This window comes from Haladaptatus rarus (genome assembly GCF_054177585.1).
Genome location: NZ_JBPEHG010000024.1, coordinates 1 through 53,042, shown reverse-complemented (window position 1 = coordinate 53,042; position 53,042 = coordinate 1). Strand labels below are relative to the sequence as shown.

The following is a 53,042-nucleotide window of genomic DNA, read 5'->3' as shown; positions in this document are numbered from 1 at the left end:
ATTAGAACAGGTATCATCAACCTCGTCCTGTCCTATCCACCGAATCTCTCGAAACCGGCCCGGAGGTATATGGAGCCAGCCTGATAACCATCAGCGAAGGAATGTCTACGAAGAAACTCACGACTGGCGCGCTGCAGGTGGGACGACGAGTGCTCTCGACGCCGCCGGTTCGGCGGGTCATCGACCGCTTCGGCCTGCAGTCGTCGCTCTCGCAGGCGTACTGGGAACTGCTCTTTCGTAGCTCTGGCGGCGCACACACCCAGCGCATCGGCGACGCGAGCGTCACGTTCGAAGCCGCGACGGCGGACGAGTTTCGCCACTACCGCACGCTGGTCGACGAACGACCCATCATCGCCGACCTGCTCTCGCGGCTGGAACCGGACGACGTGTTCTACGATATCGGCGCCTACATCGGAAGCTACACCTGTCTCGTCGCGGCGGCGCTTCCGGATGGGGAGGTCGTCACCTTCGAACCGCGAGCGTCGAAAGCAGCGCGCATCGAGGCGAACCTCGTACGAAACAACCTGACTGCGGACGTGCGCCACGAGGCGCTCTCGAACGAGGCGGGCGAGGCGACGATGGCCATCGACGGAGTGGCACAGCTCTCGGCTCGCGGGACAGAACAGGTGACGCTCACGACCGGGGATTCGCTGGTCGAACAGGGCGAGATATCGCCGCCGACGGTCGTGAAACTCGACGTGGAAGGAGCGGAGCTCAATACGATTCGCGGCCTCGAAGCGACGCTCTCGCGACCCGAGTGTCGGCTGGTGTACTGCGAAGTGCATCCGACATTCCTCGGGGAGTACGACGCGAGCGAAGACGAGGTTCGGGCGGCGCTGGAAGAGTGTGGATTCACGGTCGAAACGATGCACGACCGCGGCGCGGAGTACTTCCTGCGCGCGGAGAAGGCGTAGTTCTGCGGACGAAGGAGATGTGGTTCTACGGACGAACGAGACGCTCTCGGGGCAGTTCTCGGAGTCGAGGCTGCCCCGCATGTTGGTGACGCGACCGCCATCACCCCGGATACGATCAGGACGGCGACTGGTTCGACGCACGATCTTCGTGCGGGGAACCGGGTGGGGCGATAGCGGGGAGAGAGTCGTCAGCCGACTTCGATCGGAGACCCTGACAGCTAGGTCAGGAAACCCGACTGGCTAGATCAGAAGGCCCTTCTTGTCCAGCTGCGACGGGGTGACGACTTCGACGTTCTTCTTCTTGATGTACTGGAGCACCTTCTCGAAGTCCTTCTCCGGCATGCCGTCGCCGCCGATCTTGTGGAACAGCGGGATGGTCAACTGTTTGTACCGCTCGGCGTAGTCAATCATCTGCTTCGTGGTGGCGACGCTGCTGTCACCGTACATGCGCGAGAGGATGGTATCCTTCTGGATGGCGGGAAGCGCATTCGGCGACGCACCGAAGCTCATCGTCAGGTCGAAGTGCTTCTGTGCGAGGTCGAACGTGTTCGGCCCGACGACGTTCTTCGGGATGGCCATGTACTTGTGGCCCTCGTAGCCGTACTTCTTGAGCCAATCCTTCGATTTCTTCATCAGCTTCTCCTGCTTTTTCGGCGACCGCTCGTTCATCGGCATCGCCTGCGTGTTCGGGTGGGCGATCATGTCCCAGCCGTTTCGCGTCATCTCGCGCATCTGCGTCTGCGTAAGGAAGTCATCCTGATAGACCGCGTCGGTGATGATGGCGTCGACGCCGGGGAAGCCGTACTTTTTCATCTTCTTGTACGCCTTCGTGTAGTGGGATTTGAGTCCGTCGTCGAAGGTGAGCATCACCATCCCTTTCTCCGGTGTGGGTACCGTCTTCAGGTCGTCGACGTGGAACTCGATCGGCTTGGTCGAGTTGGTGTCCACCGGACGACCCGTGATGCGGATCTCGTACACGGTCGAAAGGTCGATGGTCTTCTGGCGCTGGTCGCTCGTGACACCGAGGTTGATACGCACCCACTTGCCTTTCGGTCCGTAGAGCGTGCGCTTCATCTCGACGATGTGACCACGGTCTGGCGCATAGAGTTGGACGGAGACCTTCGTGTGGCTGTGAGAAGTACACTTGAACGCCAGCGAGAGGTTCTTGCCCTTCAGGTTAGCAGGGCTACCACCGAAGTTGGCACGGAATATCTTCCCTTCTTTCGTCTTCTTGCTGCCGACGATGTGTGCCGACTGTGATCCTTCGTACTTCTGTTTTGAGCTCTTCTTCAGCGTGCCCTGTCGCTCGACAGCGTGCCACTGGCCGAGCTTCTCGAAGCTCTCGAACGTCTGTGGGCCGCTTCCAGAGTTGTTGTTACCACTGGTCGTCGTGTCGCCGCCTCCGGTGCTGGTCGTGCCTTCACTGGAGGTCGTGGAGGTCGTTCCATCGTTGCCGGTATCCGCCTCGTCGCCGAATACACTCGAACATCCGGCGAGACTGGCCGTCCCGGCCGCACCAACCGTCGTCAGGAACATGCGTCGTGTCTGTCGTCTCATCGCTACCGTATCCAACCGGACAAAGGTATTTTCTTATATGGCGCTTAAGAGAGCAATGTGAATATTTACACATTTGTGAAATCAGCCCGCTAGAGACCGTTTACAACGTTTCCAACAGAGGGAAAACGGGGAGGGAATGAACTAGGCACCAGATAATTAAGATATACGGTCGATACGGAGATTTTGATGGCGGCAGACAGGCAAAATCGAACATCGACGAGTCGTAGAACCTTTCTCAAATTAACTGGAGCAATCGCCGGCTCGTCTGCGGCAGCGGGTGTTGCTTCCGCGGGTCACTCGAATTACGGAGATCAGTACGACGAAGTCATCGACGTGACTGACGTCGGAGCAGACAACAGCGGAGACGAATCCGTCACGCCCGTACTAGAAGAACACGCAGGAGACGATACGCTCCTCTACTTCCCCGAAGGCCGGTACTACATGGACGAACAGTTCCGCCACACCGGCTTCACGAACTTCGGTATGGTCGGTCACGACGCGGAACTCGTTCCAGCGAGCTACGAGAACTTCGACGATGACGGCGACGGGAACTATCGCCTCTTCCGGCTCGGCGTCGACTACGACCCCGGAAGAGACCTACGCGTAGAAGGCTTCACCGTCGACCAGACGAAAGACGATACCGGCATCCGTGTCGTCGAAGCCGAGGTAACCGACGGGGTGATCATCCGCGACATCGACGTCGTCGGCCGCCACGACAGCGGGACGTTCGGACCGCTCCGCGTCGTCGTTCACGACGCGGACGGTAGCGGTCTCGTCGAACGGTTCAAGGCACCGGATGGAGGCATCTGGACCGGCGATGCACCGAGCGATTCCCTGTGGCGTGGACCGAGCGGCATCATCTGCAACGCCGAGAACAAAGGGACGATGACGTTCCGCGACTGTGTACTCGGGAGCTTCCCGGACAATGGACTGTATGCGTCCGACGGTTCCGGTTCCATCCGGATCGAAGGTGGTCGCTTCCAGAACAGTCTGGGCTCGAACGTCCGTCTCGGCGGCAACAACAGCTACATCGAGGATGCTAGCATCCTCGTCGACAAGGACGACAACCACGGCGTCGCCCAGCGTGGCCTCCGCATCGAATCAGGAACCGGCCTCGTCGCACGGAACATCGAAGCTCGGACGAAGACCAAAAAGAACCCTGCTATCTGGGTCACGAAGAACGCGGACGAGGTAACGGTCGTCGATTCCACCATCACGGCTCGAACCGATGGCCCGACCCCTGCGGTCTCGATTCGAGAGTCTGCAGGTCAGACTCGTATCAAACAAACCACCGTCGACCACGAGTCAGGTGGCGGCCCGGCCATCAAAATCAAAGAAGGGGACGGGCCCGTCTCCCTCGAAAACGTCACCGTCGTCGGAAACGCTCCGACCGAAGGCACCCGAAGTGCCATCCAGAACAACCGTAACGACTGCGAGTTCCGCAATCTGAAAGTCGACCACGGCGGTGGGGAAGGTCGGCGAGCACTGACGAACACGGGTGACAACGTCGTGATCTCCGAAGGCGATTACGTCTCCGAAGACAACGCCATCGTGGAGGATGGCGTCGGCACGGTGATCGAAAGCGTCTCGGCACTCGCTCGTAGCGGCAACGAAGCACTTCGAATCACGAGCGACGCCGAAGACGTCACCGTCAAGGATTCGAATATCGGGAACGGTATCGACGACAACAGCCCGGACGGATACGACGGCGGCGGCAACAGTTCGGAGTACGACGGCGGCGACGAGAACGACGGAGACACCACCGATGATTCCGATGGAAACTCCGGCGGTGACTCTGGTGGAGATTCCGGCGGTGACTCTGGTGGAGATTCCGGCGGTGACTCCGGTGGAGATTCCGGCGGAGATTCCGGCGGCGACTCCGGTGGAGATTCCGGTGGCGACTCCGATGACGACAACAGTTGCTCCCGAGATTAGCAACGTTTGAGATCTCAGTCGGCCCCGCCGTCCCTGTTCTGACGCTTCGGCCCGTCGCCCGATGGGTGGACGGCACGGATATGGTAGGCGTCTGATCGCTCGCTGAGTCGTTCGATATCGAAGCCGTGGTCGCGGAGATACGCTTCGATTTCGTGGGTAGAAGTGCCGTAATCCGTGCTCAGATCGTGATGGAGTTCCGCGTACACGATGCGGATCTCCGAGAGAACGTCGTCGAATCCTTCGAGTACCTTGAGTTCCGCACCCTCGACGTCGATCTTGAGGATATCTGGCTTCGGATAGTGCCCCGATTCGACCACCGTCTCGCCCCGCCGAACGTCGATCGTGAGTTCACCATTCGCGGAGAGCGCGTGTTTCCCTTCGCCGTAGCTCTGGCTCTCCACTGCCAGCGACCCACGACCATCCTCGTCGGAAAGCGCGAGCTCTGCGATGGACCATCGACCGGCGGGAACGTTCGCGGAGAGGTTGTGCTGAAGGCGAACCGCGTTCGTCGGCATCGGTTCGAACGCGACGACCATGCCGTCCCGAAGACGCTTGCCGACGAAACAGGTGTGGGTGCCGATATTGGCACCGACATCGTACACCACGTCCGACTCACGGACATCTGCGAGCAGCGATTCGACGACATCTCGTTCGCCGACGAGCGAGGTGACCCGCTGGTACTCGGTACGGGTATCGGCCGCGAACTCGACCGTGTAGCCGCCGACGGTCACCGACGCAGACCACAGATGGAGCGCGAGTTTGACGTGCCAGTAGAAAGTGGCGAGCACTGGCGCGACCCCAGCCTGTTTGAGAAGATTCCACAGGCGGCTTCGGGCGGCCAGTCGCTCCAAATCCGGCATACGAATGCTTCGGGAAGCGAGGCATAAATATATGGCACAAATAACCGCCTGCGGGCGAACGACATGCATCCGCTTAGCAGGACCATAACAAAGGCTCCGAGAGCGATAGAGTCGTTCGAGTTACTGACTGTGCCGATTCGTGGCACGAGAACTGACGAAGGTCGTACATCGACGACCCAACCGTTTCTATCCCCGACCGTATCGTCCCGCTCACGTTCGCCGACGGTATCGAGGGAGAGAACGGATGAGCGTTGGAGAAGGTTACAGATGAGTGTCGAAGGAGAGGACAGATGAGTGGCCGATCACCACGCTCGTTGTTTCGCTGGCTGAAACGGACGCTGACACCCGGTGGCGGCGTCTCCGAGCGGGCGGTCAAAAGCGGTATCTGGGCGTCGATGGCGAACGTCGTCGGACGGGGGCTGCAACTCGTCAAACTCGTCGTCCTCGGAACCATCCTCCCGCCGACCGAGTTCGGGCTGGTCGCCATCGCACTCCTGGCGCTCGCAGCCATGAACCGGTCGTCGAAACTCGGTGTCCAGGAGGCGCTCATCCAACGAGAGGAGGACGACGTGGACGACTACCTCGACACGGCGTGGACGCTCGAAACCCTCCGGGGTGTGCTTCTCGCCAGCATCACGTTCCTCGCTGCGCCCACCATCGCTGCCTTCTTCGACGCACCGCGTGCGGTGGACGTGGTACGAGCGATGGCGCTCGTCCCGCTGGTGACGGGGATACAGAATCCCGGCATCGTCTACTTCCGCAAAGACCTCACGTACCACAAGGAGTTCGTCTATCTCGTCGGGAAGGCGGTCGTGTCGGTGACCGTCGCCATCGTCATGGCGTACCAGCTTCGGAACGTCTGGGCGCTCGTCTACGGCGACATCGCGGGCGTCGTAACGGCAACCCTGCTGTCGTACGTTCTGCACGATCATCGGCCTCGACCGCAGTTGAACGTCGGCCACACCCGGGAGCTCATCGGTTACGGGAAGTGGATCACGGCATCGGGGCTCGTCGTCTTCCTCATCACGGAAGGAGACGACGTGTTCGTAGGGTGGCTGCTCGGAACGACGGCGCTCGGTCTCTACCAGTACGCCTACAAGCTCTCGAACGCGCCAGCGACGGAGGTGACGAAGGTACTCTCGAACGTCATCTTCCCGACCTACTCGAAACTCCAGAACGACGCCGCGAACCTCCGACGAGCGTACTTCAAGACGGTACAGTTGACGACGTTCGTCTCGATCCCACTCGGGGTCGGTATCGTCGCAGTCGCGCCGACGTTCGTTCGTGCGTTCTTGGGCGACGAGTGGGTGCCCGCGATCACGGTCATGCAGTTGCTCGCGCTGTGGGGGCTGTTGCGCTCTATCGGCGCGACGACCGGCCCGCTGTTTCAGGCGGTCGGCAAGCCCGACATCCCCACGAAGATCCAGGTCGGCAAGCTCGTCATCATCGCCCTGACCATCTATCCCGCGACCGCGGCCTACGGTATCGTCGGTGCAGGCGCGGTCATCGTTGGTAACGCCCTCCTGTTCTCGACGCCCGTCTCGACGTACCTCGGCGTTCGCGTGGTCGGCGGGAGTCATCGGCGGTTCCTCCGCATCGTCGCCTACCCGCTCGCCGCGAGTGGCGTGATGTACGCTGCGGTGCTGTTCGTCGGGATGAACTCGCCCGTCGGTGGGATTCCGAAGTTCGTGCTCATGGTCGTTACGGGCATCGTCGTCTACGGTGCAGCCATCCTCTCGATGGAGACGTGGGGTGGCTACGGACTCCGAGACGTGTTCGAGACCGTCGTCGGTGCTGTCGGGAAGTGAGAACTGTTTCAGTTCCTCCTAAACACAATTTTCCTGATGTTATACTGTGTATAGTTAACCGTCATAGACACGATGGCTGAGACAGAGCCAACCGTGACACGAGCGAGAGGGAGAGCCGACGATATTTCGCCGTGGCACGGATCGAACCACCCTGCGGTGGCGACTGACGAGGTAGAACGATGAACAAGGAGATATTCGGCGTCTTTGGCGACAGGGACGAATTCGAGCGGTTCCGTTTCGAACGCGAGTTCGACGATATCGTGACGAGCGATGTCGCAACCGTCGGGATTCGAGACACTGGACTCGGGATACCGGGACGGAGCGCCTCCTACTCTGGAGAACTCGGATCGTGTGTCATCTGGGGGGAAGCCTACCCGAACAAACGCGGCTGGTCGGAGCCCGCCCGATGGCTGCTCGAAGAGTACGCAGAGAAAGGGACAGATGCGATCCGAGCACTCAACGGGTCGTATCTCGCATTCATCGAGCACGAAGGTGATGCGGTCGTTCTCACCGACCCTATCCGGTCGTGGGAGTGTTTCTACACGGACGACCCCGGTGTCCGCGTGTTCGGATCGGACGCGGCGGAGGTCGCAAAGACCATCGACAACCATACCATGCGCCGCCAGTCGGTCGGCGAGTTCCTCCACATGGGCGTCGTCCTCGGAAACAAGACGCTGTTTCACGAACTCCACCGCACCTCCTTCGACGGCTATCTGCGAGCCGACGAGATGGGCGAACTCGACCGGTTTGTCTACGACGAGCAGGAGATGGACTACGCGAGCGAACTCGCAGACCGCATGCAGCGAGCGATCCGCCGACGGTCGCGCCAACCCGGGAAGAAGGGACTGCTCCTGTCGGCGGGTTACGACTCGCGAACGCTGCTGTCGCAGTTCCCCGAGATCGAACACTGCTATACGGTCGGGATGCCAGACGCACAGGAGGTGAAAGTCGCCCGTCGGCTGGCGAAACAGTACGGCGTCGACCACACGACGCTGGTGACGAACGACCGCTACATCATGCCCGGCGAGCAGAAGGTACGGGACACCAACGGCATCAAGGAGTCCATCCACATCCACCACGCAGGCTACAACAACGATATCGAGGTGGATACGATGTACCACGGTCTCCTCTTCGATACGCTCCTGCGCGGGTTCGGACAGAAGCGGAGCGAACTCGAACTGTTCGGGAAGCAGGTTCCGCGAAAACGGATGGAGACCGACCCGAATCCCGTCGAGGCGTCGTTCGACAACTTCGGCTATCTCCCCGACGAGAGCCGGCAAGTCGCCGAGCAGTACACGTCCGACCCCGACGCCGCAGACGAGTTCGTCCGGCAGGCCATCGCAACCGAGTTCGATCGGTGCTGGACCCGCACCGACTCCGTGCAGAACGCCCTCTCGCTGTTCAGCATCAGCAACCAGCCGACGATCCCGTTCCGCACCCACCTCGCGGACAACTATCTCGAATCGTTCATCGCGGCGGACACGGAGCTGCTGGAATGGCACCTCCAGACGCCACCGGAACACCGGACGACCGAGACGTTCATCCGCGCGATCCGTCAGTTGGACGGCGACCTGTTCCGCCACCGACCGCCAGACCGCCCGTACACGTCGATGCTCCTCTCGGAGATGGAGCGATTCGCGCGTCGGAAACTGCCGTTCGTCAGGAAGTTCGAATCGGCGTGGCCCGACCGCCAGAAGGTGTACGACCGGTACAATCTGGATCAGCGCCTGTTCCCGGAGCACGAAGCGATCCACGAGTTACCGTCGCGGCACAAGCTCCGCATCAACGACATGGTCGGCTGGGTCGCCCAGTGCTCCGAGACGATGGTAAACCCTACCGACGTGCTCTATATGCCCGCAGAGACGCGGAGTTCCGACGAGGTACGCTCGGAGAACTGATTAGCAGCCGTATAATAAAACCCGCTCCACGAGATTACGAGGATAATGAGTACGAATAGCCGCTGGTGGTTCGTCGACCTCGTAGTGGCGCTTTTGCTGACCGTCCTCGGGGGCTATGCGGCCTACATCGGTCTCAGTGGACGATTGCGTGTCGCGCTCGTTCTCCCGCTCGTGGTCTTCCTTCCAGGATACGTTCTTATCTCGGCGATCTTTCCGGGCGGTGGCGAAGACGGAACACGGCGGTTCGGCATCGGCGAAAGTGACGCATCGTACGAACTCGGTGGCCCTGAACGGGTCGCGCTCGCGGTCACGCTGAGCGTCGCCATCGTTCCCATGATCGCTGCGGTGGCGAACTTCACGCCGTGGGGAGTGACGCTCCGCCCGATTCTGGTCGGAATCGTCGCCTTCACGGGACTCTTCACGCTCGTCGCACTCGTACGCCGGGTGCGCGTCCCCGCGAAGCGTCGATACTCACCTGGTGCTCCGGGCATCCTCTTCGGCTCGACGAGCCGACGCTCGGACAGCGGGACGACGACGCTCCTCAACGTCGGCATCGTGATCACCTTCCTGCTGGTGGCGTCTAGCGTCGGCTTCGCGGTGCTCAACCCGCCACAGGGAGAGCAGTTCACCGAGTTCTACGTGGAGACACAGAACATCGACAGCAACACGAACACGCTGTACCAGACCGACCTCGGCGGGGAAGGCGTCACCGTGAACGTCGGCAACCAGGAGGGAGAGCGCGTGCAGTACACCGTGGTCGCCGTCCTCCAGCGCGTCGAGAACGGAAACGTCGTGAAGCAAGCGCAGTTCGCGGAGAAGCAGGTGACCGTCCGAAACGGGCAGACCAAGAAAGTGACACTCCAGGGCGACCCGTCTATCTCCGGCGATAACGTCCGGCTCCGTCTACTGCTCTACAAAGGCGACCCCTCCGGCAACCCGTATCTGACGACCCGGCTGTGGCTCTCACAACAGAACGCCCCGATACAAGACAGCACAACAGACCAGGGATCGAACGACGGCGGCGAAAGTGGCGAGGGAGACGATAGCGGAAGCGACGACAGCGAAAGTACGACCGAGCCATCGCAGACGACGCAGACCCAGTCGACCACGTCGAGTACGACGACATCGTCCAGTACGACAGCGACGACGACCACGAGCGAAACGACGACGAGTGAGACGACGACGTCCTCCAGTACGACCAGCACTACGACATCGCCGAGTACGACCACGAGCGAAACGACGGCTAGTACGACCAGTACCACGACGACCGACGACGGGTTCCTCCCCGACCGTGACTCGAGCTACCTGAACGACCGATAGATGGTGTAGCCGTGGGAAGACGTCGCGTTCGGCTATCTCTGTACTCGCTGCCGGTGCATCTCGCTCGGCGACGGTCGCCGGGAACGAGAGAGGTGTTCCTCCTCTGGCTCTACGACGGGATGCCGGGCCTGCCGACACCGAACTGGCGAGAGCAGTGACTGCACTGAACCAGCGACCGTCCTGCTTGCGAGGTCGCACGCTCTCTGAGACCGGCGCAGTTTTCCAAGGGGGAACTGCAGTACAACGACCGCAGTACGACGGTCTGATAAAACTGCCGACACTCTGGCTGTGATGGAGTAGCACGCCAGTTTCGCCGAATGGCCGATTAGCCGCTACATAATGAAGAACGGGGGAACGAGATGGGAGAGTATGGACGCTGTTGTTTTAGCAGGTGGCTACGCGACGCGCCTGTGGCCGATCACGAAACACCGACCCAAGATGTTCCTGCCGATCGGCGAAACGACGGTCATCGACCGCATCTTCGCCGACCTCGAAGCAGACGACCGCATCGACACCGTCTACGTTAGCACGAACGAGCGATTCGCCGACGACTTCGAATCCCATCTCACAGAGAGCGAGTTCGAGAAACCACAGTTGAGCATCGAGGACACCTCGGAGGAGGATGAGAAGTTCGGCGTCGTCGGCGCGCTCGCCCAACTCGTCGAGCGCGAAGGCGTGGACGACGATCTGATCGTCATCGCGGGCGACAACCTCATCAGCTTCGACATCGACGACTTCGTCGACTTCTTCGAAGCCAAAGGTTCGCCCTGCCTCGCAGCCTACGACGTGGGAAGCGAAGAGCTGGCGAAATCCTACGGACTGGTCGAACTCGACGGCGAGCGCGTGGTGGACTTCCAGGAGAAACCCGACGATCCCAACTCGACACTGGTCTCCATCGCCTGCTACGCCTTCACCCGCGAGAATCTCCCCCTGCTCGAACGGTATCTCGAAGACGGCAACAACCCCGACGAACCCGGCTGGTTCATCCAGTGGCTCCAGTCACGTCACGACGTCTACGCCTACACCTTCGACGAAGCGTGGTACGACATCGGGACGCCCGAGAGCTACCTCGACGCTGTCGCGTGGTATCTCGACGGCGACACCTACGTCGCGGAGACGGCCACGCTGGAGGACTCCACCATCGGTGAGAACGTCCACGTGATGGATGGCGTGGAACTCGTCAACGCGAGCGTCGATAACGCCGTCATCTTCCCGAACGCGACGGTACGAGATTGCGAGGTGCGTGACTCTATCGTCGACGAGAAGACACACATCGAAAATATGGACCTGGCGGGTGCGCTTATCGGTGCACACACGCGAATCGCCTGATTACTGGTATCGTCTAACTCCCGATACCGCCTACTGGTACTGCTCGCAGACCTGACGGACGCCTTCTCTGAAGTTGACTTTCGGCTTCCATCCGGTCGCGTGCTTGAACTTCGTCACGTCGGCTTTCGTGTCGTGGACGTACACGTCATCCGGGATCGGGTTCTCGACGTAGACGGGTTCCACGTCGGTACCGAGTTCGTGGTTGATGTACTCGACGACGGTATCGAAGTCGTAACTCGTGCCGGTGCCGAGGTTGTAGATCCCGGTCAGTTCGTGCTCCGCCGCGAGCACTAGCCCGCGAACGATGTCGGAGACGTGGGTGAAATCTCGGGTCTGGCTTCCGTCGCCGTAGATCTCCGGCGAGCGACCGTTGGCGACGTCGTCGGCGAACTGGGCGATGATGTTGGCGAACTCGCCCTTGTGCTCTTCGGCACCGCCGTAGCCCTGATAGACCGAGAAGAATCGCATCCCGGCCATGTTCATGTCGTAGTGGTGGGCGAAGTACTCGGCGTAGCGTTCGCGGGAGAGTTTCGACGCTTCGTACCCCGTCCGGGCTTCGATATCCATATACTCCGGCGAGGGTTCCGTTCGACTCCCGTAGATGGAGGACGTGGAGGCGTAGACGACGGTATCACAGCCGTCGTTGCGGGCCTGTTCGACGGTGTTGACGAAGCCTTCGACGTTCACCCGCACACCTTTGGTCGGGTTATCCTCGTGCATCGCGTAGGAGGAGAGGGCTGCGAGGTGAAAGACCACGTCGACGTCCGTCGGCAGGTCGTCTTCGACGACACTCCGCTCGTGGTACTCGACGGCATCATCGAGATTTTCGGGAACGCCGAGGTAGCCGTCATCGATGGCGACGACGTCGTTCTCCTCAGCGAGATCGTTGGCGAGATTCGATCCGATGAACCCGGCACCGCCGGTTACGAGTACGCGCTTTTCCTGCATACCTCAGGGTCTACCGGGGCACTAGAAAAGGATTCCCCTCTATATCGACCGATCCGCACACATAGTGACATCTCCGTTCGTATAGAGGACGCTCTGACCGGGGCGACAGATGCTGTCACGCGAGACTGTTCGGCGAACCGGAACGCTCGCGTTCTTCTGCTGGTTGACCAGGCGGAACTGTGGTGCCCCTTTCGATTGATACTCACGATAGACGGTGATTGGATGGTCGGTCGGGCCACCCTTCACGGAGATGTTGGCCGCGTCCGCTGGATACGCCCCCGTTCTGGAGAACACCGTCTGGTAGGGGTGGTCGGTTCTGATTACCTGCTGGGGGAGGACGTTCGAGGAATCCGGCGACCCGGTCATGTCCGCGATGGTGTAGACGGCGGCCACCTCGGGTTCGGTGTAGGTGAGTCGCTCCTGTTCACCCGGGAAGACGGGGCTGTCGAGTGCGCCGTGACTCGACATCACCATCACGCTCGGGTAGAGGAGCGCCACAACGAGCAGCGTAGCGACGACGACGCGCCGGTCTAAGTTGTGGACGAGATAGCCCACACCGAGTGCGGCGAGGATCGCCATCGGCACGTAGAGGAACGCGAACCACCGCTGCGGGATGAAGTTGCGGATGCCGAACAGGGGCAGACCGAGGGTGAACACCGTCATCACGACGGTCGCGAAGAGCAGCGTGAACACCGAGTGCGAGATGCGCTTGCGACGCAGGACGTACAGACAGCCGACCACGGTCAGCCCGAACAGTATCAGGAAGCCAAGCGTGTCGATGTACGTCGCCACCTTCTGCATGAACGTCGGTGGTGGAAGCTTGATCTCCCCGGAGTTCTTACTAGCGAGATTGAGGACGCCGAAGCTCTCCTGCATCGTCTGCGCGAGATACGACAGCACCGTTTCGAGGAACGAATCCCCGTTGTATGGCGTGAACGACCACATGAACGTGATGAGGCCGATGTCGAACGCGAGCAGTCCGGCGAGGTTCACCGGCTCCATCTTGCGGTAGACGCCCGGTCTGCGTGCCGTCGTCTGGAAGATGCTGAGTTTGAGGACGAACTGCGCGAGTAGTCCCGAGAACAGGACGACGAGCATGATGAACGTCGAGACCTGGTGGGTCAGGATGATGGCGATGGAGAGGAACACGAGGAGGCTGAAGTCACGTGCGTTGTACTCCAACTGCATGATACGCAGGAGTGCGTAGAGGATGGCGATGAAGAACAACAGCCCGTGACTCGTCGGGATGAGGTGGATACCCCACTCGATGACGTAGTCACCGATCGAGTAGAGCAGCGCCGCGAACACCGCCCATCGCGCCGGTGCGAGGAGTTTCGTCGCCCCGTAGACGAAGAGGATGACCGTGGGCATCGCGACGCCGATGGAGAGGTAGAGCGCGTTACGGATGGACACGTCGTACAGCATCGCTGACGACGCGACCAGCAGATGGTACAGCGGTGCCGCGACGTGCTTGTTACCCTCCATCGCGGACAGCGAGTGCTGGTTGAAGACGCCCCGGGCTAACTGCGTCATATGCGTCCAGATGTCGATGCCGACGTACGATGGCGTGGTGTACATCGCCATGAACCGGACGACGACCGCCAACACGAGTATCTGCGTGAGCAGGAGCGAGGGGAGGAAATCCTCGTCGTCGGTGAACAGTATCTGGAGCATGATGAGCGTCCCTGCGACGCCCGTGAGGAGGTGGAAGAGGATGGAGCGCTGCCCGGAGTAGAGGGCAACAGCGACCATCGCTGCCGTCGTCACGAAGACCACACTCGGAAGGAGTTGTGCTATCGGCCGCGAGATAGCCGGAAACATCTCCATCGCCTCCCGGTCGTTACGAACCGCGAGGAGATAGAGCGCACAGGCCAGTCCGAGAACGATGGGGATCGTCTGGATGTATATCTGTGAGGCGAAAAACCGCAGCGGAAACAGCCCCAACGCGATGACGAAGCCGATGATAGCGGCGTCGACGTCGAGTCGTCGTTGATTCAACCAGCTGGATACAGATCCGAACATGCGTTATCGCCTCCGCCTATCGAGTCGTGGTTCCATCATCGTATTTAAACCTCCGCGCCAGATCGGTGCGATCGGTCGCGGGTTCGGTGAGTTCGGCCAGTGACTGCGCGCAGAATCACGTCGGTCGTATCGACCTTGTCGGCGAGCAGTCGCTCGCGTCGTTCCTGCCAATCGTCGTCGCCTTCGAGGATCTCGACCGCCTTCTCCAGTGCTCGCGCGTGGCGGTCGTCGCCCTGATAGTTGAACAGCAGTTCGTACCGCTCGTCCAGTTCGTCCGTGTAACCCATCGTGAGCGTGTTGACGTAGATGGCGGGCGTACCGAGGACGGCGCTCTCTGCCGCCATCGTCGCACCCTCGCCGACGAACAGGTCGGCGTAGGCCAGCAGGTCGTGCATCCGATGGGGTTCGACGGTCGCTCTGCGCGATTCGAGTTCCGACGGAAGCGACCGTTCCGAGGTGATGAGCACGTCCGCGCCAGCGGCTTCGAGTCGCGTCACGACGTCGCGCACGTCGTCGAAGCCGGACTGACCTATGTCGTGGGATGCGCCCCACTCGACCAGTCTGAGGACGACGAACGTGTCGTCAGGGTTCAGTCCGAGGTCGGTGACCACGGTGGGGTCAGGGGTGAACCGGTCGGGGTGGAGGTAGGCGAGTTCGTGATAGCCGTCGTATCGTACCTGTTTCGGCCCGACGCTCCCGGTGTAACAGTCGGGCGTGTAGACGGCGTCTGCGAACGGGAACGCGAGGTTCTGGATGAGTTTCGCGTGCTCCGTGTCGTAGAAGACGACGCTCCGCGCACCGCCGAGTTTGGCGACGTGAGCCGCCGCGACACCGCCGATGGCGGTTATCACGTCGGGTTTCAACTGCACCGCGCGACGAAGCAGGCGCGCCTCGTAGGTGGCCTGCACGCGCGCCAGTTGCGACAGCCCCGACGCAGTGCCAGCGAGCACTTCGTGGCTGATGTCGTATCGCTGGAGCAGTTCCACCGCCATCTCCTTCTCGCGGGCGAAGACGTGAACGTCGTGGCCCTCGCTCTCCAACTCCGCGATGGCGTTGCGGAAGAAGTGGACGTGCGCCGGATGCTGGATGGTGACGAACACCCTCATCGGTTCTCCCTCCTGTCGAGTACGATACCGACGAGAACGCCGACGACGCCCACGACGAGCGACGTGAGTGACTTGCGTGCGTCGTCGGTCTCCGTCCCCGTGAGCGTCGAACCGAGCGCACGAACGCCGAGGACGACGCTCAGCAGCGCACCGACCACGCCGAGACCGTAGGCGAGACCCAGCGGGTGGGTGCGATAACGCGATCCGAGTCGCCAGAGGAAGTTCCGGAGGAGCATGAGCGATACTTTGGGGATGTAGTCGCCGTACTCGATGCTGCTCTCCTCGTCGCCGTAGGTGGCGGGCATGTCCACGTCTTCGACTCGCATGCCAGCGACGTTCAGCTTCACGAGGATATCGTTGCAGTAGCCGTAGTACTCGTACATGCCTTCGAGGTCGATAGCCTCCAGCGCCGCCAGCGAGATAGCAGTGTAGCCGTTCTGCGGGTCTGTCACGTCCCAGTAGCCGCTAGCGATGCGGGTCAGGCCGGTCAACAGCCAGTTGCCCAGCAAGCGGAATCGCGGCATGTCGTGACGGTAGTCTGAGTTCGAGAGGCGGTTGCCCTTCGTGTAATCCGCCTCACCCGCTACGATGGGGTCGAGGAACCGGGTCATCATGCCGGGGTCCATCTGCCCGTCCGCGTCGATGGTGACGGTCACGTCGATACCGTCTTCGCGGGCGGCGAGGTATCCCGTCTTGATGGCCCCGCCAGCACCACGATTTTGCTCGTGTCGGATGCCGACGACGTGACCGTCTGTGTCGTCGCTCACGCCTGCGCGTGGCGCACGCTCGATGGCTGAATGTTCGCGAATCTCGTTCCACGTATCGTCGGTCGAGGCGTCGTCTACGGCGTAGACGCGGTCTACGAAGTCGGGAAGCGAATCGAGAACGTCGCCCACGAACCCTTCTTCGTTGTACGCGGGCACGACGACGCCTATCGTGTGCCCTTCGTACATCTACACCCTCCGATAAGCGAAGCCAGATTCAGAGACCGTTTCAGGATCGAACGCACCGGTCACGTCGACGAAGACCGGATTGTCGTTCATCTCTGTCTTTATCTCCTCCAAATCGAGATCGTAGAACTCGCGGTGTGGCGTGGCGAGGACGATACCGTCGAACTCCTCGACGGAGAACTCGTCGTCCTCCTGCACCGGGATACCGAACTTCTGCCGCATGATGGCGTTGTCGCCATAGGGGTCGTAGCCGACGACGTCGACGTCGAACTCGTGGAGTTGGCGGATGATACCGTCAACCTTCGAAGTTCGAATGTCGGCGACGTTCGGCTTGTAGGTCATCCCGAGCACGAGGACGCGACTGTCCTGGAGCGTCTTGCCCGCCTGGTTCAGCCCCTTTATCATCATGTTCGAGATGTGGATCGGCATCGACTCGTTCACGTCACGACTCTGTTGGATGAGACGCGGCGCGAAGCCGGACTGTTTGGAGCGGTGGATGAAGAAGTACGGATCGACCGGGATGCAGTGGCCACCGACCAATCCGGGTCGGTAGTGGTGGAAGTTCCACTTCGTGCCCGACGCTTCGAGCACGGCGCGCGTGTCGATGTCCATATCCATGCTGTCGAAGGCCATCGCCAGCTCGTTCACGAGGGCGATGTTCAGATCGCGCTGGACGTTCTCGACAACCTTGCTGGCCTCCGCGACCTCGATGGAGTCGGCTTTGTGAACTCCTGCATCGATTACGGTCGCGTAGAGTTCGGCGATATCGTCGAGAACGTCGTCGTTCATGCCACCCACGACCTTCACGACGTCGCGCAGGCCGTGTTCGGGGTCACCAGGGGTTGCACGCTCGGGGGAGTAGCCGACGTAGAAGTCCTCACCGCAGGTCAATCCCGACGTTTCCTCGATAGCCGGGACGAGCACCTCGCGGGTCGCACCGGGGAAGACGGTCGATTCAAGGATGACCGTCGTCTCGGGAGACATGTGTTCGCCGACGGTGTTCCCGGCGGCCTCGACGAAATCGAGGTTCGGTTGCTCGTTCTCGTCAACCGGTGTCGGGACGGTTATCATCACGTAGTCTGCGCGCGAGATATCGTCGGGGTCGCTCGTGTACGTGATCTCACTCTCGGCGATCGTCTCGTTGCCGAGGTCGCCCGTCGTGTCGGTGCCACCGCGAAGCGTCTCTACTTTCGTGTCGTCGATGTCGAATCCGACGACGCTGTACCCCTCTTGATCGAATCCGACTGCCAGTGGGAGTCCGACGTAACCGAGACCGACGACACAGATCGTCGCGTCCTGATTCCGTTTCGCGTCGCTCTCGTCGGTTCCAGCATACTCTGGCTGGCTGTCGATATCGCCTATCGTCGAGTTCATGGGTGATGATCCTCCGTCGTTCGCTCTCCAGTACCGTCCTGTCGGTGCCAGAGCGACCGGCAACGAGGGGAAATGGAGGCATTTTTCCTCCTCGCGTCTCTGATCGGTCGCAAGCCTCGCTTCAATTGATGAAACCCAGTAGGCTTTATTATACAGTGACTAAGGCGCTCGTACCCGAAATCGGCTGTTTCACCGGTCACTCACCGTGCCAAAGTACAACATGGAATACGTTCGAACAGGGCAGACACATCATCGCGTGTACTGGTCAGCGGCTCGTGACACGTTTCCAATGACAGACCATGCGAATGTTCATCGAAAAAATGGGAACGAGTGCCGTATATTGTGAAAGTAGGTGTAGTTCAAAAATCGATGGACAGCGAGAGGATGAACTCGATAAAACGGTTTGAAATGTGTGGTAAATGGTATGAACAATATAGAAAACTGGCTGCAACTTCTGGGAGTAGTTACCCGCTTTATTACCCATCCACGAAACTCAGTAATCATGAGCACGACGACACAACAGGTCGAAGAACAGTCCAGTACGATTGAACCGGACGCGCACGTGGATCTGGGTGAAGACCAGATCTATCACCTCCTTCAGAACGAGCGTCGTCGCAACGTGCTCCGATACCTCCACAACGTGGACGAACAGGTGGAGATGCGAGATATCGCCGAACAAGTGGCTGCGTGGGAGAACGACACCACGGTACAGGCGCTCTCGTCGAGCGAGCGCCAGCGCGTGTACATCCCCCTGTATCAGTCACACCTCCCCAAACTGGACGAGGAGGGTGTCATCGAGTACGACCAGAGCCGCGGGACGGTACGGAAAAACCCCGCAGCAGACCTGCTGTACGACTACCTCGAACCGAACGAGACCGAGACGGACGACGAAGCGGCCGACGAAGACGAAGAGACCCGCTGGGATCGATACTATCTCGGCGCATCCGGTGTTGGCGCGACGGTTCTCGCCGGAACGACGCTCGGTGTCGCCCCCTTCGCACTGCTTCCACAGGGTGCCATCGGCGTCTTTATCCTCGGAATGTTCTGGACGCTGACACTCGGTCAGCGTCTCGCCTGAGTGCGCGTAAACAGTAGATAAACGCGGTCGAGTTCTGTATCGGATGGGAGATAATGCAGGATCTGTTAGATGCGTGACTCTCCTCTGTCTGCGATATTTCGAGTACATTGGAGCAGATAGTCGCCATAGTATGTTAGGAAATCTAACTAAATCCAGAAATTATATATGGTAGAAATTCAACCCCAAAGGAAAAATACTCACCGTGGAAATACCAAAGACAGAACGGTTTACGCGCCGAAACAGAAGCCCCACTTCGAAATATGAACAACAGGCCACTTGTGATATTCTCCGCATGCCTTCTTCTGCTCGCCAGCGTCACTCCCGCTGTCGCGGCACCCTCGGGTAACGACCTCGTCATCCAGAACGTTTCGTACTCGGGTGACGGTGTCGTCAAGACCGAACAGAACGTGACGTATCTCTGGCAGTCAGCGGCGCACAACATGAGCGTCACCGTCTACGCAGGAAATCGCTCCGGCAACCACGAGGTCTGTACGAACCTCCAGAAACCGGAGAGCAACACCTCGACGACGCTCGGGTGTCGAGACGTATCGCTCACAGCAAGTGGCGTTCAACGCATCAATTTCAGCTTCGGGAGCGTCCCGACGAACGCGACCGGCGAGCGAACCGCCGTCGTTACTGTCGAAGACGGGAATTCCGTCGTCGCTCGCAAGAACACCTCGGTCCACGTGCTGGTGAAATCCAGCGACGTAGACGGTGATAACCTGACGAATGAGGAGGAGATAGAACTCGGGACGAACGTCACGAGCAAGGATACCGACAGGGACGGACTCGAAGACGGCGAGGAGGTGAATGACTACAAGACGAACGCGACGAAGGCCGACACCGACGACGACGGGCTCCGTGACCACGAAGAGATAACGGCAGGGACAGATCCAACCAAGAAGGACACCGACGAAGACGGGTTGGTCGACGGAAAGGAGAAAGAGCTCGGGACGAACGCGAGCAGCGCGGACACGGACGGCGATGGACTGACGGACATCGCGGAGACGGAGATCGGAGAGCTGAACACCGGCACCAACCCGCTGAAGGCGGATACCGACGGTGATGGGTTAAACGACAGTGAGGAGGTCGAGAGCGTCACAGATCCGACCGAGAAAGACACTGACGACGACGGACTCGACGACGGAGAGGAGAAAAAGCTCGGAACCGACCCAAGCAAGAAAGACACGGACAACGATGGACTTAGCGACGGAGCCGAGGTCGACGCCGGAACCGATCCGTTGGAAGCAGATACCGACGGTGACGGTCTCGACGACGGATTCGAGCGGAGCTTCGGGACGAATCCGAATAGTCGCCTCGTCGCGGGTGGGCTATATCTCGTCCTGCTCACCCTGCTCGTCGGCGCCGGATTGCTGATTCAGCGCAACAGAACGGACTGGTTCTCGACAATGTTCGACGAGAACGACCAGGACGAACAGAAACCAGAGCCGACGGTTCAAACCGACGAGGTACTGACCGACGCAGATCGTGTTCTCAACCTCTTGCGCGAGAACGGCGGGCGACTTCCACAGGGAGAGATCATCGAGAAGACCGGCTGGTCGAAATCGAAAGTAAGCAGATTGCTCTCGAAGATGGAAGACAAACAACAGATAAGCAAAATCAATATCGGTCGGAAGAACATCGTCATCCTCTACGGGCAAGAACCCGGAGAGTCGGATCTTTCGCCGGGTAGATAGCGATTGTCATAGTGAAAAGGCAGTATTTTTCCGAAATTCTAATCCCCGCAAAGAGACGGTCGTTCTATCAAAGAGACAGTTAAACTCGATGAGACAGTGTCGAAAGGTCATAGGTTCGTTTTACAGCCTTGCTAAGCCACCCCCTTAATCAGTCTATAGTAATGGGGGTAGGGTGAAATGTCCGTGACAAGGGCCAGCCGTCGTTCCCCCGCGATTCGACGGTTCGGCTACAGGATACTTACACCCATGAACCACCCAGACATAACAGACGGACGTGCGACGGTTCGCTCCGGAACGGCCACCTCCACGGAGAGAGGGCCGATACCCGAGACGCACCGCGTGCGGTTCGTAGTCCGACAGGAGGGGACGTAGATGTGTGGAATCATCGCTCGAATCGGCGACGGTGATGCCATCACGAAACTCGTCACAGGACTCGAAAATCTCGAATATCGAGGCTACGATTCGGCTGGTGTCGCGATCCAGAACGGGACGGGTATCTCCGTCTACAAGCGGTCGGGACAGATCTCGGAGCTGAAAGACTCCATCGTCGGTAACGTCCCGAAAGGAAACGTCGGGATCGGCCACACCCGCTGGAGCACGCACGGGCCGCCGACCGACGAGAATGCCCATCCCCACACGAGCGAGACCGACAACGTCGCCGTGGTACACAACGGTATCATCGAGAACTACGCCGAGCTCAAGGCGTGGCTCGAAGAGCAAGGCCACGAGTTCACGAGCGACACCGACACCGAAGTCATCCCCCATCTCTTCGAACACTACCTCGGAGAGGCCCAGAGCATCGAAGACGCATTTCGGATGACCATCCGTGACCTCGAAGGGAGCTACGCGGTCGCGTCGCTCGTCGACGGCGTAGACGCCGTCTACGCGGCTCGACAGGGGTCACCCCTCATCCTCGGGTTGGACAACGACGAGTACTACCTCGCCAGCGACGTGCCAGCCTTCATCGACCACACCGACGACGTCGTCTACTTCAAAGACGGAGATATCGCCGTCCTCGAACCGAACGGTGTCACGATGACCGACCTCGACGGGAACCGAGTCACCCGCGACGTCGAGCGCATCGATTGGAACCCCGAAGATGCTGGAAAGGGCGGCTACGAACACTACATGCTCAAGGAGATCAACACCCAGCCCAACGCACTGGCGAACACCATCGAGGGCCGAGTGAAAGACGGCGAAGTCAACCTCGAAGACTTCCCGAAAGGGACGTTCTCCAACGTAGACGACGTCCACTTCGTCGCATGTGGTACCTCCTATCACGCTGCACTCTACGGCCAGCAGTTGCTCAACGAAGCGGGTATTCGAGCACAAGCGTTCCGCGCCAGCGAATACGTCGGTTCGACGCCCGGACATGTCACGGAGAACACGCTGGTCATCGCGGTCACGCAGAGTGGCGAGACGGCAGACACGCTCGGTGCGCTCCAGCAGGCCCAAGAGCAGGGTGCACGAGTCGTCACGGTGACGAACGTGATGGGTTCGACCGCGGCCCGCCAGGCCGACGAGGCACTGTTCATCCGGGCTGGCCCGGAGATCGGTGTCGCCGCGACCAAGACGTTCTCCTCGCAGGCAGTCACGCTCTCCCTGCTCGGAATTCGGCTCGCCGAGGACATCGAGATGGCGAACCCACCGGAGGACAAGGTCGACCTCTTGCGGGAGTTGGCCCATCTGCCGGAGTACGTAGAGCAGGTTCTCGCGTCCACGGACGCAAAGCGCATCGCGAGTCGGTACGCCGGTAGTGAGTCGTTCTTCTTCATCGGACGAGGGCTGAACAACGCCGTCGCCAAGGAGGGCGCACTGAAGTTCAAGGAGATCACGTACGAGCACGCCGAAGGCTTCGCCTCTGGCGAGCTGAAACACGGCCCGCTGGCGCTCGTGACGCCGAACACACCCGTGTTCGCGCTGTTCAACGGCGACGACGACGGAAAGACGCTGAAGAACGCAGAAGAGGCACAGGCCCGTGGAGCACCCATCGTCGCCGTCGCGAAGAAAGACCACCAGGCGGCGAACATCGCGGATTCCTTCCTCGAGATCCCCGACACACATCCCGTCTGGTCGGGGCTCCTGGCGAACGTCCAGTTACAGTTGGTGTCCTACTACGCGGCGAAGAATCTTGGACGCTCGATCGACAAGCCACGAAATCTGGCGAAGAGTGTGACGGTTGAATAATCGACATCGGTGAAAGCCGACGCGGGCGAGAACCAGCGCGGGTGGTTCTCGGGTGTTTTTCAGAGCTGTGGTGCCTCGCGGAGTCGACGTGCATGAAACAGTGCGAGCACCGCGAATGCGACGGCAGTGACGAGCGCGACGTAGATAACGAGCGCGCTATCGAAGAACCACATAGCGACCGTTCCGCCAGTACTGAGGCCCGCGAGACCGAGATATCGGGTACTCCAGTCGAGACCGCTCATGGTTTACAGGTTCGGTGGAGCGTGTTTTATTATCGGGGCGCTAAGTCCGGTGAAACCATCGTTCCGTTTCGATAATCCGGGAGATTGGACGGGTGTCGAGTGGAAAGGGAGTGGAAACCGAGAGGAGGGGGGTAGAATAGTCAGAAAGAAAATGAAACGAGAGACGATATGTGAAATCGTCTGAAAATGGTCATATCTGCCGAGCCAAAAATTATTACTTAATGCCCAATGTAGTAACAAATGTCCCATCGTCGCCGTGGCAGTCGCCGAGTGGGACAGCTGTCATCCACTTCCTTCTACCGCCCTCGAAAACGGCCCCGGAAAACGCTGCCCACCGAACTATCGTCGAGTCGGATGGCTGCCTAGCTATACTTCCGCGTTCACGGTCGGTGACTGTCCCGCAGAGAAGGAGGCGAATCACTCCGTGTATTCGGTCACGAATGCGTCAGCCGTCTCGAACACATCGTCTGCAGCGTCGGGGTCACGGGCCTCCGCAGCGATTCGAACTAACGGCTCGGTTCCACTGGCACGGATGAGGAACCAGCCGTCGTCCAGCGAGACGCGGACACCGTCGATGGTGGTGGCGTCGTCGTAGCGGTCGGTGACGGCCTTCGCGAGGCGCTCCATCAGGCCGCCTTTGTCCGCGACTTCCACGTTCTTCCGCCGGATAGGGTACTCACCCACGTCGACAGCGAGTTCCGACAGCGGGCCATCGTGGGCGATCAGTTCCGCCAGACGGCAGGCCGCGAGCGAGCCGTCCGGACAGAGCGTCTGGTCGGGCCAGATCCACGCACCGGACTGCTCGCCGCCGAAGACGACACCCGACTCCGTCGCGCGCTCTGCGACGTACACGTCGCCGACCTGCGTCCGAACCACGTCCGCGCCCTGCTCGGCCAGCACGTCCTCGACGATGAGGCTGGTGTCCACGGGCGTCGCGACCGTCTCGCCCTCGCCTGCGCGCTGTCGTGCGAACAGAGTGAGTAGCACGTCGCCGGAGAGGAAATCACCATTTTCGTCGACGGCCATCATGCGGTCGGCGTCGCCGTCGTGGGCGATACCGAGATCAGCGTCGGTGGCCGCGACGTGATCGCAGAGGGACCAGCAGTTCTCTGCGGTCGGTTCGCTCGGGCGAGCAGGGAATCGGCCGTCGGGCTGGGCGTTCAGCGTCTCGACGTCACAGCCCAGTTCGTAGAGGGCGTCGGCGGTGACCGCTCCCGCACCGTTGCCTACGTCGACGACGACAGAGAGGTCGGCGGGCGCGACTGCCTCGCTGAGCGTTTCGACGTGGCGGGCGTGCGCGCCCGTCCACTGCGTTTCTTCGCCGGTTTCGTCCCATCCTGCGAGGTCGAAGTCCGCTTCCTCGATGACGCGGGTGATCTCCGCGCGTTGTTCGGCGTCGAACGCCTGTCCCGAGGGATTCCAGAGCTTGATACCGTTGTCCGTCGAGGGATTGTGCGAGGCGGTGATAGAGACGCCTGCGTCGGCGTCCTGCCACGCGACGCTCCGGGCGACCGTGGGCGTCGCAGCGAGGCCGAGATCCACGACGTCCGCCCCACACTCGCGGAGGCCAGCCGAGAGGGCGTCCTTGAGGAACTGGCCGCTCTCTCGGGGGTCGCGGCCAACGACGACGCGCTCCGCCCCGGTCGAGGCGAGCGCTCGACCGACCGCCAGCGTGAGTTCTCCCGTGACGACTTCACCAACAGGTCCGCGGATTCCGCTGGTTCCGAACATTGTTCGTACGTCGTGCGGAATTGGCAAAAGGATTCCTTTCGGGGGAAATGTCACCCACGCTCGGTTCCGCGAGCGTCCGCGTACGCGACCGCCGTGACGATGCCCGTGTATCGGATCGTCGAGATGAGTTCGGTGCGAAGTCCGTACAGCAGTTCGAGGGCGAACGCTCCTATCAGTTCGTCCAGAAACGCGCCGATGAGAAATGCGAGCAGGATGATAGCGCCGATCCGAAGGCTTTCGCCGAGTAGCCATCGGCTGTCGACGGTCGTACTCATAACGAACGATTCGAGAATGCGGCAGAAATAGTTTCGTCTGTGTGACGTACCCGTCTCCTGACTACGCCACTCGCGGGCCGTTTTCGGGAACCTTCGTCTGTTCCATCGGCTCGCTGACGCGGAAGATCATCGCACCCTCGTTCTCGTAGATGAGTTTGTAGCGGTCGGAGTCCACGAGATTTTCGCGCATCCACGGTTTCTGGTACTCGTCGATGCCGCGCACCGTGTAGTGGCCCTTCGGGACGTAGATGTAATCGGGGTTGACGTCGTTCGAGATCATCTTCTGTGTGATACACGCCTTCCCCGGACAGCGTGACATTCGCTTGTAGAGGCTGAGATGGTGGTTGTATGGCTTGTGACCCTCCCACTCGACACCCCACGGCCCGACGAGGATGGCCCGGTCGGTCAGGAGCGGGAACCACTCGGCGGCGTCACCGAGGACGACGAACTCCGAATCGGCGGCAGTGTTCTCTTCTACCCACTGCATCGCGGCCCTGTCGTCGTCGTCCATGAAGGCTGGCTGCGTGGTGCTCTCGTGGTGGGAGTTGAGACCGCTCGCGGCGAACGAGACGCCGACACTCGACACAAGCAAGCCGAGGACGATGACGGCGACGAGCGGCGCAGACCGGGGGTAGTTCGTCGTCCGCGACCAGTTGCGGACGCGGGGGACGATCACCTCGAAGACGAACACGGAGGCCATCATCGCCCCGGCGGGGAACTGGAAACGAACCTTGCCGAGCACCAACGCGGCGGACACCAACCAGAGAGGGAGGAACACCCGCCGTTGTTTGAGCAAGTACACCCCGCCCGCAAACGACCCGAGGAAGAAGACGATGGGAACGTCGAGGTCGAGCGGATAGACGAACTGCTGGAGCAGGCGACCGAGACCGCCACCGATTCCCGAATGCGTTCCGGAGGCGGCGGTGAAGATGCCGATGCCGTGGGTGGCGGCGATCTGCAGCCACCACGGCGACGCGAGGAGGATACCACCGGCAGCGACGATAGCACCGTGAACGAGACCACGGGGTGTTCGGCTGAAACAGGCGAACATCACGAGGTAGGTCGTCCCGAAGAAGACGGTGTAGACGGGATGCGTGAGGATGGTCAACCCGAACAACACCGCCGACGGGACGATCCACTTTCGATCAGCTGTTTTGAACAGCTTCAGGCCGGTGTACGCACCCGTCAGCGCGAACAGGAAGGCAGGTGCGCGCACGACGCCGCCCGCCGAGAGGTGCCACTGGAGGGCAGGGGGCGTCACGGAGAGGAGCAGCGTTGCGAACCCTGCGCGTGGCGTCGATTTCAGAACCTCACGTGCGATGAAGTAGAACGGCACGAGATACAGCACCGTCACGAATCCGGGCAGGAGGCGACTGAGCGTGATGGGGTCGACACCGGTCGTATCCATCAACACCGCCGAGACGTAGTACATCAGCGGCGGATAGCCGAAGGGAACACCGTCTTTCGTGTACAGCGGGATGGACTCCGGCAGGCCGTATCCGTGGGCGCTGATCTCCTGTGCGATCTGGAGGTACAGGCCAGCGCCGTAGGCTGGGTACGGATGCGTCGTGAGGTAGACGACGTACACCAGCAGTCCGGTTCCCATCGCCGTGGCGAGCCACGCACGCTCGTCACGGGCGAGTTCGATCAGCTTCGATGCGACGTCCCAATTCTGTCGTTCGTTGACACCGTGTGACATCAGACTTCACCCCATCTCTGTTGTTCGACCGATAGTTGTCCACACATGGTCATCGCCTCCGTTCGACGTGTATCGTCCAGGGAAGGGACAACGACCGAGACGACCAGCGCCATTCGGTGGCTGCCCACGAAACCGTGCCCAAACAGAGCACGAGGAGGGCGAGCACCTCGGTCGGCCCCATCCACGCTGGCAGGATGTACATGAAGGCGTTCATGTACCTGCCGGGGACGAGATTCTTTATTTGTAACCAGATGCGTCCAGCTATACTTTCTTTCTGGCCAGCTTTCTGACCATTCTCATCTGGATTCTTCTTCTCGGCTTTCGATCCGAGCCCGAGTTCTTTCGCGCTCTTGCCGCCCGCGCTCTCGTCGCCCGTCCCGAGTCGCTCTGCTTCGTACGGGAAGGCGATATCGACCGACCAGATGACCTCTCCCTGCTGGTTCACCTCGACGACCCGGTTACCGTTTGAGTCGGTGATGAGGGTGTTGCCGTTCGGCAGGCGGTCGGCGTCACGGGGCCACTGCGTCTTGGAATCCTGCCACATCCACGTCCGCTTCCACTCACCGTTCTCGCGCTGGTACTCGACGACACGATTGTTCTCGGAGTCCCCGATGAGGACTGCCGGGCCACCCTGCGATTTGGGGATGTAGTCCGGGTTGTGTTGCTCGTAGAGGATCTCGTGTTCGTTGTCGGTCCCGAGCGTCCAGTTTTCCACGAGGCCCGTCTCCCGGTCGAGAAAGACCACCTGGTCGTGATTCCGGACGCTGACCATCAGTCGCCCGTCTTCGAGGACTTCCACGTCGTTGATGTGCGTCCAGTCTTCGGGATATGGCCCGCCGCTCGTCTTGGTGTCGAAGTCGTTCTGTGCCTCCCACGACCACTCCACGAGACCCGTCGTCGTGTTGACAACGAACACCCGATCTTGCGCGATGTCGGCGATAGCGTACGTCGACCGGTTGATTCGGTCGCCGTCGTGCCATCGAGTCGAGTGCTTACCGGGCGTGACGCGACTGAAGACGGGCGTCACCTCCCCGGTGGAGAGGTTGACGCGCTCGATACCGTTGCGCGTACACACCTCGCTTCCGCCGCATTCCGATTTGCTCATGTGGTCGGCGTAGAGGTATTCGACGGTCGCACTGGTTCCCTTCACGGGGTCGACGTCCCAGTAGCGAGTGTGCGTGTCGTTGTAGTAGAGCACCGTTCCGTTCGGGTTGAACGCAACCAGTTCGGCGCGGGCACGCGGCCCATCACCCTCCTTACCGAGCCACGTATTCGAGTCGGTTGCGATGACGGTGATGTTGTCGGTCTGTGGTGCGATTTTCTCACCGCCGCCGCTCGAGAGATCTGCCTGACGGATCTGCTTGTCGGTGTGTCCGACCGATGAACTCGCAGCTCCGTTCGCCAGAGCGAGAACTGAGAGGACGACGAGGGATGCAAAGGCGATACGATAGAACTTCCGAGCGGACATCTGTACCCTATTGTACACCTAGTCACTTTTTATTATCTCGTCGCTAAGCCGTTCAGGCACGGTTTGAACGACGAATGAACGTTATAACAACTACCTGCCGTCCCACAACCGATCTGAAACAGTTGGAAATCCGTCATTTGGTTCATGAAATAGACGAAATATTGTCATCTTTTTGGGATAGATAGTAACGTGAGAACTGTTTTCAGGGAACAGGGCACGGTGAGAACGGCGTCGAAATTAAGTTCTGTATAATAAAAGGGAACGACTGTCTCGGTATCGATACCAACTCCCGACTATCGTTTAGTGCGAACGAACCCCCTGCGCCGAGGTTATATATCGACCACTCGCCGTCGGCGCGACCACCACCGCCAATCGATATGTCATCGCAGCAAGATTCCAATCTATCCAGCGTATCCGAAGACCTCCCGAAGACGGGGCGGAGAGAGCTACTTGCCACTCTCGGGATGGCGCTCGGAAGCGGCTGTATCGAAGAGGCCCGGTCGTTAGTGAGTCGTGACCAACCGAAACAGATCTCGCTCTCGATAAAGACCCTCCCAGCGGACGCAGACCCGCGCGCGATTCGAATCGCTCGATTTCTCGCCCAGCAGCTCGAAGCAGTCGGTGTCTCGGCACAGGTCGTGCCGATGGAGCGCGTCGAACTCCAGCGGGAGATCCTCCTGAATCAGTCTTTCGACTGTTACGTCGCCAGCCATCCTGGCTTTCACGACGCAGACGAACTGCGAACGCTCCTCCACTCACGATTCGACACCGAAGCAGGTTGGCAGAACCCGTTCGGGTACGCGAATCTCGGTGTAGATAAACAACTCACAGCACAACGACGACAGAGTGGACACCAGCGGAGGAAGACGCTGCGGGAACTCCAGCACTCTATCGCGCGCGATCAGCCATTCACCGTCGTCGCGTTCCCCGACGAGATTCGTGCAACACGGGTCGACCGCTTCGATGGGTGGACAGACCACGGAAGCGTCCACTCTCCGCTCGGTTACTTCTCCCTCCAGTCACGCGGAAGCAACGACCGACGACTACGGATGACGCTCCAGGATTCACGTCCGACAGAGAACTTGAATCCTCTCTCGGTCGAGTTTCGAAACGATGGGTCGATACTCGGGCTGCTGTACGACCCGCTCGGGCGGTGGATCGACGGGAAGGTTCGGCCATGGCTCGCCACATCGTGGGAGTGGCAGTCGGAGAAGAAACAGAAGAAGCCCGTCGTGAAGATGCGGCTTCGGGACAACCTGTTCTGGCACGACGAAGCAGCACTCACGGCGGAAGACGTCGCATTCACCTACCGGTACCTCGGTGACACTGCGATTGGAACGCACGAAAGTCCGATTCCAGCACCGCGATTTCGGGGCGCATCCTCGCTCGTCGAGTCGGCCACTGCGATAGACGAGCGAATGGTTCGCATCCAGTTCGGGGCAGCTAGCCGAGCGGTCGCAGTACAGGCATTCACGATACCGATCCTGCCGAAGCACATCTGGAGATCGAAGCACAAACAGGCCGAGATCGCGGGATTCGGCACGGACTCGACCGCCACGAAAGCGCTCGTCTGGAACAACATGCAGCCGGTCGGAAGCGGGCCGTTGCAGTTCAAGAGCGCGAAGCTCAGGCAGTCGGTAACGTTCGAACGGTTCGACCGTCACTTCCTCTCGCGCATCGACACCGACGACGATAAACTCGACCCGAAAAATGACCCGACGCCAGAACCGGCATACATCGAACGATACGCAGGGGGACTCGGATTCGAGCAGTTGCGGTTCATCATCGTTCCATCGGGGGCGGCGGCGGCGAAACTCGTCCTGAACGACGACGCAGACGGGACGGCGACCAGTGTGACGGCAGACGAAGTGCGTGACATCGGGCGGGCAGAGAACGTCCAGTTGCACGTCGACGAATCGCCGTCAATGTACCACGTTGGTTTCAACGCCCGAAAGGCCCCATTCAGCAACGTCCGGTTTCGGCGGTCGGTAGCTCGACTGCTCGATAAGGAGTACCTCGTCGAGAGCGTGTTCGGAGGCTACGCAGATCCAGCGACCAGTCCGTTGGCTCGTCAGGAATCGCTCGCCGAAGATCTACGCTGGTCGGGGAACGATTCCGAGCTCCCGTTCCCCGGTGAGAACGGAAATCTCAACGTCTCGAAGGCGAAAGCGGCGTTCAAGAAGGCAGGGTATCGGTACACGAACGACGGAAAGCTGCTTCGACGCTGAGAATGACCGTGAAAATGCCAGTCGGGGACACGAAAGAGGACGAAGAGAGAGACGAGAACGACGCGGAGGAGGACACGACATGAGTTTAGCCGAGATTGCCGGTCTCGTGCTGGTCGGCGAGATCGCGATGCTGGCAACAGCCACGGCAGCGGTCGTCGGAGTGTCGGGCCTCAAGCGCGCACGCGGACATTTTCGAGAGCGTATCAGAGCGCTGTTACCCCACTTCGGGCTGCTGATCGTCGTCCTTGCAGTGAACAATGTCGCCCGTGAGTACGGACCAGAGCTGTCGTGGATCATCGGTTGGAATATCACGGGGTTGATTCACGCGGTTGAGGGAGATTTCGTCGGCACCGTTCAGTCGGTCGCGACGCCGGAGCTGACGGCGTACTTCTCGTTCATGTACATCTATGGCTACGTCTTCTTGCTCGTATTTCCCTTCGTGGCCTACTTCGCGCTCCCGGAGGAGAGACCGCTGAAAGAGACGACCATCGCCTATGCGCTGAACTATGGACTGGGGCTCGTCTGCTACATCCTCTTTATTTCGTATGGACCACGGAACCTGATTCCGGACGTGGTAGCCCCACTGCTCTACTCGACGTATCCCCAGTCCCAGATCCTGACGGGAGAGGTGAACGCGAACACGAACGTCTTTCCCTCCCTACACACTTCGCTGTCGGTCAGCGTCGCCCTGCTCGCATACAGAACTCGTGAGGCGTATCCCAGATGGACCCTAGTGGCGATTCCTACGGCCGCTAGCATCGTTGTCGCCACGATGTACCTCGGCATCCACTGGGGAACGGACGTACTCGCGGGTATCCTTCTCGGGATCGTCAGTGTTCTCGGCGCGGAACGGTTGCTAGACCGACGTTCGCGATGATAGGCGAAACACGAGACCGACGTTCGCAGTGAAAGTGAGAGAGTCATCTGGTCGAGCCCGATCAAAGAGGGTCTGTCGAGTTCGATAACTGGAAGAAGTGGGTCGCCGCTTGGGCTCGAATTCGATGGAGTAGCGGTGGGTTCAGTTTGTGGATAGAATGGCATGTGGTATGATAACAATTGTCTTTTAGAGACACACACCGGGTTTCCAGTGAAATGGGGTGAGAGGGTGGTTGAGGTTGCAGATGAAATGGGGGTTGGGAGAGAAGAGAGTCGATGATCGACTGAAATGGAGGGTAGAGAAGGCAGAGGTTGTCAACAATCGAGAAGACACCTCGTTTCCGGTGAAATCGGCAATCTCAAGATACGTCTTCACCGGAAACGAGGTGTCGATCAGTCACAGATACGTAGTTACAACACTCGAAAACACGGGTTTCACCGGAAACGCGGTGTGCAAACTCGAACCCATGTATGAATAGAATCATAGTATAGAGAGATCCCGTGTAGGAAAGGTTTGAAAAGCGTTTACCACAGTATCTGTATTATCAAAAAATTATGGTTAAAGAAAATATCGAATCGGATGTCGAGATAAAAGCGGGAAAGAAGCACTGAAGCGCCAAGATTCATCGGAAACTCGGTGTGCTCAAAGATCTGCCGTTTCACCGGAAACACGGTGTGCTGAAATCGCAAGCAGAAAGTGGAGACGTTATAGGGGAAATAAAGACGTTAAAGAGGGAGTGAAGATGCGAAAAGGGGTAAGGAAACGAAACGGAATGCGGAGCAACGGAAGGCCGAGAAGCAAAACGGTAGTAGACGGAAGAGCCGGTACTCAGCCATGTCCGATGGTGCTTGACTCCACCTCGTCGGCTGCTGCTCGACTTCGCCACGCCAGCTGATGCTCACACCCGTTAAAACCGTCTCGACGATACTCTTGCCCTTCCCTCACAACGACCCCTGAAACATATTCTACACTATTTTCAACGACACTCCTCGCTCAGCCTCATAGCACATACACACCATGTTTCCAGTGAAACACAGAACAAGAGTGACTCTTCCCCCCCGTTTCGAGTGCACACACCCGTGACAAAGTCATGGTTTACTCTTATTGTGATTAACTTAATGGACTTTAAGAAAACAAACTATATAAAATCTCCGGCAGATAAGCCAAGAAACACAAGGAAATGATGAACGCGTTATAAAAATATCGGCAAATATCCCCGCCTCCCAACACCCCCCACCCCACTCTTCCCCCCCCATTTCACTGGAAACTCGGTGTGTGTCTCTCAGCTAAACTCGACTAGAGCACGTCTTCTAGTAACAATTCTCACCGTACTCCAGCCCATCCTGCACCAGCCACCATACATCCCCCTCCAACCCACTTTCTCCTCCATCACTCCGCTCTATCTCACTCTATCCCATTCCAGGCGACTCGATCTCCATCCACCCGTGGGAAAACAGCTCTCGCCACGAATCTCGTCACGAAACGTGTTTTTTCGTTGCACGTTCACCCCCCGGAACAGTAAAGAGATTTCACTGGAAACGTGGTGTCTATGAGCGACGCCGACTCGGACGAACTCTTCTCTCGGGAAGATCCCATCTTCGCCAAAAAGGAACTTCTCGAAATCAATCACCTGCCGGATCACGGTCGAATCGTCGGGCGAGACGACGAGATCTCCGCCCTCGCCAACGCTCTCAATCCCGCGCTGTTCAACCAGTCCCCGAGCAACGTCCTCCTGTACGGAAAGACGGGAACCGGAAAATCGCTTTGTGCGAAACACGTTTCGCGCCGACTGGTCGACGAAGCAGATGAAGAAGGAGTCACCGTCGGTGTCGCCTACGTGGACTGCGCGCAGGATAGCACCGAGACACAGGCTGTCCAGACCATCGCGACCGCCACGAACACACCGGAAACGGACGTTTCTATCCCTGACAAGGGTATCTCGACTTCGACCTACTACAAGCGACTGTGGCGCATCCTCGACGGGCTGTACGACGTGGTCGTCGTCATCCTCGACGAGATCGACAAATTGGAGAACGACGACATCCTGATGCAGCTCTCTCGCGCAGGTGAGGCGGGGAAACTCACGCGATGTAAACTCGGTGTCATCGGTATCAGTAACAAGATCAAGTACAAAGACCGGATGGACGAGCGCGTCAAATCCAGCCTCTGTGAACGGGAGTTCGTCTTCCCGCCGTACGATGCCAACCAACTTCGTTCTATCATGGAGGCACGTAGTGACGCCTTCAAGGATGGCGTCCTCGAACCCGGAACGATTCCTCTCGCAGCCGCGCAGGCAGCACAGGAGCACGGGGACGCGCGCAAAGCGATCGACATACTCCGCTACGCGGGCGAACTCGCCCAGGCGGAGAGCGCGGAAACCGTCCGTGAGGAGTACGTCAAGAAAGCCCGCGAACGCGCCGAGAACGACCGATTCCGTGAACTCATCCGTGGGGCGACACCGCACTCGAAGTACGCACTCCAGGCGCTCGCGATCCTCTCGCTCGACAATCCGGATGTGGACGCTTTCCGTACGAGCCGCGTCTACGAGGTGTACGAACAGGTCTGTCGGCAGATGGATAGCGACCCGCTTTCGACCCGACGGGTGCGCGATCTCCTCCGGGAACAGGCGTTCCTCGACGTCATCGAGCAGGCCCGCCAGAGCGGTGGGAGTGCTGAAGGGAGCTACACTGAACATCGGCTTCTCGAAGATCCACAGGTCGTGAAGAAAGTCCTCGTCTCCGAAGGGTGAAAGAGTGTTTCTTTCGTCTCCAAATGATGATGGGGTGCTGTGATCGTCTCCAAATGATGATAGTCGCTATCGGTTAGCCGTCCCAGAACTGTGAACTGCTAGTACTGTTCTCTGCCTCGACTTTCATCGGAAACGCGGTGTCCACACATGCTGCTCCTTGCTCCTGCAGTTCCTCTCTTGGTCGTCTGCTGTATCACCACCCCCAGCAGCGTTACCTACGTGTCCACGCATCGCGGCACGTCTCGTCGCAAAACGCGTGGATTCGAAATCCGCTCCCGTCATTGTCTCCGACGACAGGATGCCACTCGTCGGTCTCGACTTGCTTCCCACAGTTCGAACACGTTTCCGAACCTGCCTCTTTCACCGAGACCACCGATGCATGACATCCCATCCCGCTGTTTCTATTCATCACTGTCCCTTGTCATTTACACATGTTTTATCCGATATATAATTTAATCTTCATAAACGAACCCGAAGACACCATTGACTAATACAGATATGTTTCAATTCATCCGAGAGTATCATGTGGTCGTATTCTCCCTCATTTTCCTCTATTCTGTTGTCTTCCTCTATTCTGTTGTTTCCTGTACAACGAATATCTTCTATCTACATACATAGCACCACTCCCGTCAGGAGGTTCAATATGTATTCACGAGGCTGAATAGGAGGTGGAGTGGAGGGGAATGATGTGGAGCGGGGTGGTTCAGAAAGGAATCGTCTTTCAGGCGTCGACGTCCGTCTCCGTCTCGGTATCGAGACCGAAGTCGGAACGGCGGAATCCGGCAGCGTACGTCGGTACCGGGTCGGACGTTCTTGCGTGTCGAACCGTCGTCTGGAACGTCATCACACCGAGGACGAGCAGCGCGAGATTCGCAGGCTGATAATGTGCGTGTACAAGGTCGAGGGTGTACGAACGCTCGACGAACGGGTAGAAGAACTTGATTCCCATCGGAGTGATCAAGTCACCGACGAGATGGCAACTGACCCCGACGAATCCAGTCAGGAATCCGTAGAACGCCTCTTCTCTTCTTCCGGAGAGTGCGAACGGCTTGAACGAGAACGCGATCACGGCCAGTACGACGCCTGCAACGAGGGCAGCCGGAACCGTGTGTGTGATACCCCGGTGTGCGAGTTCGGCGATGCGAAGATCGATATCCGGTGAGACCCCCATCAGGAGTCCTGTCACCGTGACGATCTTTGCGCCTCGGAGTTTGTTCCGTGCGACGAGACCGAAAACGACGAATCCGAACACGAACAATACGATACCCCAGTGACCCAACTTGTTCATAGAGCCACCGGACGTTTGACATCCCCTAGCATCATCAGGACTTGCTATGTAATGTCGCTCCCAAAGGCTAGGGCTTCGAACGTGTAGACTTTAAGTTCTGCACTCACTGACTCTCTCTTGCCAGAACTCGCTTGATCGACTCGATCGTCGAGGAACTACTACGAGGATACTCGAATATCTGTCACGAAATATCACCGGATACCTTTCACTAATACTTCTTCGACCGCTAGAATATTTTTCCGACCGACAGAATCTTGCCGTGAAACTCCTTCGTTCGACAGAATCCGGTCACAGACCTTTCGACGGAAGCTCGTAGAATCCTTCGGTAGAAGCGGCTATTGCTCTTTATCGACGGCAAGCGTGCTTCCGATAAGTTGCTCCGTGTCTCTCCGGAGTCGTTGAGAGATTGCCGACGTCGAGATGTCGAGTTTTCGAGCCAGTTCGTTCTGTGAGATTCGGCGTGGAATCTCGTATTATCCACATTCGTACGCCATCCGAAGCAGTCGTTTCTGTTTCTCGGTCAGGCCGACGATGTCTATCTCTTCGCGGTCTGCTGCGTTTCCAAGCTGGTTGACGCGGAACGTCACGTCGTTCTTCAGACAGTACTCCCGGAACGCGACGAGTGCTTCACGCGACGGTATCTGCATTCGGACGTTCCACCCTCCGTCGCCACTCTCTACGTCGAGGATTCGCGCGTCGAGCTCGGGACAGCGGGGAGCGATTAGCTTCACGCTCGATATCGGTTCGAGTCGGTACACTCGTCCGCCTTCGTACGTCTCGACCAGTGCTAGCTCGGCGACGGTGTGATCACGTTGAAGTGCCCGCTCGAACTCTTCGAACGACTCTCCGAAGACAGAAATGAACAGGTATTCTGGTGTCGTTCCCGTCACGTACTCGGTTCTGACGGTGGTGTCCGGAACTGATCTGAGTGTGGGCGAAAGCAGGAGATCAGAACCAGAGAGGGACACCTCTGCGACGATGTCGTATAGCTGTCGCTCGATACCAGGGGTGTCGCCATCCGATACCGTCGGTGTTAGCTCGGTAAGACCGTCGGAAGGTGGCTGATTAGTGACATTGTTGGATTCTCCGCTCATCTACATAACATATAACTAACGGCCAACAGATGGGTGTTGTAGCTAGATGGGTAGTCGAATTTCCTCGGGGGCTCTATATATATAAATCACGTCTGACGATTATTCGTCCTCGAACAATACCGTAAGTAAATTTCATTCGGCTGCTCGAAGGTGCCGATTGAACGTGGGCTGTGAGACGCCGAGCGATTCGGCGATCTCTTGCCCGTTGCTCTCACGCGGCCACTCGAAGAACCCACTCCAGTACGCGGTCTCCAGTGCTTCGGACTGCCGGTCGGTGAGCAGGCGTTTCAGCTTCGCCCGGAAGTCGTGTTCCGTCTGGATCGGCCTGTTTCGCTTCCGACGTGCCACGAGCTCCGTGTTCTCGTAGCGATTCTGGAAGGTCTCGACGAAGCGGCGCACGTCCGTCGACTGTGGTAGTTCGACGGTGAGTCTGGCCTCTGCACCCTCTGCAGTCGCTGCTTTCGGGATCGCACACGTGGTCGAGCAGCAACGAGATGACGTTCGCCCCGGAGATAGAACACTCGAAGAGGTCTCTGTCGCCTCTGCTCGTGATGTGTCTGATGTCGTTGATGACGAGCGATCGATCCGAAAACTCGAGAACCGATTCCGGTGTCGTCTTTTCGGTCGTGAAAAACAGGCGAAGCGTGTCGTCAGCTTCACGGATGACGCTCTCGAATTCGAACCGGCAGTCGAGCATCTGGACGAACTCGATGACGGTGAATTCCGAATCGCGAACTCGAAACTCCAGTTCGACGGTGCTGTCGCTGACGAGTGCTCGCTTGCTCTCGATAGCGTTTCTGGCGTAGGCGACTGCCTTGCCCACGTCTTCGATGAGGAGTTGTTCCCTCGTGCCGAACGAATCGGGTTCGCCGCCGTAGACGGTCAACACGCCGTAGATGGTGCCACGAAAGATGAGCGGGACGCTGATAGCGGATCGGTACCCTCGTTTGAGCGCCTCCTGGCGCCACGATTCGTACGGTGGCTCACCGAGCAGATCGGGATCGACCGCGAGCTCTCTAGTTTGAACTGCCGTCCACGTCGTCGTCTCGATCGCCCCGTCGATCGGGGTCATCGAAAGCTCGTCGAGGAACGACTGGTCGTCACCGACCCACGTCCGGGGCGTCAGATCCTCCGTCGCGGCGTCGTACTCACCGACCCACGCGAATCGATACGTATCCGTGTTCGTCAATCGTTCACAGGTGGCCTTCTCGATCTCGGTTCGCGTCCGAGCCTCGGTAAGTACCGCCAGGACGTCTCGAACGACCGATTCACGCCGTCGAAGGCGTTCGAGCGCCATCTCCGCATTCGTCAGTGCTGTATCCCGCGTCGACACCTCCCACTCACGGTCGAGGCGGGCAAACGCCGATTCGACGTTCGCTGCGAGCGTCTTCGCCAACATGACCATCCGCTCGTCTCGGTCGATATCCGATTCCTGTGCGACGACCAGGACACCATGTCTCCCGAGGGGGAGGGCGAGCCACTGTTTTCCTTCTGTTTCACTGTTCGGTTCTCCCCAGCGCGCTTCGTTCTTCAGAAAGGAAGTCCACGCGAGTCCGCTCTCGGTGTCGAACAGTCGGTCGTCCGGGTCGGAGACACCTGCCCACGCAACCGGTCTAAGTGCTCCCTCGTCACTGGTGTACCGGGCGACGACTGCTGCTGAATAATCGAGCACCGACTGTGCGGTTTCCACCGCTGTTTCGGCGCTCGTCATCGTCTCGAACGCGTCACGAACTGCTTCGAGCCGCCGATCTCGGTGGATGCGCTCGGCAACTCGCTTCAGTCGGTTCGCCAGTGCAAGTCCGCCGCCTGCTCTGGGAACCCAGTCTGCGAGATCCCTGTCGAGCACTTCCTGACTGGCTCCGGCGTCTCCGTCTCCAAAGAGCAGACACGGAAGTGTCGGTTGCGAATCCTGAACCTCCTCGAAGAACGAGACTGGATCGGTGTCAGGGATGTCGGTCGAGCAGACGACACAGTCGACCGATTCGAGCTGTTCGCGTGCGTCTGCGGCAGTCGTTACGGTTTCGATGTTGACCGCCGAGAGTGCCCGAACCGTCGCTGTCGCTCTCGCGTCGGCGGGTAGGGCGACGAAGAGTATCTGGACTGGTTCGGTCATCGTCTGTGGCGGGTCTCGTGGTGGCGGGGTACCTCTTCGGTGTTAGTGACTCGCCCCCGAGGGTGTGTTCGTCGATCTCGGCTACTCGCTTCGGTTCGTCGCTGCGTCGTGGAGGGTTTCCTGGCGACCGAATCGGAAATCGGACTGGTCGTCACGAATCACTCGATTTGCCGCACTGGACTCGTACGGTCTCCGAGACGCCTTGGTTGCGTCTGCCGTTCCGATCGTATCGAGGGCTCGTAGGGGGTCGGGCTTTCGTTCGATCCGCTCATCTCTGCGTTCCTTCTGGTAGCGGTTTAGCGTGCAAGCGTATAAACCCAGAATCTTCTTTCGAATGGTTTCAAATTGTTTCAAGGTGCATAAACGGGGAACTCACTACTGTTATCCCTCGTTCTGAGGAAAGTGAGCTACGAGAGGAGGGATAGACTATCTCGACCGTACCCTGTGATTTAGTGGTATGATAACAAAGTACGCTGATGATGAGTCATACATGAGTCTATGCCTCCGACCATCGCACGGACGGCAGTTGTACAGGGCGACCAGGCAACATTCACGCCGAGGTGGTGGTGACGATGGCGATCCTCGAACTCGCGATCGGATTCTTCATCCTCGCGATCCTCGCTGCTGTCGTCGGTGCGCGCGGCGTCGCAGGCGTGACGATGGAGATCGCCCGATTGCTGATCATCGTCTTCGTCATCCTCGCCGTCATCTCACTCGTGCTCTGACGGCCACCCTCGCGCGGACGACAGCCCCTCTCGGAGCGTTTTCTATCGCACTCACTTCGTAGAGGGCGGTGACCTGCTGATATCTACTTCCGCTTATCCGATTAAGTGGAAGTGGCTCCTTCACGGACCAATACCTCGGAATCCGCGGGTTCGGGCGCTGTAAGTACTGATTTCTCTCCCATACACTCTATTCTGCTATACAGAACTGCAACGGACAGAAGTTGAGACCGCCGCTCTCAATGCAGGGCTTCTCCCTTCAAATGATCATCCATCATTGTTGTGTATGTCTATTGAGAGGTGCTATTCGTGGTGAATCTGCTAAAATCGATTGTTTGTGGGCCTGCTCGAACGATTTCTCCATTTTGACGATAGGGCTGATCGGTCGTTGGATCAAATGTGCCGTTCTGGTTTGTGTCTTCGACTACTACTACTCGGAGTGTATGTGTACCGTTGAGGGACGTATTGAGCTGAATATGATCGCCATCAGAAGCAACAGAGTGTTCAGACCGAGTGTTCGTTGCTTGGCTGTAGCCCAACATCGTCTCATTTTCGTACACAACAAGGAAGGCACTACTGTTCGGTGGTAAGGTGTACCCAACGCGAACGGACTCAGACGACCACTTATTCTGTGCTGCCGGGCCATTCAACCCCCAGAATGAGACACTCATTTCATGAGTCGCGGTTTCAGTGGGTGTTGGGGATTGGGACGTTGTCGATGGAATCCCTGATAGACACCCGCTTATGAGCACAACTGTTCCGAGGATAAGGATCGCTTGACTGAGACGGGCTTCCTTCATCATATTCACTCATTGATGTTTGATGGTAAATACTTTCTGAAGAGTAAAATAGATCTTTCACTATCCTCTCGATTTGAGTAGAGAACGTCTCCCTATAGATATTAAATGCAGTTTTACTTCTTCGTTCTTGACATCCAAACAGTGATATCGGCATCTACCTCTCGGCGTGCTGTTTTCCGGACGATCGCGACAAAATCATACTACAACTGGCCTGCGTATGCCGCAACACCGCTGTACGACCGTAGCTCACTTGATGCACTTGAGGAAGATATTCGGACTGTCGCAACAGTCTGGTTCACCCACAAGGGACACAATTCAGTCGACGATTTCGTCGCCGAAGTTCCACTACAATATGTTGATTTTAGCACACACGATCACTACAGTAACTCACCCAGGTATGAGATGACTACGTTGGTGCGTGCGTTTTTGCTGAAGGAAGTACACGGATGGAGTCACGAGACGGCACTCTTCGAGTATCTCAGACAGCAACCTTCGATTAGACAACGACTTGGTTTCGATACCCTACCTGACCAATCGACTTTGTGGCGAACGTGGCACTACCGCTTCCCGACCGATTTGAGAGAGACGATCACCGAGAGCGCACGAACGATTCTCAGACAGGCGGATCGAAGAAACGTCGAAACTCCACATACACCACCCCAATCCTCCAGCTATCATGTCGTAGATGACGAGAACGATTTCGGTAAACAAACGCTACTTGATAGTGCTGACAAACTCACAGACCACCTTGTACGAGTCGTCTATCCTGCATTCTCGCTCGGCCGTAATTCACACTGTGAAATTCACGCAAATGCATTCTGGGACTTGCAGACCTATCTCGGACTTCGAGAAAACTTAGCGGCCAATGAAGGCGCACGGAGTTTCACACTTGAATCCCGGCGAGACCGAACGCCACTCGGACATACTCATCGAACACACCTTCGTGACCTCTCTATCGACGAAATCCGCGAGATGTATCGTGAGGCAATCGGCCGGTTGTTAGATCGAGTCGCCGAGACAGACGCGTACCATCGGGCGGGTATCGTTGCAATTGATACGACTGAAGATAACCCATTTACAGGAGATCGTACCGGACATGAAGAGGAGATTATCGGGACAAAGGACGGTGAATACGCCTATCAGTGGGCGACGATCCAGCTCGTCGGCAATGCAGTACCGATTGTCTTGGATGCTCGACCAGTTCGGAAGGGTGATACTCGCTTGGAGATTGTCCGAGACCTCCTGGATTCAGCGCAAGAGCACGTTCTCGTCGATAATGTATTGATGGATCGCGAATTCGACAGCCAGCACATCTTGGAGGAAATTGACCAGCGTGGGCTTCAATACGTCGTCCCAAAGCGAATGCAGACGAGTGAGCAAGCCCAAGCAAAGCGATTACTGCAGTGGGATCAAGAACGGTACGTGACTGACCGGAACCTCTTATTGAACGACGATGAGCGGCATGAGACAACACTGATCTACCGACGCAGGGCCAACTCCAATTGCACGGATTATCGTCAGTATTCGGTATTCATAACGAACGGGGATCCGAGACTGTTACGAGAGTATTCGTATCGGTGGGAAATCGAGAGTGGCTACAAGAGCGTCAAACGGTTCATGGCTGCCACCACGTCGAAGAATTTTGTGCTGCGGTTTTTCTACTTCGCGTTTGCCTGCTTGCTGTACTCAATTTGGCGTGCTGTTGATCTGCTGGTGCAGATCGAAGTGACCGGTGAGTACAAGCAGTCACCAGTTTTGACCGCAAATACGGTCCTTACACTGTTGAAGCAAACTGGGATCGGCTAGAACAGATTTTGAGCCGATGAATGCCAGGTGATTAGCAGCAGCGCTGATCCGGCCGGTCGCTAATTCGGGGAAGAGTTAGAATAGTAACCAAAATCGATCTCTGGACCTCAGTTTGAAGCGCTTGCAGCAGGTGAATTGGATAATATTGTGCATCTTGGATCCTCTATACTGGGTGTAGTCTCATCTTTTGGCAACGGATTCGATGTCCACGTCGTTGACCGACGACTCCAGCGGTGGACGACTCTGGTGGAGGACGATTTTGGTGGTGGTCGACTTCGATGGAGGTTGTGTCATCGTGTGCGTTTCGATCAACCTGCGTCTCCGCATGCGCAGCTACTGACTCGGGACGTGGTACGGGTACCTTCACGATGGCCGTCGCTATGGTTCGCTGCGATTATCCGATGTTTCGAGTGTAGAATTCAGTCGGCGTGAGGAGCGACGGTTTCGACGCTTTCTTCCATCATGTTTGTCGCCAGACCATCTGCGAGTGCGAGCACTGCTGCTCGGTGGTCGTTTTTCGAGTGGTGAATAGAAGTCGGTCGCGTGTTCTGTGTGTCGTAGCCCGGTACATCGAACGAAGAATCGGTTTCCATCTCGAATCGGTTTCGTACTTCCGAAAGCAGTCCGTGCAGGTGAATGAGCTCTTGTTTTTTCATCCCGACGACAACTACCGACTGAAAGCCTATAGTATTTCCTTGAGGGACATTGTCTCACACAACGATTCTCGAATCAGAACGAACGTATCATTCTAATTCTCACAGCGCCGGTCTGGAAGGAAACATCTTCCGTCGTTTCGACTCCTCATGTCGGGATTCGCCGTAGAACATCGACCACTATCTGAGACTGTCTCGGTTTTCGGCACCGAGTCGTCGTCGATTCGTACCCGTGGCAATTCGAGAATGAGAGATCACCAGTTGGGTACTCGTGCTGACCTGGAACAGATGCACTGCGTTGGATGTTGCCAGTCGATTTATATCTCTCTCGCCCGAACTTCTCGGGGATGTTCGGTCAAACGAGACGGTTCTGGTTCGGACTTGCCCTGTTGCTCGTCGGGGCCGCACTCATCTTCGGGAGTCTCCTCCAGGGGCTTGGTACTCCTCCGATACTTCTCGCATTCGGGGTACTCGTCCTCGCTGTTGGAACTCTCGTCATCGCGGTGGCGCGACGGACGCGCCCAGTTTGAGTGCGATCTGTTGTCTCGATCAAAGCGGTTTTGATAACAAAACCATACAAGAACGCTCGAAACGTAATCGGTGGTATCTCCTGCTATTAGAACGATGGGAGTAAATAATCCGGAATCACCTCTCCGTGAAATGATGCCGTGGCTGAAATTCACTCTTCCGAACTAGTAGAGGGGATCAGGGGCAGATCGATAGAGAAATCACGACGAGATATACTGGAGATCATCGGAGCGAGTGGTGTTTCTGTTCTCGGGGGTGTCTCTCGATGCAAGTCGGTGAGTTCGGATCGTCGACGGTCTCCTCGAGATCGTGTATCAAAACTGGTTTGGACATGAGAACTCTCTTTGATCGATTTCCAGAAATGCGACTCTCAAAGACTGTAACGCCAGAATATGTTCATTTAAATGTCTGACACGGTTTTATGTAGTTTGGACGGTTTTTCTGATTCGTATGTCAGATACGGCCAAAATCGCCATCTCGAACCAGAAGGGAGGGGTCGGGAAGACCACGGTAGCGATCAACGTCGCCGGGGCGTTGAACCGCCTGGGTCACGACGTACTCTTCGTCGATCTCGACCCGCAGGGAAACGCCACCGAGGGACTGGGGTTGGAAGCCGAGTACGAAGCCCAACCACCGACCCTGTTCGACGTGTTGACCGACCACGAGGCGCGCGAGGACGTCGATTCGCTCATCGTCTCCCACGAGGAGATGGACGTGCTTCCGAGCAACATCGATATGACCAGCGTCGAGCCTGAGCTCACGATGGCGATGCGTGGTCGAGAGCGACTGGGGCAAGTCTTAGACGCACTCGACACCGAGTACGACGTCATCCTCATCGACTGTCCACCATATCTCGGTAACCTCACCGACAACGCCTTACTCGCCGCCGAGAACGTCCTCATCCCTGCGCTGGCCGAATCGACCAGCAAGCGAGCGCTCGAAATCCTCTTCGACCAGATTGAGGTACTCGAAGCGGAGTACGACACGCAGATCCGCGACCTCGGCGTCGTCGCAAATCGCGTCGAGACGACCAACGAAGCGGATGCGATGCTCACGTGGTTCGAAGAGGCGTTCACCGACGTGCCGGTCTGGGAAGTTCGCAAACGAGTTACCCTTCAGCGTGCCTTCTCGGCTGGCTGTTCCATCTTCGAATTCGACGAAGAGTGTGACATGGAAGCTGCATTTCTCACCGTTGCCGAGGAACTCGAACTGCAACTCGGACTCGCGGAGGTGACGGCATGAGCGACGAAAGCCGTGCTGACCGCCTTCGCCGTCGCCGACGCGCACAACGCGAGCAGACCGAGCCCGACGAACCGTCAGAATCGTCAAAACGGTCAGAAGCATCCAAAACGTCCAAAATGTCAGAACAGTCTGTAAAGTCAAAAACGTCCGAGATGGCCGATTCGTCAGAACACGACGAGACGGATGGGACGGACGAACAGTCCAAAGCAGAGAGCGTGAAAGATGCCCGCGTCGGCACCTACATGTACCTTCCTGAAGACCAGCGCTCCAAGTTGAACTTCCGGTACAAGGAGCTCAACCTCACGTACGAGCGATCGTTCGGAGAAGAACTGGAGAAGAATCGCCACTTCTATCCGCTGGTCGTGCAGGCAGGACTCGAAGCACTCGACGGACTGGATGGTGAGGAGCTGAGAGAGCGCCTGAGTCGGCTGGAGTAGGAAGCTAATTGGTCCCCGAGGTGAGTCACTCGTCGTCTGTACGCGCCTCTCAGGGCTTCGAAAACAGCGTGGAGGGCTTGGTGGCTGGTTACGACTGTGCGTCGAGGAGCGTGCGTACCTGTTCTGCCCGCTCGTCGTCCGTGATGAACTTCTGGAACCGCCAGTCGAATGAGTCGAGGAGGACGGAGATTCCGTCGTCGGTGATCGCGTACTCGTTGGTACGTTTGTCCAGTTCGCTCTTCTCGACCAGTCCGCGCTCGATGAGCGTGTCGAGGTTGGGGTACAGGCGGCCGTGATTCACTTCCTCGTCGTAGTAATCTTCCAGCTCACGCTTGATAGCGAGCCCGTATCGGGACTCTTCTGCGAGGACTATCAGAACGTTTTGCTGGAAGGCGGTGAGGTCGCGTGCGGTTTCATTTTCGCTGACGGTTTGTGCCTCTGACATGGTCGTCTAGTGTGATATGGACTGACAGTGGATATAAACCTTCCTAATTTGGGCAATATTTATGGACTTTACTACAAATATTATCTAGGGCCCATCATTCGGTCACAGATTCTGGCGCTCAGCCATGAGAAATTTGTGACGATAATCAATATTCCGCTATTACCCTGATTCTTTCAATGCGACCTTTTTCCCCATCTGGTAAATACCTGCCGAAAAAAGAAGCGTGTCACGACACGATGCATCGCCGATGAAACCTCGTTCGTCGTCTCGCCAGATGCTTACGTGGAATCGCCGGTTGACACAGTCCTCGGAGGGACATTCTACTGCTCCAGAATTGAGCATCGATTCGAGATTTTCTTCGACGAATTCGATAATATCAATCATAATTCTAAGAAAGCTACCAAAAGTATTAATCTTGGTGATAGGTATCAGATATGATAATTTATTCTGACATTCGCTGTTCAGGGTACTGCATAACCGTCCAACTGGGAAATATCGTTTAACTGGTATATAACGAAGTAGAACCGTATCGTCGTCTCATCTACGCCCGAGGTGGGCGTCCAACGTGCGATTGCACTGATTCGCTCGGCGGTGCCGGAGGCGATGGCGATGGGCTGGCATCCCATCTTGTGTCACCACCCTCCCACAAAAGTTCTCCTTCCGGGCGAACCTTTTCCGGCTTCGGCGGGTTTTCCCCCGCTCGTCGGAGCTTACTCTTCGCCCGATAGCATCGCTGTTTTGGTATATAAAAGACGGAAGTAACCCCGTCTGAGCAGGAACGTCTCTGTTCGTAGTGTGAGCTCTCCCCTGGCAGCCACGCCCAGGGAGAGAGAGGGAGAATGCCAGACGTTCACACACAGTCTGCAACTCGACACATCCATCTATCGTGCTCGTCGGATCGTCCGAGACCCGATGACGACGGAGTCGACCTGTCTCGCAACTAGTTGGAGGAACTGACGGCCAGTAAAAACTGGGCTGGATTGCTGAAGCGCTTAAGCCTCAGTGGATCCCGAGTGCTTCGATCTGCTCTTGATACCGGTTGCGGATAGTGACCTCGGTCACCTGTGCGACGTCGGCGACCTCGCGCTGGGTCTTCTTCTCGTTGCAGAGAAGCGATGCAGCGTAGATCGCAGCGGCGGCGTAGCCCGTCGGCGACTTCCCGGAGAGTAGTCCCTGCTCTGCCGTCGTATCGATGATCTCGTTTGCCTTCGACTGGACCTCTTCGCTGACGCCGAGGTCGGAGCAGAATCGGGGGACGTACTGTTTCGGGTCGACCGGTTTCATCTCCAGGCCGAGTTCCTGCGAGATGTAGCGATACGTTCGTCCGATTTCTTTCTGATTCACCCGCGATACCTCTGCGACTTCTTCGAGGCTCCGGGGGATTCCTTCCTGGCGGCAGGCGGCGTAGAGGGTACTCGTCGCGACGCCCTCGATGGAGCGCCCGCGGATCAGGTCTTCGGCGAGTGCTCGTCGATAGATGACCGAGGCGACTTCACGGACAGACCGGGGGACACCGAGTGCAGACGCCATCCGGTCGATCTCGGAGAGGGCGAACTGGAGATTCCGTTCGCCCGCGTCTTTCGTCCGGATTCGCTCTTGCCACTTACGCAGCCGGTGCATCTGACTCCGCTTTTCGGACGAGAGTGACCGGCCGTACGCGTCCTGGTTCTTCCAGTCGATGGTGGTCGTCAACCCCTTGTCGTGCATCGTCTGCGTGGTCGGCGCACCCACGCGCGACTTGCTCTGTCGCTCACTGTGATTGAACGCGCGCCACTCTGGCCCGCGGTCGACGTGATCCTCTTCGACTACCAGCCCACAGTCGTCACAGACCAGCTCTGACTGGTCTGCGCTACTCACGAGGTTTTTCGACCCGCACTCGGGACACCCCTGTACAGCCTCCTCCTCGGTTTCGGTTTGCTCCGCACGGCGCTCCCGTTGGCGAGTGGACCGTTTCATCAACGTTCTATACTCACAGCCAACATTTAAACCCCCGGATGGAACAGCGCAGTTCGTCGACCGGTCGAAATCACTGCTGACGGACTCCAAAAGTGACGCAGTCGGTGAGTTAGGGCGGCAAAATGAGTTTTTTGCGACGCTCGGTGTACTGCAGCGACTAGCAGGAGGGTTTTGCCAGCTGCGACACTTCGACCATCACGTCGTTACTGTCCGGGTTCGTATCGCGGAACGTCCACGAGCGGTCGAACGCGATTCCGGCGTCCTGTCCTTTCGTGAGCAGATCTTCGAGCGCGGTTTCGAAATCCATCGCCGACACGCCGCCTGGGACGGGCGGGTAGTCGGGAGTGGGCTCGGCCAGCTCGGGCCGTGGTGCGAGGCTCGTGATCTCGACCATCACGTCGGCGTCGTTGTCGTGACGGAACGTCCAGGAACGGTCGAACTCGACGCCGCTCTTTTTAGCTGTGGAGATGAGCATCTCGAGAGTCGCTTCGAACTCTTCGGGGGACGATGCCCAGGCGGGTATGTGGTTGGCCTGGCTCATTTTCTAATTGTCTGTATGTGGATACCCTACATAAACTCAGAACGCTGTCCCATGTAATTCCGTACCGCATCGACGTTTGAAACAGTTTGCAACAGTCTCGAAACCCGGTTACTGCGGCCGGTTTTCCACTCGATTGCTACCGTGTGGGTCTCTGGTCGTGTTTCTCCTCGGATCAGGTTCGACGATTAGTCAATCGAACGCCATTCGACTGTTGCACTCCTTTCTCTCACACGAACCGGTCACTCGCAGTGTGTGATGGATCGTGAAATGAAGGTCCGAGAGTACAGGATAAAATGTCCCATGTCTTCTCAGGCTGTTGTAAAAAATCGACACCCTCAGATAAAGTGACGTTTCATCCAGAAAATGGTATAAAATTCCGATAACGCTCCTTTCGTTATATACTATCCGGAAACGTGTGATGAGATATGGCAAGCACGCCCTCCACGCTCCGAAACGAGAACGCGATCGACTTTCAGTTCGCGGCCACGATGGCTCGACGAGTCATCGCGCCGCCAGTCCAGTTTCTTGGGTTCTGGGCGGCGGTTTCGATCCCGTTTCTGTATCTTCCGCTCCTTCCGGGCGGGCTTCCCGGAACCGAACTGACGGTGTTCGTGAGTCTCCTCGCGTTCCACGTCGCCGCGCTCGTCATCGGCCACGGTTATCGACGGTGACTGAGCTCTTTCGTTCGAAGAATACGGTTACCCACCCCGTACGACCGAACGTCTCTATCGTGATTCGTCCAGGCAGTTCTCACAGACGTCTACGCTCGCTCGTAGGTATGTGTCGTTCTCGCTCAGCTCCATTTCGATGCGCGTCACCGGAACGTAATCCCGGCAGTATGCACAACGTTCGATAGCGTCAACCCGTTTCGGCATGTCGTGATTTCTCGGCATGTGTGCTTGCTCATTCAAGCCCGATGGCCGTCGATAGTAAATATGAGAAGGATGGTTCCAAAAACTATGCGTTAGCATTTCCGCGTTTTATATACGGGCGGCTTCTGAGAAGGAAGAGCTGCGTCTGGTAATCAGTCGGCGATTTCCGCAGTTCCCTTTTCGTTGACGTACTTCGCTTCCCACTCGCGGCGAGCCTCGATCTCGCGCTGCCCACGTCGGGTAAGCGTGTAGTAGTTCGTCCGGCGGTCGACCTGACCCTTCTCGACGAGGCCTTTGTCTACCAGTGTGTCGAGGTTCGGGTAGAGGCGACCGTGATGGATGTCCTTTTCGTAGTAGTCTTCCAGTTCTTCTTTGATCGCGAGGCCGTGTGGTTCGGTCAACCCGTTGATGACGTACAACAGGTCTCGCTGGAAGCCAGTCAGGTCGTACATGTTCGACTCGATGTTATGTCTACATGGTATTAGTTAAGAGCATGATAATGGCCGCTTTATGGGATGAAAAACCGTGCGTCGCTCACTTTTGAATCTGATGTTCCATCTTCGTAGCAACTATATCACATTTCTTTCCTTCATCGTCGGTCGATGTGTCCGTATTCGGCCCAAGATAATATAATCATCGAGTAACCAAATTCCTCGATATGAAAAAGCAAGAATTGATTCACCTGCACGGACTGCTCGCTGAGGTACGGAATCGATACGAAAGACGGAGTAGTGACCCGGTCAACTGTGCCGATTACGAGGCGACCGGCGTCCGGCCAACGTCGATCCACCGCTCGAAGACCGACCATCGAGATGCAGTGTTCAAACTCGCAGGTAGTCTCACCGACGCGATGGCAGTGGAGGAGAAACTCACATCCCCCATCAACTAAGCCGCGCGAAGATGGCCTTTCTGGGCCACGATGACGCTGATTTTCCTGCGTGTCACTCTGAAAGAACCTGTGCTACCGTTACGATCGTGAACATGGCGACGATGCTCCCGGCGATGGCGACGACCGGGAGTGTCGCAAGTACGGGGACTCCGAGCGCCACCCCACCGAGGAGAATGGTGCTGAACACGGACACGCCGAGATAGTACGCTTCCCACGGGACGTCGGTGTCGGTTTCGACAGCAGCGTCGTCGGTATCGGGGGCTGAAACGTCGAGATACCGGTCGAGTTGGTTTGCGAGTTCCGTCCGCTCGACGGTACCGCGATTCTGGTCGTATTTGATGATTCCTTCCTCGTCCAGTTTGGGAAGGTGTGACTGATACAGTGGAATGTACACACGTTGGCGTTGATCTGACGTGAGTGCCTGTACCGAGATACCGTTTTCCCACGCAGCCACCTGCTCTGCGATGTCTCGCATCTCGACTACTCCGTCGTTCTCTTTCAGGTACCGGAGGACGTATCGCCGCCGTGGTGTCTGGAGGAGGTGGAATATCTTATCCTTGGAGAGCTCGCGCGCGACGTTTACCTCGTCTTGCTTCTCCACAGCGGTGTGCTTCACGGTGTCGTCGGGGTGAACCTCTACAGCGCTCATGACGAATAGAATTATAGCTAGTATGGGTAATAAACCAATAATGCTCTCCCATTTTGTTGCAGACGGTTGCGATAGCTTGTCAAGCCGATTAGACTGCTTATAAACTATTTTCAAGTTTACCAATTTATATTTTAGATATGTTCTAGTTCAGCATATATCTCGGACTCGGTTCAAGCACAGCCTTCGGGCTTAAATACCTGTCTTGGAGCGTTTGAACCGTACTAAACCGGGGATCAGGCAATCCTTGACCGACGAACTGCCGAAACTTGTCGAGCTACAAAAGCCGGAATATCGACCCTACTATCGGCGTATTGTCCTGTATGAAATGATGATATGTCCACTACAACGGTCGTAAACGGTCATCTGTTTCTTCGCTTCCAGAACGTCGATTCAACGGCTGAAACAGACCAGAAGCGGCAGACGACGTTAACGCCACTATAGTAATCAGGGAACGATACGTAGGGGTACATGCCTAGCGCGGAGGCGGCTATCCGAATATCCGGCCGTGAGGGTGGTAGCGCTCATGACTGATTTACCCTCGCGTTTTCCGATCGATCATCGAAATGTTCGAACCCTGATTAGTGTACTCCCAAACTCATCCAATTAAATACAGAAAGTGACTTATATTGTTGCTTGCTATTTGAATTTTGAAGCACTTTCGACTACCTAAACTTTAATGCAAGGTAATCAAATATCCACAACATATCTAGGCTCTCAACAATGGCACATGGCGCATCTGATCCCGACGGCTCGCCGGACGAGTCAGAGGATTCGTCGGGGGTAACGGGGAATCCTGCTCTCTCCGCCCCTCCGAGAACACTCTTCGCCGAGATCTTCGTCACCCACGAGACACTTGTACTCGTCCCGACCATCGAGTCAGTACCCGAGCTGACGATTCAGATGGAAGGGACGCCCACAGTAGATAGTTCGTCACTGTTCGTCTCCGTGGTCGGTGACGATTTCACCGCGTTCGAACGGGCGACAGAGATGGATTCGACAGTCAGCGGTATGACGCTCTTCTCCGCGTCCGCGGATCATCGAGTGTCTCAGATACGGCCATCCCCGCTGGTGACAGCGTTCCTTCCCACAGCCGCGGAACTCGGTGTTCGCATACTCGACGTGAAAAGCGGGAGCGGCGGGTGGATCGCCCGCATCCAGATGCTGTCTCGGGAACCACTCATCCAACTCCGAAACGACTGTTTAGACGCTGGCATCACGTTCCGGGTGCGACAGCTGTACGACGCAGATCCGGACTCCGAGATAGAGGGGACGAGACTGACCGCCCGTCAGCGAGATACGGTGCTCACCGCGTTCCAGTCCGGCTACTACGACGTTCCTCGTGGCATCTCGCAGGGTGAACTCGCGGAGAAACTTGGTGTCTCGACATCGGCGATCTCGCAACAGTTACGACGCGCGACCGGCCAGTTGATCGCCAGCACATTCGCCGTCGACCGAGATTAAGCTTCGAACGGGGATTTGGAGGCTTCCGGTTCGGAACCGTTCAAGAAGACGAGATTCCCCCGACCGATCTGGACGCGCGTTATCTCGTCGTTCTCTTCCATCTTCGAGAGCTTTCTGCTCACCGTCGATTTCGACCACGACGTCTCTGCCGTGATGTCTGCTTGCTTCATCCGTCCACCATACTGGATGAGAAGCGATCGGATCCGTTCTTCGTCGGTGAGCATCTCTTCGTCCGCGAGATTCCCAACCGGTGCTCGCTCGTCCGGAATCGGCTCTTCGTCGGGCTCCGACTCGGACGTTACGTTGGTTTCCGGCTCCGGTGTCGCTTCCGTGCTCGCGGTCGTTCGGTCGAACAGCCCGGACAGTAGCGTCCGTATCGACGACAGTGGGCCGTCGGATGGATACTCCGATCCGTCGGACGATTCTGGCTCGTCGGTCTGGTTCGTCTCTGTACTCGGCGAGTAGGTCGGTGTCGTCGTCCATTCGGCACCGTCCTCGGAGACCTCGACGACGACATCGAACAGTGTTTTGAGCGTGTTGATCGTTTCCGGGTCGTGGATGTCGGGATCCATCTGGAAGTAGCCGACTGCCCCGGCGGCCTGTACCCGGTGCGTGAGGATGTGGAGATAGCGAAATGCGGTATCGAAGTCGACGTACTCGAGGAGGACGGTCAACGTTTGAACCGACACGACCGGCTGTGTCCCACTGTCCGTCCACTCTTCTAAGTAATTGCTCAGTGGGACGACGATCTCCATCGGGTCTGTCGGATCGACGACTGCGGTCGAGACGTCGTCGGGCGTCTTCTCGTCGTAGGTTTCGGGTTCTGCCATCCCACTCGCGTGGATGAACTGCGTCTCGCGTGGGAGTGACCCGACACTTCGCTGCCAATCTTCGAGCCACTGACCTGGGGGCTGGGTGTACGTGACGGCTGCGAGGCTCATATTTTCAGGTGGGGTCGAAGCGACAAGCTCCATGTGCGCCCGGTTGCCGTGAGGGGTAAGGGGGGCGAGGACCAATATGTTCGACACGTTTTGGAGGTCTTCTTGTAATTTTGGAACGTCCATTTAAATCCTACTCCATACAGATAATATCATTTTGATATTTGGGAAGTTATTACGTACATTCTGAGATATTGCTCATTATTTTGTCTAGGTCATACGACGTAACTGAACATTAACGCTCATGTGTAGCACATTGTTGATTTCAGAGAGTCGCTTTGACAGCGTGTTTGAGTGCTTCTCGACCGGGTTTTCTGAAGAGTTCGCTGCGTAGCTGAAAGGCGCGGAGATACTGT

47 protein-coding genes and 1 pseudogene are annotated in these 53,042 nt (G+C 57.9%); 22 read left to right on the top strand and 26 right to left on the bottom strand.

Annotated features, from left to right (window positions below; all coding sequences use genetic code 11):
* Window positions 1–101: 101 nt before the first annotated feature.
* Window positions 102–914 (top strand): FkbM family methyltransferase, encoded by an 813-nt coding sequence (locus ACR3FE_RS25760; RefSeq protein WP_458210702.1) that lies wholly within the window; start codon window positions 102–104, stop codon window positions 912–914.
* A gap of 240 nt (window positions 915–1,154) precedes the next feature.
* On the opposite strand, the gene ACR3FE_RS25755 is transcribed toward ACR3FE_RS25760, so the two are convergent.
* Window positions 1,155–2,471, bottom strand: coding sequence for a polysaccharide deacetylase family protein (locus ACR3FE_RS25755; RefSeq protein WP_458210701.1), 1,317 nt, complete (start codon window positions 2,469–2,471; stop codon window positions 1,155–1,157).
* A 333-nt stretch (window positions 2,472–2,804) separates the two neighbouring features.
* Here ACR3FE_RS25755 and ACR3FE_RS25750 point away from each other — a divergent pair, with 333 nt between their 5' ends.
* Complete coding sequence (locus ACR3FE_RS25750) at window positions 2,805–4,406, top strand: hypothetical protein (protein ID WP_458210700.1); 1,602 nt, start codon at window positions 2,805–2,807, stop codon at window positions 4,404–4,406.
* A 14-nt stretch (window positions 4,407–4,420) separates the two neighbouring features.
* On the opposite strand, the gene ACR3FE_RS25745 is transcribed toward ACR3FE_RS25750, so the two are convergent.
* On the bottom strand, window positions 4,421–5,266 hold the full coding sequence (locus ACR3FE_RS25745) for an FkbM family methyltransferase (protein WP_458210699.1): 846 nt from the start codon (window positions 5,264–5,266) through the stop codon (window positions 4,421–4,423).
* Window positions 5,267–5,556: 290 nt separating this feature from the next.
* Here ACR3FE_RS25745 and ACR3FE_RS25740 point away from each other — a divergent pair, with 290 nt between their 5' ends.
* The 5 genes from ACR3FE_RS25740 (at window position 5,557) to ACR3FE_RS25720 (ending at window position 11,621) form a co-directional block, all read left to right on the top strand.
* Window positions 5,557–7,074, top strand: coding sequence for a lipopolysaccharide biosynthesis protein (locus ACR3FE_RS25740; protein WP_458210698.1), 1,518 nt, complete (start codon window positions 5,557–5,559; stop codon window positions 7,072–7,074).
* A gap of 179 nt (window positions 7,075–7,253) precedes the next feature.
* Entirely contained in the window at window positions 7,254–8,972 is a 1,719-nt protein-coding gene (locus tag ACR3FE_RS25735) for an asparagine synthase-related protein (protein WP_458210697.1), read from the top strand.
* A 45-nt stretch (window positions 8,973–9,017) separates the two neighbouring features.
* Window positions 9,018–10,292 (top strand): DUF1616 domain-containing protein, encoded by a 1,275-nt coding sequence (locus tag ACR3FE_RS25730; protein WP_458210696.1) that lies wholly within the window; start codon window positions 9,018–9,020, stop codon window positions 10,290–10,292.
* Between the two features lie 11 nt (window positions 10,293–10,303).
* Window positions 10,304–10,450, top strand: a complete 147-nt coding sequence (locus tag ACR3FE_RS25725; protein WP_458210695.1) for a hypothetical protein — start codon at window positions 10,304–10,306, stop codon at window positions 10,448–10,450.
* Between the two features lie 211 nt (window positions 10,451–10,661).
* Window positions 10,662–11,621: a sugar phosphate nucleotidyltransferase gene (locus ACR3FE_RS25720; protein ID WP_458210694.1), complete on the top strand. Its 960-nt coding sequence runs from the start codon at window positions 10,662–10,664 to the stop codon at window positions 11,619–11,621.
* Between the two features lie 30 nt (window positions 11,622–11,651).
* On the opposite strand, the gene ACR3FE_RS25715 is transcribed toward ACR3FE_RS25720, so the two are convergent.
* Genes ACR3FE_RS25715 through ACR3FE_RS25695 form a run of 5 tightly spaced genes read right to left on the bottom strand, consistent with a single transcriptional unit; the run spans window position 11,652 to window position 18,021 of the window.
* Window positions 11,652–12,569 (bottom strand): NAD-dependent epimerase/dehydratase family protein, encoded by a 918-nt coding sequence (locus ACR3FE_RS25715; protein ID WP_458210693.1) that lies wholly within the window; start codon window positions 12,567–12,569, stop codon window positions 11,652–11,654.
* A gap of 39 nt (window positions 12,570–12,608) precedes the next feature.
* Window positions 12,609–14,591 carry a hypothetical protein gene (locus ACR3FE_RS25710; RefSeq protein ID WP_458210692.1) on the bottom strand — a complete coding sequence of 661 codons (1,983 nt, stop codon included), beginning with the start codon at window positions 14,589–14,591 and terminating at the stop codon, window positions 12,609–12,611.
* 44 nt (window positions 14,592–14,635) lie between these two features.
* Window positions 14,636–15,697: a DUF354 domain-containing protein gene (locus ACR3FE_RS25705; protein ID WP_458210691.1), complete on the bottom strand. Its 1,062-nt coding sequence runs from the start codon at window positions 15,695–15,697 to the stop codon at window positions 14,636–14,638.
* Window positions 15,694–16,650 carry a glycosyltransferase family 2 protein gene (locus tag ACR3FE_RS25700; RefSeq protein ID WP_458210690.1) on the bottom strand — a complete coding sequence of 319 codons (957 nt, stop codon included), beginning with the start codon at window positions 16,648–16,650 and terminating at the stop codon, window positions 15,694–15,696. Before ACR3FE_RS25700 ends, ACR3FE_RS25705 begins: the two co-directional genes overlap by 4 nt.
* Entirely contained in the window at window positions 16,651–18,021 is a 1,371-nt protein-coding gene (locus tag ACR3FE_RS25695; RefSeq protein WP_458210689.1) for a nucleotide sugar dehydrogenase, read from the bottom strand.
* 502 nt (window positions 18,022–18,523) lie between these two features.
* On the opposite strand from ACR3FE_RS25695, the gene ACR3FE_RS25690 reads away from it, so the two are divergent.
* From ACR3FE_RS25690 to glmS, 3 genes are all read left to right on the top strand, one after another.
* Complete coding sequence (locus tag ACR3FE_RS25690; protein WP_458210688.1) at window positions 18,524–19,099, top strand: DUF7344 domain-containing protein; 576 nt, start codon at window positions 18,524–18,526, stop codon at window positions 19,097–19,099.
* Window positions 19,100–19,359: 260 nt separating this feature from the next.
* Window positions 19,360–20,796 carry a helix-turn-helix transcriptional regulator gene (locus ACR3FE_RS25685; protein ID WP_458210687.1) on the top strand — a complete coding sequence of 479 codons (1,437 nt, stop codon included), beginning with the start codon at window positions 19,360–19,362 and terminating at the stop codon, window positions 20,794–20,796.
* A gap of 372 nt (window positions 20,797–21,168) precedes the next feature.
* Window positions 21,169–22,983 carry a glutamine--fructose-6-phosphate transaminase (isomerizing) gene (gene glmS, locus ACR3FE_RS25680; protein ID WP_458210686.1) on the top strand — a complete coding sequence of 605 codons (1,815 nt, stop codon included), beginning with the start codon at window positions 21,169–21,171 and terminating at the stop codon, window positions 22,981–22,983.
* A gap of 59 nt (window positions 22,984–23,042) precedes the next feature.
* Here the strand turns inward: glmS and ACR3FE_RS25675 are convergent, their stop codons facing one another.
* The 5 genes from ACR3FE_RS25675 to ACR3FE_RS25655 all read right to left on the bottom strand — a co-directional run bounded on the left by ACR3FE_RS25675 (window position 23,043) and on the right by ACR3FE_RS25655 (window position 28,416).
* Window positions 23,043–23,225 (bottom strand): hypothetical protein, encoded by a 183-nt coding sequence (locus ACR3FE_RS25675; RefSeq protein WP_458210685.1) that lies wholly within the window; start codon window positions 23,223–23,225, stop codon window positions 23,043–23,045.
* 417 nt (window positions 23,226–23,642) lie between these two features.
* Window positions 23,643–24,956: a phosphoglucosamine mutase gene (glmM, locus tag ACR3FE_RS25670; RefSeq protein WP_458210684.1), complete on the bottom strand. Its 1,314-nt coding sequence runs from the start codon at window positions 24,954–24,956 to the stop codon at window positions 23,643–23,645.
* 50 nt (window positions 24,957–25,006) lie between these two features.
* The gene (locus tag ACR3FE_RS25665) at window positions 25,007–25,231 is read right to left on the bottom strand and encodes a hypothetical protein (protein WP_458210683.1); all 225 of its coding nucleotides are present in this window, start codon (window positions 25,229–25,231) and stop codon (window positions 25,007–25,009) included.
* Between the two features lie 61 nt (window positions 25,232–25,292).
* A complete protein-coding gene (locus tag ACR3FE_RS25660; RefSeq protein WP_458210682.1) occupies window positions 25,293–26,930 on the bottom strand; it encodes an ArnT family glycosyltransferase in 1,638 nt (545 codons plus the stop codon).
* Between the two features lie 49 nt (window positions 26,931–26,979).
* Window positions 26,980–28,416: an aryl-sulfate sulfotransferase gene (locus ACR3FE_RS25655; protein WP_458210681.1), complete on the bottom strand. Its 1,437-nt coding sequence runs from the start codon at window positions 28,414–28,416 to the stop codon at window positions 26,980–26,982.
* Between the two features lie 359 nt (window positions 28,417–28,775).
* Between ACR3FE_RS25655 and ACR3FE_RS25650 the strand changes: the two genes are divergently transcribed.
* From ACR3FE_RS25650 to ACR3FE_RS25635, 4 genes are all read left to right on the top strand, one after another.
* The gene (locus tag ACR3FE_RS25650) at window positions 28,776–30,626 is read left to right on the top strand and encodes an ABC transporter substrate-binding protein (protein WP_458210680.1); all 1,851 of its coding nucleotides are present in this window, start codon (window positions 28,776–28,778) and stop codon (window positions 30,624–30,626) included.
* Between the two features lie 79 nt (window positions 30,627–30,705).
* Entirely contained in the window at window positions 30,706–31,503 is a 798-nt protein-coding gene (locus ACR3FE_RS25645; protein WP_458210679.1) for a phosphatase PAP2 family protein, read from the top strand.
* Window positions 31,504–31,747: 244 nt separating this feature from the next.
* Window positions 31,748–31,981, top strand: a complete 234-nt coding sequence (locus ACR3FE_RS25640) for a hypothetical protein (RefSeq protein ID WP_458210678.1) — start codon at window positions 31,748–31,750, stop codon at window positions 31,979–31,981.
* Between the two features lie 1,071 nt (window positions 31,982–33,052).
* The gene (locus ACR3FE_RS25635; protein ID WP_458210677.1) at window positions 33,053–34,252 is read left to right on the top strand and encodes an orc1/cdc6 family replication initiation protein; all 1,200 of its coding nucleotides are present in this window, start codon (window positions 33,053–33,055) and stop codon (window positions 34,250–34,252) included.
* A 211-nt stretch (window positions 34,253–34,463) separates the two neighbouring features.
* Here ACR3FE_RS25635 and ACR3FE_RS25630 read toward each other — a convergent pair whose 3' ends face one another.
* From ACR3FE_RS25630 to ACR3FE_RS25605, 6 genes and pseudogenes are all read right to left on the bottom strand, one after another.
* The gene (locus tag ACR3FE_RS25630; RefSeq protein WP_458210707.1) at window positions 34,464–34,643 is read right to left on the bottom strand and encodes a DUF7576 family protein; all 180 of its coding nucleotides are present in this window, start codon (window positions 34,641–34,643) and stop codon (window positions 34,464–34,466) included.
* A 330-nt stretch (window positions 34,644–34,973) separates the two neighbouring features.
* Entirely contained in the window at window positions 34,974–35,540 is a 567-nt protein-coding gene (locus ACR3FE_RS25625) for a metal-dependent hydrolase (protein ID WP_458210676.1), read from the bottom strand.
* A gap of 335 nt (window positions 35,541–35,875) precedes the next feature.
* Window positions 35,876–36,007, bottom strand: coding sequence for a helix-turn-helix domain-containing protein (locus ACR3FE_RS25620; protein WP_458210706.1), 132 nt, complete (start codon window positions 36,005–36,007; stop codon window positions 35,876–35,878).
* 6 nt (window positions 36,008–36,013) lie between these two features.
* The gene (locus ACR3FE_RS25615; protein ID WP_458210675.1) at window positions 36,014–36,634 is read right to left on the bottom strand and encodes a helix-turn-helix domain-containing protein; all 621 of its coding nucleotides are present in this window, start codon (window positions 36,632–36,634) and stop codon (window positions 36,014–36,016) included.
* A 132-nt stretch (window positions 36,635–36,766) separates the two neighbouring features.
* On the bottom strand, window positions 36,767–36,982 hold the full coding sequence (locus ACR3FE_RS25610) for a helix-turn-helix domain-containing protein (RefSeq protein ID WP_458210705.1): 216 nt from the start codon (window positions 36,980–36,982) through the stop codon (window positions 36,767–36,769).
* Window positions 36,983–36,988: 6 nt separating this feature from the next.
* Window positions 36,989–37,931, bottom strand: a pseudogene (locus ACR3FE_RS25605) (bacterio-opsin activator domain-containing protein); the annotation flags it as partial.
* 1,388 nt (window positions 37,932–39,319) lie between these two features.
* On the opposite strand from ACR3FE_RS25605, the gene ACR3FE_RS25600 reads away from it, so the two are divergent.
* Window positions 39,320–39,472 carry a DUF1328 family protein gene (locus tag ACR3FE_RS25600; protein WP_458210674.1) on the top strand — a complete coding sequence of 51 codons (153 nt, stop codon included), beginning with the start codon at window positions 39,320–39,322 and terminating at the stop codon, window positions 39,470–39,472.
* A gap of 287 nt (window positions 39,473–39,759) precedes the next feature.
* Here ACR3FE_RS25600 and ACR3FE_RS25595 read toward each other — a convergent pair whose 3' ends face one another.
* Window positions 39,760–40,140 carry a DUF7282 domain-containing protein gene (locus tag ACR3FE_RS25595; protein WP_458210704.1) on the bottom strand — a complete coding sequence of 127 codons (381 nt, stop codon included), beginning with the start codon at window positions 40,138–40,140 and terminating at the stop codon, window positions 39,760–39,762.
* Window positions 40,141–40,410: 270 nt separating this feature from the next.
* Here ACR3FE_RS25595 and ACR3FE_RS25590 point away from each other — a divergent pair, with 270 nt between their 5' ends.
* A complete protein-coding gene (locus ACR3FE_RS25590; protein WP_458210703.1) occupies window positions 40,411–42,075 on the top strand; it encodes a transposase in 1,665 nt (554 codons plus the stop codon).
* 419 nt (window positions 42,076–42,494) lie between these two features.
* Here ACR3FE_RS25590 and ACR3FE_RS25585 read toward each other — a convergent pair whose 3' ends face one another.
* A complete protein-coding gene (locus ACR3FE_RS25585; protein ID WP_458210673.1) occupies window positions 42,495–42,731 on the bottom strand; it encodes a UPF0058 family protein in 237 nt (78 codons plus the stop codon).
* 344 nt (window positions 42,732–43,075) lie between these two features.
* On the opposite strand from ACR3FE_RS25585, the gene ACR3FE_RS25580 reads away from it, so the two are divergent.
* From ACR3FE_RS25580 to ACR3FE_RS25570, 3 genes are all read left to right on the top strand, one after another.
* Window positions 43,076–43,258, top strand: a complete 183-nt coding sequence (locus ACR3FE_RS25580) for a hypothetical protein (RefSeq protein ID WP_458210672.1) — start codon at window positions 43,076–43,078, stop codon at window positions 43,256–43,258.
* 448 nt (window positions 43,259–43,706) lie between these two features.
* Window positions 43,707–44,498, top strand: a complete 792-nt coding sequence (locus ACR3FE_RS25575) for a ParA family protein (protein ID WP_458210671.1) — start codon at window positions 43,707–43,709, stop codon at window positions 44,496–44,498.
* Window positions 44,495–44,935, top strand: a complete 441-nt coding sequence (locus ACR3FE_RS25570; RefSeq protein ID WP_458210670.1) for a DUF8160 family protein — start codon at window positions 44,495–44,497, stop codon at window positions 44,933–44,935. Before ACR3FE_RS25575 ends, ACR3FE_RS25570 begins: the two co-directional genes overlap by 4 nt.
* Window positions 44,936–45,023: 88 nt before the next feature.
* Here ACR3FE_RS25570 and ACR3FE_RS25565 read toward each other — a convergent pair whose 3' ends face one another.
* The 3 genes from ACR3FE_RS25565 to ACR3FE_RS25555 all read right to left on the bottom strand — a co-directional run bounded on the left by ACR3FE_RS25565 (window position 45,024) and on the right by ACR3FE_RS25555 (window position 47,877).
* Complete coding sequence (locus tag ACR3FE_RS25565; protein WP_458210669.1) at window positions 45,024–45,380, bottom strand: PadR family transcriptional regulator; 357 nt, start codon at window positions 45,378–45,380, stop codon at window positions 45,024–45,026.
* Between the two features lie 999 nt (window positions 45,381–46,379).
* Window positions 46,380–47,336: a transcription initiation factor IIB gene (locus ACR3FE_RS25560; RefSeq protein WP_458210668.1), complete on the bottom strand. Its 957-nt coding sequence runs from the start codon at window positions 47,334–47,336 to the stop codon at window positions 46,380–46,382.
* Between the two features lie 157 nt (window positions 47,337–47,493).
* The gene (locus ACR3FE_RS25555) at window positions 47,494–47,877 is read right to left on the bottom strand and encodes a hypothetical protein (RefSeq protein WP_458210667.1); all 384 of its coding nucleotides are present in this window, start codon (window positions 47,875–47,877) and stop codon (window positions 47,494–47,496) included.
* 425 nt (window positions 47,878–48,302) lie between these two features.
* On the opposite strand from ACR3FE_RS25555, the gene ACR3FE_RS25550 reads away from it, so the two are divergent.
* Window positions 48,303–48,548 (top strand): DUF8028 family protein, encoded by a 246-nt coding sequence (locus ACR3FE_RS25550; protein WP_458210666.1) that lies wholly within the window; start codon window positions 48,303–48,305, stop codon window positions 48,546–48,548.
* Between the two features lie 353 nt (window positions 48,549–48,901).
* Here the strand turns inward: ACR3FE_RS25550 and ACR3FE_RS25545 are convergent, their stop codons facing one another.
* Window positions 48,902–49,201, bottom strand: coding sequence for a PadR family transcriptional regulator (locus ACR3FE_RS25545; RefSeq protein WP_458210665.1), 300 nt, complete (start codon window positions 49,199–49,201; stop codon window positions 48,902–48,904).
* 206 nt (window positions 49,202–49,407) lie between these two features.
* Here ACR3FE_RS25545 and ACR3FE_RS25540 point away from each other — a divergent pair, with 206 nt between their 5' ends.
* On the top strand, window positions 49,408–49,638 hold the full coding sequence (locus ACR3FE_RS25540) for a UPF0058 family protein (protein WP_458210664.1): 231 nt from the start codon (window positions 49,408–49,410) through the stop codon (window positions 49,636–49,638).
* Between the two features lie 52 nt (window positions 49,639–49,690).
* Here ACR3FE_RS25540 and ACR3FE_RS25535 read toward each other — a convergent pair whose 3' ends face one another.
* Entirely contained in the window at window positions 49,691–50,287 is a 597-nt protein-coding gene (locus ACR3FE_RS25535; RefSeq protein ID WP_458210663.1) for a DUF7344 domain-containing protein, read from the bottom strand.
* A 720-nt stretch (window positions 50,288–51,007) separates the two neighbouring features.
* Between ACR3FE_RS25535 and ACR3FE_RS25530 the strand changes: the two genes are divergently transcribed.
* Window positions 51,008–51,748, top strand: a complete 741-nt coding sequence (locus ACR3FE_RS25530) for a helix-turn-helix domain-containing protein (RefSeq protein WP_458210662.1) — start codon at window positions 51,008–51,010, stop codon at window positions 51,746–51,748.
* Here the strand turns inward: ACR3FE_RS25530 and ACR3FE_RS25525 are convergent.
* A complete protein-coding gene (locus tag ACR3FE_RS25525) occupies window positions 51,745–52,812 on the bottom strand; it encodes a helix-turn-helix transcriptional regulator (RefSeq protein ID WP_458210661.1) in 1,068 nt (355 codons plus the stop codon). The two genes, ACR3FE_RS25530 and ACR3FE_RS25525, sit on opposite strands and share 4 nt — an antisense overlap.
* Between the last annotated feature and the right edge of the window lie 230 nt (window positions 52,813–53,042).

Bases quoted from the DNA above. Each gene is read 5' to 3' on its own strand.
- ACR3FE_RS25760 (WP_458210702.1), top strand. From the start codon at position 102: ATGTCTACGAAGAAACTCACGACTGGCGCGCTGCAGGTGGGACGACGA.
- ACR3FE_RS25755 (WP_458210701.1), bottom strand. From the start codon at position 2,471: ATGAGACGACAGACACGACGCATGTTCCTGACGACGGTTGGTGCGGCC.
- ACR3FE_RS25745 (WP_458210699.1), bottom strand. From the start codon at position 5,266: ATGCCGGATTTGGAGCGACTGGCCGCCCGAAGCCGCCTGTGGAATCTT.
- ACR3FE_RS25740 (WP_458210698.1), top strand. From the start codon at position 5,557: ATGAGTGGCCGATCACCACGCTCGTTGTTTCGCTGGCTGAAACGGACG.
- ACR3FE_RS25735 (WP_458210697.1), top strand. From the start codon at position 7,254: ATGAACAAGGAGATATTCGGCGTCTTTGGCGACAGGGACGAATTCGAG.
- ACR3FE_RS25730 (WP_458210696.1), top strand. From the start codon at position 9,018: ATGAGTACGAATAGCCGCTGGTGGTTCGTCGACCTCGTAGTGGCGCTT.
- ACR3FE_RS25720 (WP_458210694.1), top strand. From the start codon at position 10,662: ATGGACGCTGTTGTTTTAGCAGGTGGCTACGCGACGCGCCTGTGGCCG.
- ACR3FE_RS25715 (WP_458210693.1), bottom strand. From the start codon at position 12,569: ATGCAGGAAAAGCGCGTACTCGTAACCGGCGGTGCCGGGTTCATCGGA.
- ACR3FE_RS25710 (WP_458210692.1), bottom strand. From the start codon at position 14,591: ATGTTCGGATCTGTATCCAGCTGGTTGAATCAACGACGACTCGACGTC.
- ACR3FE_RS25705 (WP_458210691.1), bottom strand. From the start codon at position 15,697: ATGAGGGTGTTCGTCACCATCCAGCATCCGGCGCACGTCCACTTCTTC.
- ACR3FE_RS25700 (WP_458210690.1), bottom strand. From the start codon at position 16,650: ATGTACGAAGGGCACACGATAGGCGTCGTCGTGCCCGCGTACAACGAA.
- ACR3FE_RS25695 (WP_458210689.1), bottom strand. From the start codon at position 18,021: ATGAACTCGACGATAGGCGATATCGACAGCCAGCCAGAGTATGCTGGA.
- ACR3FE_RS25690 (WP_458210688.1), top strand. From the start codon at position 18,524: ATGAGCACGACGACACAACAGGTCGAAGAACAGTCCAGTACGATTGAA.
- ACR3FE_RS25685 (WP_458210687.1), top strand. From the start codon at position 19,360: ATGAACAACAGGCCACTTGTGATATTCTCCGCATGCCTTCTTCTGCTC.
- glmS (WP_458210686.1), top strand. From the start codon at position 21,169: ATGTGTGGAATCATCGCTCGAATCGGCGACGGTGATGCCATCACGAAA.
- ACR3FE_RS25675 (WP_458210685.1), bottom strand. From the start codon at position 23,225: ATGAGCGGTCTCGACTGGAGTACCCGATATCTCGGTCTCGCGGGCCTC.
- glmM (WP_458210684.1), bottom strand. From the start codon at position 24,956: ATGTTCGGAACCAGCGGAATCCGCGGACCTGTTGGTGAAGTCGTCACG.
- ACR3FE_RS25665 (WP_458210683.1), bottom strand. From the start codon at position 25,231: ATGAGTACGACCGTCGACAGCCGATGGCTACTCGGCGAAAGCCTTCGG.
- ACR3FE_RS25660 (WP_458210682.1), bottom strand. From the start codon at position 26,930: ATGTCACACGGTGTCAACGAACGACAGAATTGGGACGTCGCATCGAAG.
- ACR3FE_RS25650 (WP_458210680.1), top strand. From the start codon at position 28,776: ATGTCATCGCAGCAAGATTCCAATCTATCCAGCGTATCCGAAGACCTC.
- ACR3FE_RS25645 (WP_458210679.1), top strand. From the start codon at position 30,706: ATGAGTTTAGCCGAGATTGCCGGTCTCGTGCTGGTCGGCGAGATCGCG.
- ACR3FE_RS25640 (WP_458210678.1), top strand. From the start codon at position 31,748: ATGAAATGGGGGTTGGGAGAGAAGAGAGTCGATGATCGACTGAAATGG.
- ACR3FE_RS25635 (WP_458210677.1), top strand. From the start codon at position 33,053: ATGAGCGACGCCGACTCGGACGAACTCTTCTCTCGGGAAGATCCCATC.
- ACR3FE_RS25630 (WP_458210707.1), bottom strand. From the start codon at position 34,643: ATGGGATGTCATGCATCGGTGGTCTCGGTGAAAGAGGCAGGTTCGGAA.
- ACR3FE_RS25625 (WP_458210676.1), bottom strand. From the start codon at position 35,540: ATGAACAAGTTGGGTCACTGGGGTATCGTATTGTTCGTGTTCGGATTC.
- ACR3FE_RS25615 (WP_458210675.1), bottom strand. From the start codon at position 36,634: ATGAGCGGAGAATCCAACAATGTCACTAATCAGCCACCTTCCGACGGT.
- ACR3FE_RS25600 (WP_458210674.1), top strand. From the start codon at position 39,320: ATGGCGATCCTCGAACTCGCGATCGGATTCTTCATCCTCGCGATCCTC.
- ACR3FE_RS25595 (WP_458210704.1), bottom strand. From the start codon at position 40,140: ATGAGTGTCTCATTCTGGGGGTTGAATGGCCCGGCAGCACAGAATAAG.
- ACR3FE_RS25585 (WP_458210673.1), bottom strand. From the start codon at position 42,731: ATGAAAAAACAAGAGCTCATTCACCTGCACGGACTGCTTTCGGAAGTA.
- ACR3FE_RS25580 (WP_458210672.1), top strand. From the start codon at position 43,076: ATGTTCGGTCAAACGAGACGGTTCTGGTTCGGACTTGCCCTGTTGCTC.
- ACR3FE_RS25575 (WP_458210671.1), top strand. From the start codon at position 43,707: ATGTCAGATACGGCCAAAATCGCCATCTCGAACCAGAAGGGAGGGGTC.
- ACR3FE_RS25570 (WP_458210670.1), top strand. From the start codon at position 44,495: ATGAGCGACGAAAGCCGTGCTGACCGCCTTCGCCGTCGCCGACGCGCA.
- ACR3FE_RS25565 (WP_458210669.1), bottom strand. From the start codon at position 45,380: ATGTCAGAGGCACAAACCGTCAGCGAAAATGAAACCGCACGCGACCTC.
- ACR3FE_RS25560 (WP_458210668.1), bottom strand. From the start codon at position 47,336: ATGAAACGGTCCACTCGCCAACGGGAGCGCCGTGCGGAGCAAACCGAA.
- ACR3FE_RS25555 (WP_458210667.1), bottom strand. From the start codon at position 47,877: ATGAGCCAGGCCAACCACATACCCGCCTGGGCATCGTCCCCCGAAGAG.
- ACR3FE_RS25550 (WP_458210666.1), top strand. From the start codon at position 48,303: ATGGCAAGCACGCCCTCCACGCTCCGAAACGAGAACGCGATCGACTTT.
- ACR3FE_RS25545 (WP_458210665.1), bottom strand. From the start codon at position 49,201: ATGTACGACCTGACTGGCTTCCAGCGAGACCTGTTGTACGTCATCAAC.
- ACR3FE_RS25540 (WP_458210664.1), top strand. From the start codon at position 49,408: ATGAAAAAGCAAGAATTGATTCACCTGCACGGACTGCTCGCTGAGGTA.
- ACR3FE_RS25535 (WP_458210663.1), bottom strand. From the start codon at position 50,287: ATGAGCGCTGTAGAGGTTCACCCCGACGACACCGTGAAGCACACCGCT.
- ACR3FE_RS25530 (WP_458210662.1), top strand. From the start codon at position 51,008: ATGGCACATGGCGCATCTGATCCCGACGGCTCGCCGGACGAGTCAGAG.
- ACR3FE_RS25525 (WP_458210661.1), bottom strand. From the start codon at position 52,812: ATGGACGTTCCAAAATTACAAGAAGACCTCCAAAACGTGTCGAACATA.